The sequence below is a fragment of the Pseudalkalibacillus salsuginis genome (genome assembly GCF_021646685.1).
GTDB lineage: Bacteria > Bacillota > Bacilli > Bacillales > Fictibacillaceae > Pseudalkalibacillus > Pseudalkalibacillus salsuginis.
Genome location: NZ_JAKJHW010000003.1, coordinates 1 through 57,671, shown reverse-complemented (window position 1 = coordinate 57,671; position 57,671 = coordinate 1). Strand labels below are relative to the sequence as shown.

Below are 57,671 nucleotides of genomic sequence, written 5' to 3'. Positions count from 1 at the left end.
ATGATCCGGGAAAAAGGCCCGATTTCCAGAGCAGAAATTGCCAAGCAAACGAGCCTCACCCCACCAACGGTCAGCAATATCGTAAAGGAATTGATCGAGAGTAAGTTCGTCATCGAGACAACACAAGGGACTTCCCAGGGAGGAAGAAAACCGACTTTGCTCGAGATCAATGCTGATCAGTTTTATATCATCGGAATAGATGTAGGGAGATATAAGATGAACTTCGTCGTGTCGAACCTTTTTGGAGACCTCAAAGATTCGAATGTTTTGAGGATCAAGGAACATCCGACCAAAGAGGATATCCTCAACACCATGAAAAAGGGAATCCATACCCTGCTCGAACGAGAAAAAAATGGCCAAAAGTTTCTTGGTATCGGAGTGGGTATGCATGGGATCGTCGATGTCGAAAAGGGCATTTCCCTTTTTGCACCATCCTTCCAGCTTTACGATATCCCTATCAAATTAGAACTGGAAAAGGAATTCGACATGCTCATCAAAGTTGAAAATGATGCGCGTACGATGACTTTGGGAGAATCATGGTTCGGGCATGGGAATAACGAGGATCATATCGTTGGGGTGAATGTTGGGCATGGCATCGGGGCTGGAATCATGATCAACGGCCGACTCTTTCATGGAGACAGTGATATTGCTGGAGAAATCGGGCATGTGACCATCGATTTATCAGGTCCGAAATGCACATGTGGAAATTATGGGTGCCTTCAAGCGCTTGCTGGCGGGCCAGCTATTGCAGCTCGTGCCATCAAAGAATTGAAGACAGGAAAATATTCCCGGATCCTTGATATCGTGGACAGCGATCTTGAAATAGTGGACGGTAAAGTGGTATACGAAGCAGCCTGTGCAGGGGACGAATTCAGCATTGAACTATTGAACCAGACAGGAAGGTACTTGGGGATCGGTCTGATCAACCTCATCCATACCTTGAACCCTGAAAGAATCATCATTGGTGGAGGGGTCTCCAGGGCCGGGGATTTCTTGATGGATGGCATAAAAGAAACCCTCCATTCAAGAGGGTTGACAAAAAAAGCGAAAGAAACGCCGATCGTCCTATCAAAACTAGGTGAAAATGCCTCAGCATTCGGATCATGCGTCCTCATACTTGAAGAAATCTTCGAACGCCATTAATCAAGATTCCTTGCCTATTATGGGGAATCACCGATAAATTTCGGATTTGCACCGATATATTTTTGATTTGCACCGATATATTTCAGAATCGCACCGATATATTTTGAATCTGCACCGATATATTTCAGAATCGCACCGATATATTTTTTGACGCCGCTCCCCCTTAAAAAATCGGTACCAGGCACCATTCGAAACCCCTTGCTGCGCAAGGCTTCTGAAATGGTGCCTGGCACCGATCCAAACCTCTTCTCCCCCAAGGCTTCTGAAATGGTGCCTGGTACAGTCTAAAGGTGCTCACCTACGACGTCGAAGTTACCCTTTCACTGAGCCTGCGAGCAGTCCTTTTACGAAGAACTTTCCGAGCAAGATGTATACGAGCAGTGTCGGCAATGCAGCCAGCAAGGCGCCTGCCATTTGTACATTCCACTGGACGATCTGGCTTCCTGATAGATTCTGCAAGGCCACCATGACCGGCTGTTGATCAGAGGTCGTGATGGTTACTGCAAATAAGAACTCGTTCCAGATATTCGTAAACTGCCATATTCCTACTACGACAAACCCGGTAATCGACAATGGCATCATGATATGAATGAAGATCCTCATGAATCCTGCCCCATCGATTTTAGCCGATTCGATCATCGAAACCGGTATACTTGCATAAAAGTTCCGGAACATCAAGGTGGTGATCGGAAGTCCATAAACGACATGCACAAAAACCAACCCTGCAATCGAGTTATAAAGACCGATCTCCCTTAAAAATTGAATCAACGGAATCAGAATACTTTGATAAGGAATGAACATACCGAATAAGATCGCTGTAAAAAGTGTATTCGAGCCTTTAAACTGCCATTTCGAAAGCACATAGCCATTCAAAGCACCCAGCAAAGCGGAAATGATCGTCGCTGGTATGACAAGATATAAACTATTCATCAGATTAGGGGCAAGTTTTGTAAATGCCACAGAATAACTGCTGAAATCAATGGAAGTCGGGAGCTGCCACATTTGTGCCAACGTGATTTGGTCAAGGGGCTTCAAGCTTGTGACCAACATGACATAAACCGGCATCAAATAAAACAGACTGAATGCAATCAATAGCAGGTATAAAAGGGGCCGCGTAATTGTACGAATCACCATCAGGACTCACCCTTTCTGCTTGAGATCAGATACGGGACGATAAAGATCGCTACAGACAATAACATGATGATTGCAATTGCTGCCCCGTTTGCGTAATAATTTCCTCTAAAAGTTGTTTCATACATATAAACGCCGGGAACGTCTGTTACATAATTTGCCCCCGAACCTGTCATCGCATAAATCAAATCGAAAATCTTCAGTGAGATATGGGCCATGATGATCACCACACTGATTGTGATCGGACGAAGTAAAGGTAAAATGACTTTCCAGTATACCTGGAACTCTGATGCCCCGTCTATACGGGCAGCTTCTCTCACTTCTTCCGGAATTCCCCGCAACCCTGCAAGGTACATCGCCACCGAAAATCCTGTCATTTGCCAGACAGCCGCGATGACAATCGCAATGATGGCAACGGGGATACCGAATTCAATCTTCCCCCATGATACCCCTGGAATAATGGTCGTATCCGTGTACCATTTGGAATCCAGACCGATTTTACTTAAAAAAAGGTTTACGCCCGTAGATGGATTCAGAAGCCATTGCCAGACGACACCCGTAACGACAAATGATAACGCCATTGGAAAAAAGAAAATGTTCCGGAATAAAGATTCTTGTCTGATTTTCTGATCCAGCAAGATCGCCAGGACGATACCGATAACGATGACCGTCAAGATGAATAGAATCGTAAAAAACAGTGTGTTCCTCAAGTCAGCCTGGAATCGGAAATCCTTGAACAGATAGATGTAATTTTGAAGTCCGGCAAATGAAAAATCAGGTACGAGACTATTCCAATTGCTTAACGATACATAACCTGTCCATCCAATGAATCCATAAACGAAAACAGCGATCAAAATCAAGGATGGTGTTAGAAACCCGATCGCCATGAGATGATCTTTCGTCAGGGCTTTTTTTGTTCTCTTAGTTGCAACTTTCAATTCTGAGGGAGTATGTTTCACTGATGAACGAACCGGATCCATGATTGAACCTCCTTCTGTATGAAATCCTGAATTAATGGTGATATTGATTTTTCCAAGGAGCCCTTAAATTCAAGAAAAGCGCAAGCGCCCTGATCAGCCACGAAGGTCACTGGAAGTCCGACGCGAGGAGGCTGCCGCCGCCGCAGGAGGACTGAAGTGATCCAAGTGGGTGGGCGTGAGAGCACTTCACCGCAACAAAAATTTTTATACTTCCTTATCCTTAGAAAAAGGGGAAGAGAATAACCTCCTTCCCCCTACCGATTTCAATGTTATTTTAATTCACCTGAAGCTTGATCAAGCGAATCAGTGAACTGTTCAACATCTTGTTGTGTAACAAAAATGTTTACGGCCTGGTTCACTTTCGTCAAGAAACCTTCAGGAGCTGCAGATCCGTGGGCAAGACTTGGTACTAGAGAAGCTTGTTTGAAATCCTCGATTGTTTCTTGTCCGTATGCATCATATTTGGATACATCCGAATCTGTACGTGCAGGAATCGATCCTTTCAACGGATTGAAAACGTCCTGACCTTCAACAGAACCGAGTACAGATAAGAATTTTTTCACATCATCAGGATTCGAAACGCCTTTTGGAAGTCCGAATGTGTCTGTAATGACCATGAATTCACCTTCTGTTTCAGGTGTTTCAGTCCATCCGAAGTCTTCTTTCACTTTAAGGTTCAGGTCGTTGACAAAATAACCTTTGGCCCAGTCACCCATTACATTCATCGCCGCTTCGCCGTTTGCAACCATTTGGGAAGCATCCTGCCAGTTACGGGAGCTATGGTCTTCGTTGATATAAGAAAGCATCTTCTTGAATGTTTCTGCTGCTTCTTTTACTTTATCGTCTTTAAAAGACAGTTCACCGGTGAACAATTTATTATAGTCATCTGGACCGAGTACACCTAATAAGGTTGATTCAAAAAGCTGAGTAGCCGTCCACGGTTCTTTGTCTCCAAGCGCTAGTGGGGTAACCCCTGCTTCCTTCAGCTTGTCAGCAGCTGCAAACCACTCATCAAATGTCGTCGGAACCTCAATGCCATTTTCCTCAAAAACTTTTGTATTATACCAGAGCACATTTCCACGGTGGATATTCACTGGAACAGAGTAGATATTCCCGTCTTTACTTACCATATCGATCAAATCTTGCGGAAACTTATCGTTCCAGCCCTCTTCATCATATAGGTCGTTCAACGGTTCCATTTTTCCAGCGGCTACCCAGCCTTCATTCAGCTCCGCTCCGCCATGGACCTGGAAGGTCGCTGGAGGATCATCCCCTTGCATACGGCTCGCAAGCACTGCTTTTGCATTTGTGCCAGCCCCGCCTGCTACTGCTGCATTTTCCACTTTCACATCAGGGTGTTTCTCTTTGAAAAGGTCGATCAACGCGTTCAGGCCATCTTCTTCACCAGCTCCAGTCCACCAGCTGAAGATATCAAGTTTGGCATCCTTGTCTTTTTTTTCATCTCCTGAACTGGAATCTGAATTACATGCTGCCAAAACCATCGCAAGGACAAGCAATAAGGACATGAATTTCAGTTTTCTCACTTTCATTCCAACAGTTCCCCCTTAATTGAATTAAAATGTAAACGCTAACAATTCAAGCTTACCACCTAATAGGAAGAGGAAGTGCAGGAAATCCCTGCACTATCTTGCTATCATCTTCATTATTTTGTCATGGTTGAAGATTTAGGGACAGAATGCTGAGGATCAATCACGATAATCCACCAAAATACAGCCCTGCTGGAACAGAAAAAAGAACTGACCGTCATTAGTCAGCCCTCTTTCCTATCAGTCGGTGGTGAATTTGGCGTCTGCCCAGTCGGCGTGGTCCTCATAGTTGTTATCACCTGAGTCGGTTACGACCAGTTTCAGCTCTTTTGCACCCTCAAGATCGATTTTCACCGATTTGGCAGGCGTATCGATTTTCATCAAACCGCTGTCATACGCCTTTTCGCCATCCAGGTAAACTTCGAAAGTGACGGTCCCCCAGGTCCTGCCCTTCATTTCCTGATCGACACCGACCATTGCCTCGAAAAACTTGTATCCTTTCCCTTCGATATCATAGACGATTTCGGAATGGGAATGGGTCCCGATCCCTTTTTCAAAAATCTGTTCCCCCTCTTCCGTCTTCAAGGTGATCGGATTCCCATCCACAGATTTGTCCTTGTTCACAGAACCCCATCCTGCTAGGGCGCTCACCCAATCGGTATCACTCAAATACAGATGCGGAACGAGGTTGAAATAGATCGTGTAGGTCTTCTCGAGCAGCCCATCCGCTGACCTTGCCGTAATGGTCGTCGTCCCAGGAAGCTCTCCAGCCTCATCGATTTCGATCTGGACATTTTCATTAACTGGCGTGGCCTGAACTTCAGGGACTTCAGAAATCGTACCCTCAAGATAATCCAGCTCATATTCCGTAATCTCAGCATTGAAATCGTCCAACGGATTTCCATTGATGTTGATGCCTTTGACCAGCTCATCAGTGATCACCCGTTTGCTCAAGTCCATCGGCGAGTCCTTTTCAGAAATCGGATTCAGGCGATAGCTGTAGGAATAAGGCTTATTGGCATACAACGTGAATTCCGGATGAGGCCTTGCACCCCAACTGTTGTCTCCTCCGACTCCCATCTGCCTGTAATCAAGACTGACGGTGATGTCATCCTTCCTTACCAGCTTATACGGATGGCTGGCTGTCTCAAGATCCTCCTCCGTATAATGAAGGGCACCTACTTCAAGCAGTGGATCACCTGTAGCCATCAGCCCGACTCCCTTCTTGTTCGTGAAGGTCACCCAGCGTACATCCGTCTTATTCCCAGTTTCCTGTGGTTCGAGGTATGGAATGAATTGATCCTCCACAGTACTTTCATAAAGTCCGACATCCGCCCCAGTCTTTCGATCCCAGTAATTTTCATGTGGTCCTCTTCCATACCACGTCATCGCTTCGAATTCTTCAGGCAATGTCAGCTCCATACCGAAAGCAGGGATTTCAGGTAAACCACTGCCAGGCATCACCGTATTTTTCACGACGACCTCTCCTGAACCATAAACGATGTAAGATGCTTTATAGTCGGATTGATCTGTCGTCGGCAGGACAGCTTCCACATCGATCCGTACTGCTTTAGATCCTAATTTTTTAACAGAAACATCCGTAATTTCACGGTCGCTTCCGGCATCGCGCCATGTCCCTGTCCTTGATGGCATGCCATTTCCTCTGTCATTATCGTTCGGCGCTCTCCAGAAGTCCGGCTCTGGTCCTGATTTCAACAGCTCGGTATCTTCAAACGTAAAGCTTGAAATCGTTCCTTCCGCTTTATCGAAGGTCACTTCAAAATCGGTACCTTGTACATCGACACTTTGATCGGTTTCTTTTACTTCAAGATCATTCATGTCAGAGAGGTCTTCTGCTTCCCGTTCAGGTACATCGAATGGAACGTTGAACTGCTCGGTTGCAATGAGATGCCCTTTCGATGCCCAGGAAGTCGCTTCCGGAAGGCTGAAGCTGACATCCAACCAGTATTCGACACCCTCTTGGAGTTCTGGCTGCTTAAATGGAACGTCCACTGTTTCCTTTTCCTCAGGCTTTATATCCAGATCTTTTAGTTTCCCGCTTTGGATCACTTTATCGTCTGCTTTCAATTTCCATTTGGCATCAAATGCATTGATATTCGTAAAAAGATGTTCATTTTTGATGGACATTTTGCCGTTCACCAGGTCGACAGCTTCCATTTCGATATTTTGATAGACCTTCTTTACTTCCCAAAGCTCAGGCTGAACTTCCCGGTCAGGGAAAACGAGGCCGTTATCAAGGAAGTTTCCATCATTCGGATTGTCTCCCCAATCCCCGCCATAGGCGAAGTATTCTTTTTGCGCATACTGCTCTTCCTTCATATTGTCAAAATCCATCCAAAGGACTGTACCTTCTCCAGGAGTCCCGTTTTCATCCTTCAACTCATCAAGTGTCAGAGCCCGATCGTATATCCGGACCTGGTCAATCACGGCATTCGCCGTCCGTCCTTTTTCCACGTTCCTGCCAATATTGACCGGATAGGCATTACTCTTGATCTCGCCGCTGAATTCCTTTTCCGCAAGCAATTCATGATCAACATAAAGCTTGAGGGCTTGGCCATCATAAACCCCTGCGACATGGTGCCAGTTGCCGTTCCAGTCTCCAGGGATCGGCGCTTCCACTGACACCCAAGAATTGTTTTGATCATATACGAAAAATTCGATCTGATCGCCATTTTGTTTGATCGCATATTGGGTATCCCCTTTTGCGATGAATGGGCTGTGTCCACTTGTCGCCTCAGGCTTCACCCATGCTTCCAATGTCAGAGCCTTGCCTGTGATGTCTAAAGCGCTTTCATCCGGAATCGCAACATATCCATCGATCGCATCACCGCTATGCCCTTCGACAATATCTCCGAAAATTTCCCCGGTCAGAGCAGTGCTGCTTTCATCAAACACCAGTTTTTTCGTAGGCGTCGGCCATCTCAATCCCTGGTCGACCCAGTCCCAGATGAATCCGCCCTGCAAATTATCGTACTTGTCGATGACATCCCAGTATTGATCCAGATTCCCGACACTGTTCCCCATCGCATGAGCATATTCACAAAGAATATACGGGCGGTCCGGATGGGTCTGAGCCCAGTTTTCAACACCCTCTACACTCGGGTACATATGGCTTTCAACGTCTGTCCAGCGGTTGTCCCCTTCATAATGGACAAGCCTTGTCGGGTCTTTTTCATGGACCCAATCCGCCATTTCCTTGAACGTGTTTCCGCTTCCGGCTTCATTTCCAAGCGACCAGAACAGGATCGACGGATGGTTTTTATCCCGTTCCACCATGCTTTTCACCCGGTCCATCGATGCAGGCAGCCACTGAGGATCGCTTGCGGGCAGGACATTCCGTACACCGTGCGTCTCCAGATTGGTTTCATCAATGAGATAGAGGCCATATTCGTCCGCCAGTTCATACCATCTCGTCTGGTTCGGGTAATGGGAGGTACGGACCGCATTGATATTGAACTTTTTCATCAACTTGATATCTTCTATCATCGACTCTTCAGTGATCGCTCTCCCACGATCCGGATCCGTTTCGTGGCGGTTCACACCTTTCAAAACAATCGGCTTCCCATTGATGAGCATCTGCCCATCCTTCAGTTCAAATTCCCGGAAACCGACCTTCGTGCTCATCGTTTCCACGATCTTCCCGTCTTTATCCTTCAGTTCCAGGACCAGGGTGTATAGATTCGGATGTTCCGCAGACCACTTCAATGGATCTTTAAAGAGCTGGTCTTTGTCTACCGTCACTTCCGTTTTCCCACCAAAATCAACCTGCATTTCGATCGGGTTATCACTGACCTTTTCCTGATCGGCGTCATATAAGGTTCCTTCGATCGTATACGGATCATCCGTCTGATTGCCGTTATTCGTTACGATCACTTCCGTGTTCAAGCTGGCATCCTCATAGGATTCGTCGAGATCCGTCGTCACCGTGAAATCCCGCATATGGACCTGAGGCGTTGAATAGAGATAGACATCCCGGAAGATTCCGCTCAATCGGACGAAATCCTGATCCTCCAGCCAGCTGCCGTCAGACCACCGGTAAACCTCTACAGCAATCGTGTTTTTCCCTTTTTTCAAATAATCGGTTATATCGAATTCAGCAGGGGTATAGCTATCCTCGCTATAGCCCACCTTTTCGCCGTTCACCCATACGTAAAAAGCAGATTCCACTCCCTGGAACGAGATGTAAACTTTCTCACCCTTCCAATCGCCAGGCACCGTAAAGGTTCTTTTGTATGAACCGACTGGATTATAGACAGTCGGTGCTTTAGGAGGATCTGGTTGTTCATAACCTGTCCAAGGATAGGTGATATTTGTATAAATCGGGTAATCGTAGCCTTCAAGCTGCCAGTTGCTTGGGACTTCGATCTTATCCCACTCAGACACATCATAATCTTCCTTATAAAAATCCGCTGGCCGCTCATCCGGATTCTTCGCCCAATGGAAACGCCACTTTCCGTTCAATGGTTTGTAATGAGGTGATTTCGTCCGGTCACCCTTCAGAGCGGATTTCACATCCTTGTAAGGCATCAATGTGGCGTGGGCCGGCTCCCTATTCACCTGAAAGGTTTCAGGATTGTTATTCCATTCGGGATCCTCTTCCCCCTCCTCTGCCAGAGCTTGTACATTCAATCCACTGAAAATGAGCAAAAACGACAACATCACGAAAAAATACCTCCTCCTTAAGCTCCTCAAGCTTACATCCTCCTTTAAAAGTAGTTTGATTAGAATGGACACACATTACTTTTTTAAGTTAATTAATAAAGTGTCCGAAGTAATTCGTCTTTAATGTCTAATTTTCGATAAATGGCAGATTTCCTCTTTCTATTTCTGAAATTCCTAAAAACAGGAAAATGATCCTGTGTCTAAAAGAGGAATTAACGTGCTCCGGCCACTTGCCTAATAGACTTTTTGATATAAAAGGTGACAGTTGTTGTTTTTTGGTTATATCGGTTATAATAAAAATAGAAAGTTCGCATATATTAAAAAAGACCGTCTGTGCTGCTAACACCAACGGTCATGCAATAGACGGTTCCCATCAAGGGGGATCGGCTAAGGGTAGAATAATCCACCAGAGCCTCTAACTCAAGGGTGGATTATTTTTTTTGGTTAAACGACAGTACTACAACAATTAACGTTGCAAACGCACATACGAACATCAACGCTTCAAATACTGTCATACAGCACCACCCCCTTTCTGCTGGGAGTGTGCCGACCACCCTTGAGAAATCCTATTCTATTGCATCATCATATCATGGCGGGTTGTAATAAATACTTCCTACTTTGTTTGATTACTTTAACTTCTCTTATTTTAGAGAAATATCTTTGAACTCTTTGAACGTTGTTAATTCCTTTTTAACGGTATCTTTCATTTTCTCTCCACATCTCTCACTACATAAAGTAAATATACCATCAGTTCCTTGATTCTTAGCTTTTGAGTCACTAGCTGTTACAATCATAGGAACACTAGTATTACGAGTATGTAGCTTTATTTGAGTGATCGTACCTTCACTATTCGAGAAATTTGCGCCTTCAGCAAACTTAACACTTAATCCAAATACTGGTTTATTATCTTTGATTTTTTTCATACACCAGGCACATCTCAACATTGAGCATCACATCCTAATAAATATTACCTTACCTTTTATTATTTTCGTACTACGTATTGTTAGTAATGAGGGTTCAGTTTTTACAATAATGTCAGCAATAGGTAAGTGTTTGAAATATAGGCTTCTCTTTTCACCAATCCTGAACTATCTTGGATTGTACATTTACATTAAATGACCGTTTTTACTCCAAACCCTATTAACATTACTCCAGTAGATTTTTGAAAGGCTTTTTGAGATTTAGGTTTTTTCAGCCATTTTCTCACATGATCTAATAGATAAACCAGGATCAAAAACCATCCTACTGCTATTAAAGTAAGGATTAATCCTAATTCAATCAGTTGATGATTTGTATTTCCATTAAGATCAATGAATTGAGGCATAAAAGTAATATAAACCAAAACGGTCTTAGGGTTAAGAATATTACTGATTGCTCCTTGTAAATAGGACTCTTTATAATGGCGGTACGATGACTGGACAATAGAACGGGGACTATCAGCTTGAACAGCCTCTAATGAAAGTGTACTTTTAGTTAGAAACGCTCTTACACCTAAGTAAAACAAGTATGCAGCTCCCAAATACTTGATTATATTGAAAAGAAATACTGACTGGGTAATGACAACTGACAAACCGAGAACGGCTGTAATCGTCCAGAAAGTAAGACCTGTCGCCATTCCGAGTATCGTATAACGCCCTTTTGCTCCGTAGTTAAGTGTATTTTTCATAATAAGTACCGTATCTGTACCGGGCAACATAGACATCATTAGGGCCATTATGATATATGCAAGTAAGTTATCCATCTTACTCCTCCTCGTTCATCCATTGTTCAAATCAGCTGCCAAGTCATAAGTTGTAATCTCCACTCTTATCAAAACAAGAAAACTAACTGGTTAAGATAAAAATTCAATTCTATAATCTGCACCCTGTTTACCTCAGTAGAGAAAAGCTTCCAGTTAAACGGTTTACTTTTTTCTTTTCTCCATAGATACCAAGTCCAAAGTAACTATAGCCGGCTTTTGATGTTTTCTGCAGTTTTGCTATGTACTCATCATACGTTTTACAGCTTTGCGCAGTATCTGAAAAATCTACGACAAGCAGATCTGCAAACGGTTCTGTCATGGTCGTATCTCTTAGTTCGTGGAGAAGGTCAGTGCTCCCTTTTAAGATTGGAACCGGTTTTTTCACAATTCCCAAATGTTCGATACCTGAACGGTCTTCTACACTATTGCCAACCATCTCGGGAGCATACTTTCCAAGTGTTACACCCAGGATAGCTGCTGTGTTGGCGATCAAGCCTAAAGGTAAATTCTCATCAATGATTAGCACACATTTTGTTTCAGGATTATTCATTACGTTTCTCCTTTACTTTCAAAAATCCTCATGTATTGTTTTGGTGTTAATCCAACCAGTCTTTTAAAAAATTTAGTTAAGTGACTTTGATCACTAAATCCTGTTAAAAAAGTAACTTCGATGGGCTTTATACCTTTTTCCAAAAGCTTTTTTGCATGATTTACTCGAATCGTTTCCAAATAGCTGTAAGGAGAGATTCCCTTTTGTTTTGTGAAAGATCTTAGTAAGTGATATTTGCTCCATCCCGTTAGGACACTTAAATCATTAAGCGTAATCGTTTTTGTATAATTTTCCTCCAAATAGTCACACACTGTTTTTATTTCATAAGAGGTTTCGGAAACCGGTGGAAGGATTGTAAGATCCGAATGCGTCTGAATGAGCTCTTCCAATAAGTATAAAAATAACTCCTCTTTCTTAAACTCACTCTCATCCTGCGAGATTTTTAAATGTAGCTCTCTTAAATTGGATACAATCTCGCTATGGTATAAAACGCTTTGTTTGAAGCATGGAAGGTTTTCATTACCATTAATTTCTAGAACTGCCTTTTTCATGACTCCTGGTTTCACATTGATGCAGCGATAATCCAGCGTTTTGCCGTCTATCTGCTCGCAACTGTGAGTATCATAAGGGTTAAACAATAATAAATCTCCTGGATTAATAATGTATTCTTCACCTTTACAAACCAAATGACGCTGCCCTTCTTCAATAAAGCCGATCACATAATATTCATGAAAGTGAGCAGGAAACTTCTGCATGATTCCCTTAAATCGATAGGCTTCGATGTTTAAATCAGAATCAAGATAAACCGTTCGGATTTCATTTAACATCCAGCTATCCTCCTATACTGTAATGACAATTCTAAAAATATCATTTATTATAAAACTTTTCTTGTATGATATTGCGCTTGAGACAGTAATTGATTTGTCCCCAAATATAAAAACCACTTTTGTTAATAAACATTAGAATTGAATATGATGATTCAAATTGATCGAAACTTGCCTTTCTGATGAATAAAACAGCATCCTAGAGTGATGTTAGCATAGTTTCATGGACACAATTTAGTTAAGTTTTCGAAAAATACAGGAAAAAAATAGCCTATTTGGAAAGAAAGTTCCCAAATGGCTGCTTTTTTTATTTATCCCCTAGAAGCCAGCAGTTTTTTCAGTAGCATCTTAGTAAATTAATATTTTTTAATATGACCTTACAGGAGATATAAGTTGAAGTTGAAGTGTATATGGCATTTAATCTATGTATGATTTGGCAGTATGTTTATTAATAAATGAGTATGATTACACATTTAAGCAATGAATGAATTGTTATTTTTATTCATCATTAAGAATTGAAGTATTCCGTTAAAGGGCCAGATTATGGAGTAGGAATTGTGCAATTATTTGAAATAGTGGTATTAAGTTAAAGGGTACTTTTTCCCAATAAATCATTGACATATATTCAATTGTTGTGAAGGTTATTGACGAAATTTCAAATGATAGCAAAAAAGTCCTGTAAACGGGATCTTAGCAACATTTACGAACGATCATGGTATTAAAATAAGCGCAGGACAAAAAAATAGATTGCTAAAACTAGGTTTTACTGATGAAGATCTATTACATGGATCAAGAAGAATATGACTTAAATAGCATACTCAAAGTAATGTATCTTCTGGTATTTCGTTTAGCGTTGGTCCAGTTTCTATTAGCTTTACTTCGGATTCAGATAAGTTTAGCTACCACTTTAACACACAAGCCTATATGTATATCTACTATGAATAACGGATGAAAGCAAGGAGGGAATAGATCATGAGGAAGTCAAATGAAGAAAAGCTCTTATCCTTTTTTAACGAAGAACCATCAGAATCTTATGATAGAATGGGAGCAGCTCAAGCTTGGGGGCATCAAACTAAAACTTTTGTGTTGGATTTGAAAGAATACTACCCTAAAAATCTAGCTATTTTGACTTGATGGATGAAACAAGTCAATTGCTCAAAAATGGAGACTTTGAAGCTGCTAAAGCAAAAATTGATAAGGCAAATATTAAACGTACAAATTAATAAGTGGTAATAAAGGGCGGGAGCCTCCGGGAGATACTGATCACAAAACGAATAGAGGACGACGGAGTGGATAAGTAAAACCACCCTTAGCAATTGGAGGATGGTTTTCTGTTACACATATTAAAAAGCACCTTGACGTTCCTGGAAATGCGTCGGTTTGTTAAGGGTTGAACCACCATTTTGTACCCAATCAGCTGTCCATTCGACCATTTCTCGAAGAGATACCTTTGGATATCCAAATAACTGGTGTGAACGTGATGCATTGTTAAGGAGAGCCGTACCGCTTTCTTCATTAATAAAGACAGGCGTCATCCCAAAAATGTCACCAAACTTTTCGGCAAGCCAACGAATAGACACCGTTTCTGGCCCTGTTATATTTAATAGCTTTGGCGGGGTGCCACACACAAGCAATGATCGAATTGCCATTTCATTCGCATCACCTTGCCAAATAACATTTGCATGACCCATCCTTAAATCAATTGGCCGCTGCCCTTTTACGGATTTTGCAATTTCCAAAAGAATACCATAACGAAGATCTATTGCATAATTTAATCTAAAATGGACCATAGGGATTTTATATTTATGGCTAAAGTAGGTGAAAACACGCTCTCTTCCCAAACAGGACTGAGCATATTCCCCTACTGGTCCAGGAAGAAATTCCTCTGGGGTTCCGCCCATCGAAATTGGTGACAGAGGATAAACATTTCCTGTTGAAAAAGAAACAATTCTCGAGTTTCTAAACTTCTCCGCCACTCGTCCCGGTAAATAAGTATTCATAGCCCATGTAAAATGCTCATTTCCCTTCGTTCCAAATTTATTTCCTGCCATATAGATCACATTCTCTACCTCAGGCAGGTCATTTAATCGGACATCATTCAGAAGATCTGTTGAAATCGTGTTAATTCCGTAATTTTCCAACTCGCCCTGCAAATTAGCATTGGAAAAGCGCGAAACACCAATAATTTTCTTCTTAATATGGGCTTTATCTATTGCATTTTTTGTTAGCTTTGCCAAAGTCGGCCCCATTTTCCCTCCAACACCAAGGATCATGATATCTCCTTTAATGTCTTTTATATTACTTACTAAGGCAGAAGATGGGCTAGAAAGCCTTTCCTCCAATTCATATACCGTCTTCACTTTTTCTCCTCCTTTTTGATAAAGATATTTTCTGTTAGCCTATTAATACATCTTCTCAATTAAAAGCTTCCTTCACCCCTCTGTTTAATTCGTTTACCAGTACAAAGGAAATTGTTAATACCTTATTCCCTATTTAGGGAAATATTTGTTTACCAATCGAAATCGTTTCACTCCACTCTAAATCAGATGAGCATTTAACTTGTTTAAAACCTTCTTAATACATGGAATACCGAACTTTTCTTGAACACGTTCAGGGTTATATCGAGTCGCGTTATGCCTTGAAATTGGAATCCATACGATTACATTTTCAATATTTTCAGGATTATCAATCATCAATTTTTCATCATTGTAAACATTTATTATCTTTACTTTCCTTCTAACCCTTTCCCAATGATTAATTTCCTTTGAAGTCCAAAACTCAAAACCTTGCTCTTTAGCTTTCCTAGCAACTTCTCCGATTGCTCCTCGTACCGGAAGCTGACGCAAGAGATGGATTTGATGGAATAGGAAATGCGCTACACCATCCACCTTCTTTACTTGTGCTAAAAAAGGATCGATTACACTTGTATCGGCAAGGGTCTCATGATTTAAATCCTGTGTTAAAAATCCAAGTTCGAGAACATCATACAGTCGATTTTGGTCTTGATAGGAAGCAACTGGAAAGTACGGGTGTGCAGTCCCAAATAAAAATCCTATATTACCTTTTTTACTTGGGCCTCTTGATTGATCTAACTGAATCCCAGCTCGTTCGCACCATTCAAACAAGTCTCCCCACCCTTGAAAACGAGTGTAATGATTTTTATTTGAGTGGATTTCCTCTAACTCAGTTGCACCTTTCAACCATTTCAGCTGCCGGTTGAATTCTGCTTCGCTCCAGTTTCCATTTTCTTTTTCAAGTGCATTATAATGAAAAGCAAGCTCATGGTCGGCTGTTTTGACTTTTTCATAAATTTCTTTGCTGTAGCCCGGTTCTATCATGCACCAGGTGGATCGTACTCCAGCATCTTTCAAAGATTGAAGGGTTATTCGTGCAGATTCATCTATGTTTATATCACTGTCATGAGAGATTGTTGCTATATGTTTTGTTCCTTCAGGCCAGTAACCAATGAATGGTAAAGTTAACTTTTTATCGATGATTCTTTTTAATAGATAATGAAAGAATACTTCTCTCCATAGATCAGCATACGGATAAGTAAAGTATGGAATTCCAGTTTCTGTTCTAGATCGGTCGAGGTTCCAGTCGAGCTCAAATCCATCATCAGCCTTTAAAATCCCTTCATCAAGGTTAGCAGTACCATCTGGAGCTGGCTCTCCATCTTTAGTCACTGGCTTTTGACCTTGTTGAATTCCTACTATCGTAGATGGAATATCTACATTCCAGTGATCAATTAACCCTTTTCCGACTTTATGTGTGATTAAGGCAGGGGTAGTAGATTCTCCTTTTGGATAATCGCTTATAAGCTGACCGCTTTTTTCAATAAAATGATTCCTCTTATCCCAGATGTTGCTTTTTAAAAATCTAAGAGGTTGTTCTTTATGAAAATTATCAAATGTTGCGTAACCCACTTCATTTAAGCTAATTTCATCAAATCCCAGCTTAGTAGCAAGTCCAGGGTATTCGGATAAAGTAATAACCGTTCCACCGTTTGTTGTAAAATTAATGATGCTTTCAACTTCCTTTTCACTTCCATTAGCTAATGCCACGATCAATACATCAATTTCGCTTTGAATTTGATTTAAATGAGTAATCCATACGTAAGGAGCTCCGAAATGACTGAGGATTTCTCCTATGTAGATAGAGAATGTATTTTCAGAATTCCCATATCTTTTTCTTGCTTCATCCTTGTCAAACAATATTCCGATTTTCGCCATTTCCATGTGTATCCACACCTTCATCGGTTAATTTTTCATTGTATTTCGGAACCAGTACAACCACCTTGAATGAAGATTAACGAGCCATCCATCCTCCGTCGACGGTAAGAACGTGACCATGTACATAATCAGAAGCTCTGGATGCCAAAAATACAGCTGTACCCCCAATATCCTCTGGCTTCCCCCATCGGCCTGCAGGAATTCTGTTTAGAATAGAATGATTTCGTTCCTCGTTACTCTGAATCGCTTCTGTGTTATTAGTCGCGATGTACCCGGGAGCAATTGCATTAACGTTTACATCATGGGGAGCCCATTCATTAGCTAATGATTTAGTTAAGCCTGCCACTGCATGTTTGCTTGCTGTATATGAAGGGACAGTTATACCACCCTGAAACGCAAGCAATGATGCGATATTAATGATTTTCCCATCGTTACGTTCAAGCATAGGCTTTGCCAATTGTTGCGTTAAATAAAAAAGTGAATTTAAATTGACATCAATAACGGACTCCCAATTTTCTCTCGAGAATCCAATAGCTGGCTCACGACGAATAATACCTGCATTATTTACAACAATATCAATCTTAGTTTCGGATAAAATACGCTCTGCAAAGTTATCAATCTCTTTTACTTCTACTAGATCCTGAAGGACCGTATGTACCTGTCGTCCCTCATGTTTTATAAGCCTCTCCGTCTCTTGCATATTATTCCTATGCCCATGTAATAGAAGATCTGCCCCTGCCTTTGCCATAGCCACTGCTATCCCCTGTCCAATGCCAGTTCTTGCACCAGTTACAAGAGCTATTTTTCCTTCTAATGAAAACATTTAAATCACCGCCTATCGTAGCTTACTCATCTCAACTGCTTCCATATCGATAAAGGTATAGTTTTCACCAGCCATCGCCCAGATAAAGGTATAGTTACTAGTCCCACATCCAGAATGTATTGACCAGCTTGGCGAAATTACCGCCTGTTCATTGCTGACGACCAAATGCCGAGTTTCATTCGGTTCTCCCATAAAGTGAAAGACACGGCCTTTTTCCGGCATATTGAAATACAGATACGCTTCCATTCGCCTATCATGAAGGTGTGCAGGCATCGTATTCCACATGTTATTCGGCTTAAGTAATGTCATTCCCATCATTAACTGGCAGCTTTGCAATCCGTCAGCATGAATGTATTTATAAATCGTTCTTTCATTCGATTCTTCAATTGAACCTAAATGAACAGGTTCAGCTCGATTAATCGTAAGCTTTTGGACCGGATATTCCTTATGAGCTAAAGATGAGACAAGATAAAACTTAGCTGGCTTACCATCATTTTCACTTTTGAATTTAACCTCTTTGTTTCCTAGACCTATATATAAACAATCTTTTTGTTCCAACTCATAGTTATCACCTTCTACGATGACCGTCCCCCGCTCTCCAATATTGATAATCCCTATTTCTCTTCGTTCAAGAAAATAATCTGTTTTCAAAGTATCTCCTGCATTAAGATGTAATGTATTTTCTGTTGGACATACACCTCCGATAATAACCCTGTCATGATGGGTATATGTTAAATGCATGTCACCCGGGATAAACAGACCTTCTATTAGAAATTCCTTTCTTTGTTTTTCAGTAGTGTAATGTTTAGTCTCCTCTGGATTCGTTGCATATCGTATATCCAAATTGAAACTCCTTTCTAACCTGTATTACACATGTATAATATCATCATCAAAAATTTTTACCAGTACAGATCCCATTCCTTAGTCATTCGCGTCAATGCTTCTAAATAAAAATAATCTCCCCACAAACACCCCTCATCGACTCCAATATTGCCCTTTTTGTAATATACCCCGTGCAACAATAAAGCGTTGGACTCCTCTTTCTCAGTAGTTGAGTAATTTTTTATTAATGAGTATAGTATTTGATTGGCCGCACTAGTGTAATACGATTTTTCTGCTCCCTCAGGGAGCCATTTCACAAGTTCCAATAACCCACAAACCGCTATGGCGGATGCAGAACTGTCCTTTTCTTCATGATCGTCCTCTGTAAAATCCAAATCCCAATAGACTACGAGGTCTTCAGAAATACGGTTTAAAAAGTAATTGGCTGTTGTTTTCGACATTTGTAAAAAATCTTTTTTGTTCGTATATTTATAGCTTAGTATAAAACCATAGATTGCCCAGGCCTGACCCCTTGCCCAGCTTGACTTATCAGTGAATCCCTGGTGTGTTTTACCATACAAAGGCTTTCCTGTTTCAGTATCAAAATAGTACGTATGGAACGTACTGCCATTTTCTCTAATGATGGTTTCCATTGTTTTTGTCGCATGATGAGCGGCAGCATTTTTATAGGTCATGTCATTCGTAACTTCTGTTGCCCAATATAGCAACGGCAAGTTCATCAGACAGTCGATTATAATCCTTCCTCTTTGATTTGGATCCCTCAAATCTCCCCATGCCTGTAGAATTAAAGCTTCTTCGAAGTAACGATTCATTAATGCATCTGCTGCCTTAAGTGCCGCTTCCTTGGCTTTTATATCTGATATCAAGTTATTAGAAGCAACACAAGAAAGTGTATAGAGGAAGCCAAGATCATGATGATTACAATCGATCATCTTTTCAATTCTTTGGATGAATGTCTCAACTTGTGCAGAACCTGCATCCCTGAACTCAGAGTCATTAGACAACTCAAACGCAAGCCAGTTGATCCCAGTCCAGAACCCAGTCGTCCAACCGATATTTTCTGCTGTTGTTTCCCCTGTATCTTCCCTCATTCGTATGGGGTAAATGTTATCTATTGTATGGTCGTGAGGATATTTAGCATAAAACTTTTGAAGGTTGTTCTTCGTTTTTAATAATGCAGTCTTAATTGCTTTCTGAATTAATTGTTCCTCAATTTTATACGACTTTTTAAAAGTCGGATTTATCATACCCTCATCTTTTACGTATACAGTCAAAGCTGACACCACCTTTTAAAAGGTAGAAATAACCGGTTGAAATACCCCGGTCATTTCTGATCTAACCTTACTTCCAATAATTTTTATCATTAATTTGTTTGTTATATTCTTCGATAATCTTAGCTCCACCTTTTTGCATATATTCTTCCACCATTTTATCCCAGTCAGAAATCGGTCTCTGACCTACTATCATTTTTGTTTGTTCATTAATTAATAACTGATTAAGTTCTCCGCCTTTTTGCTGGGCAGTTTCTGATACTATCCCATTAATGGGATTAACGTAATGTTTTGTATCTGAGTGCATTTTTTCCAAATCTGCTACTAGGCTCGAAAGTTTATCAACATTATAGTCCTTTGAATACTCATTCATTTCATCAGAAGGTGCCCACATTGAATTGTCTACTAAGTAAGTAGAAGGTGCGAGGCCATCACTAGCAAAGTTTTCAACTAGTACAGCTTTATCATCCTGCATAGTGTAGCCTGTTCCTTCATGACCCCACCACCAGTCAAAGTCATCATTATTGGAATTACGCTGATCTCTTGGATAAAATGTACGCCCAAAATCAAGCACTTCAAGAACTTTTTTGATTTTATCTGGATCCTTTGCCATTTCAGCAGATAACGCAATAATCCCCCCATAACCCGGATGTGCCGTATAACCAGTATTTCCTTCAGGGTCTTTAAACGGGTATATTGGTGCAAACTCTGCATCAGGATTAATTTCTAGAAGGCTTTGCATATATGCCTCTGACATCCCGCGAGGTGCACCTATAAAAATACCTGCTTTGCCAGAATAGAATTCTTTATTCGTATCCGCCCAATTAATAACTGAAAAATCAGGTGTAATAGCCTTTTCATCATATAAATCTGCAAACAACTCGATCAAATCTTTTCTTGCATCTGATATATACCCCGGAATATATTCTCCGTCTTCATTTTTATGAATCCAGGTATCAGCATTCCAATAGGCACCCATATCATAATCCGGGTTAATCATTTCACCTATAGCTATTCCGTACGTATCATTCTTACCATTACCATCTGGATCTTCTTTCGTAAAAGCGAGGGCTACTTCTTTTAGCTCTTCATAATCAGTTGGTACTTTAAGGCCTAGTTTATCAAGCCAATCCTTGCGTATAACAGGAGTCAAATCATAGATCGGATAATATGTTGGAATCCCATAAATTTCCCCGTCGACTTTCATAGCATCCCAGACATAGTCAGGTACATCTTTTAAAGTTGGGTATTTATCTATGTAATCATTTAAAGGCAAGAATGCACCCTGACCAGCCCACTTGTAATATTTCATGTCATCTCCTTTAAACCCAATCAAATCTGGAAGATCTCCTGAGGCAACAACCGCTGTAAGTTTTTCGTCATAATCTCCTTGCGGGACAAATTGGGGTTGGTAATCAACATTAAACTTCTTATTGATCATTTTTAACCCTGGACCGTCCTTTGGTGGTGGATCCCCATATCGGTAATCCATCGCTGTGATTTTTAATTTATTGTCTGTAGCTTTATCAGAATCATCGGTTTCTCCCATGAACGAACAAGCAGCCAACATTAATAATAAAGCCAAAATCACTACACTAAGATTGAGACGTTTTCTTAGCATTTTTCATTCCCCTCCATCATTGAAATTTGTGTAGAATCATCCATATAGCGCCAACTTCTTATTATCCTTTTACGGACCCAAGCAACACCCCTTTAGCAAAATGCTTTTGCAAGAACGGATAAACGATTAATATCGGTAAAGTTGCAAGTAAGATCGCTGCCATCTGAATGGTTTCTGGCGGTGGTGGATTATCCATTAACAGCTCAGATGCAGTGCCAAGCGCAGCATTCGGTTCGTTAACAACTACTATTTGCCTTAAGACGACCTGAACTGGCCATTTTGCTGGATCATTAATATACAAAATTCCTGTAAAATAGTTGTTCCAATGCATTACGGCGTAGAACAGCCCAAATGCAGCAAGTGCAGGTTTTGAAAGTGGAATCATGATTTTCCAGAAAATCTGTAATTCATTTGCACCATCGATTAAAGCTGCTTCATGAATATCATCAGGGACATTTTTAAAGAACTGACGCATAACGATTAAATAAAAGGGACTAATTGCAATCGGAATGATTAATGACCATACAGAATCAATTAATCCAGTCTCCTTGACAATTAAGTAAGTAGGAATCATTCCTGCATTAAACAGCACGGTAAATAATACAAAGAACAGAAAGAACCTCTGCCCAGCAATCGGTCTAGATAAGGCATACGCCATCGTTGAGGTAAAAAACAAGTTAATCAATGTACCAACGATAGTTACAAAAGTCGATATTCCAAGAGAACGGATAAAGTTTTCAGAGCTTAATATGTACTCATAAGCATCTGTTACCCAACGTTTGGGCCAGAGGAAAAATTCATTTTGCAAAAAGTCGGATAGTGTTGAAAAAGAAACGGCAAAAATATAAAAGAACGGAAAAATCATGATAACTGCAACAATAGCAAGAATAAAAACATTCAGGTTGTCGGCAATCCTTTCACTAATCGAGCGATGATGCACCAAAACCCCACCTTTCGTATACGTTTGGAGTTAATATAGCCCCTCATTTCCAAAGCGTCTTGCTAGTCTGTTTGCCAAAACAACAAGTATAAGACCTACAGCACCTTTAAATAGGCCAACAGCGGTTGCAAAGCTATAATCCGCCTGCTGAATACCTTTAAAGAACACAAACGTATCAAGTACATTTCCAATTTCCATATTGAATGGATTTAACATCAGAAAGATTTGTTCGAATCCTGTATCGAGTACATTTCCGAGTCTTAATATAACCAGGATAACGATTGTACTTTTTAAAGCTGGTAATGTGATGTGCCAGATTTGCCGCCATCTGTTTGCACCATCTATGATAGCCGCTTCATATAGCTGGGGGTTTATACCGGAGAGTGCTGCCAAAAAAATAATCGTTCCCCACCCCGACTCCTTCCAAATAACTTGAAGAATAATTAATGGCTTAAAATAAGCTGGGTCAGTTAAAAAAGGAATTGCTTCCCACCCAAATGTTGAATGTAGAAAAGCATTAATTAACCCTTCGCTTCTTAAGAAAACTACTGTTATCCCCACAACAATTACCCATGATAGAAAATGCGGCAAATAAATAATTGACTGGATGATACGCTTATAAAAATTTCCCCTCAGTTCATTGAGCATAAGTGCCAGAATGATAGGAACTGGAAATGCAAACAATATTTGCAAAAATGAAATATTCAACGTGTTCCAAATAACCTGTAAAACATCCGGTGTAGCAAATATATTTTTAAAATGCTTAAGCCCTACCCACTCGCTTTCCCATATGCCCTGAAATGGGTTATAGTCTTTAAATGCAATAACAAGTCCAAACATAGGAATATACTTGTAAACTATAAAATAGACAAGGCCAGGCAATAAAAGAAGGAATAAGAAACGCTGTTTCCATATCTTTTTCCCAATTTTCATTGGCTTACTAATAGGTTTTGCTATTGTTATTTCTGTATCTTTCTTAGTGGAATTGGTGATCGTAGTTTGATTTTCCACTGACTTCAACCTCCCCCTTGCTCTTTTAATAAATATGTATTTGATACCTGTATATAACCTGTATATATAGAGTAAATCAAATAAATGCTTATTTCAACATAATTTTCTAATTATTTAAAACCTTTTTAATTTTTAGTTGAATCTATTCTACTTTTTTGGGGTTATTGGTGGAGTTTAATGAATAACTTATTTGCAAACCACATGATAAAAAGAGCTGGAGCACTAATTGCAAAAAAAGGGATCAAACCTGGAACAAAGAAAATCAAAGCGTTAATTCCAAGGACACCTGCAAAAATTAATACTGGCACCATTGGATTAGACATTACTATATAAAAACCATTTTTTAGATACTGTGAAATTTTTAAATTCTGATGAACATAAAGTGGAAAAATGATCAGGAGTAATGAAAGATACAAAACTATTAATAGAAAAGTAAAATAGGTCAGGATCAGAAATATGATATGATTCATGGAACGGAAAAAGCTCAAATCAAAGTAAAGTATAAAACCAAGAACAGTTAAACAAAATCCAAGTTTATTAGACTTGAAAAATTCCTTGATGTAATATGTTTTAAATACCTCAAAAGTCTTCGGCTCATTCCCTTTCAGCCATTGCCTCATAACTGCAAAAAGACTAACCGTTGCAGGTACTATACCAAAGATCCCTACCCCTACTATGGTGAATATCCCCCAAAGAATATTTATATATGTAAGCTTAATCATCCATTCAAGCAGAACGTTCACTTTACCCATAATGCCCGCCATTCTCGTTTCCTCCTAGCGTGTTTTAAAATTCCCTTTCGATTTCAAGCTCGTAATTTCCCTTTTTAAGGGACAAATTTAGGCAAGAATCGGTAAAATTGTACCTAGTTTCGTATAAATCTCCATTTATTGTGACTAAAGGCTTATCTGGATAAAAAATAGATAACTTCGTCTCTTCATTAAGGGTTAATTTACATGTCATTTTGGTTTTTTCGTGAACAATAGTCATGCTTATAGGATGATTTGACGCTACCAAAGTTCTTTGTTTCCATATCACTTCTGAACCGGAAATAACTGCAAAGCTCTGCAATTCTTCGGTCTCCTTATCGAATCTTATATGAAACTGTTTAGCTTTGAATTCTAAATCATTGGTCTTTTGGGTTCTGTCCATATAATATTCATCATCTAAAGCGTCATATAGAATACCTACTTCATCTTCATATAAATAGTCAAGCTTTACGAAACCTTTATTGAACACAACTGAATAAACATCGATTTTGGGGAGCTGTTCTTTTCGATACGGTAGAAGTAAAGTAACTAGATTTCGCTTTGGTTGATACTGAGGAAAATTTATATTCACATAAGGTCCGTATTTTTCTGCTCCAGCATATTCCTCTAATGTAATAATTGTTTCTTGTGGCGAAAAGCTCTTGAAATCAACTTGTCCTGTTTCGCCTTTAAAAGTTAATATATCATTCGATACATCAGTACCGACTTTTATTTCCTTACCGTTTTGAAAGAGTTTTGATTGAGTATGGAATAGAAAGTTTAGTGGATGTTCTTCTGCACCTACTACTCTATCAATAATCAGGTAAAATGCTTGATCAATAAACAGCACCTTACGTTTCCATAGATCTAAATATACATCGTAGCTTTTTGTCGCATCTCCTTCTACATAGCTATAAGTTGCTGATATGAACTGAGCAGATATCTTTCCTCCCCCTCTTTTCGTTTGGCCCATTTCTCCAATTAACATACAGTTATGCCCTACCGTACCAGTTGTAAAGTCATTTCCGGGACCCGGAACATAGTCCTGGTAGCCCGGATTGATCAGCAACCAGTCACCGCCTACATTTAGAACGAAATTATTTTGGTCAAAATGGTTGTGTCCCCTGTTTGAAGCCGAGGAGGTAAACCCAAGAAAATGGTCGTCTTTTCCCCAGCCGCTTCTAAGGCTCGCCCATCCGATTTTGCTAAATACTTTTGACTTATTCTTTTTATAAAATTCGTCAGGTGAAACAGCTGTTCCTTGATTTTTCAAATGGATAATTAATTCGGGATTTTCATTTTCATATTTCTGTAAATACCAATATCCAACCGGATAATTATTCGTACTTGCAAAAACAGCCATTAAATACATCAGATCCAACTTATAAAAGGAATCTGATAAGTTTGCAAATGAATTCTTTTCACCAGTACCCATAAAATAAATAAATTGTTCTGGAAGCTGCTCTTTAAAATACTCATGGTGAATCAAAGAACCCTCCCCAGTTACCCTGTTTAAAACATCAGCTGCGAGTATAATATGCCTGGCAGCTACGTTCGTATATAATAATCCTTCCGTTTCTGTAGTAGTCAGTCGTTTATCCAGATAAGTTTTCAAATACTCATACGACGAATTGATATATTTATTTAAGAAAGGTACTTTATCGGCAATTGTCAGACTACCAACCAGCATGGCCACTTGCTTAGAGGCAATTATATTATGTGGATCAAAATTTCCGATATCAATTGCCAGAGGTTTTAATCCCTTATCCCTGATAGCCTCACTGATTATGAGCCGTTCACTTGAAGAGAGCGTATTGTATATACTATCGAATCCAACGGCAGCGCCAAGTGTGAAATGGGCGTTGCTCAAGTTACCTTCCGCATTGCGATATGGGAATTCATACCATCTCGTAAATGTTGATAAGGCTAAAAGATACTCTTTCACTATATTCGCATATTTCGACTTTTGGGTCATAAGGTAAGCAATAGAAAGGATTTTAATTCGTTTTTCAATGGCTCTCGAATACATCGTCCAATATGGATAATCGTCAAATCCAGGAGGGTCACCCATGTAAGCAAGTTGTGTGATCGGAAGAGGAATTTCAAGTTCATACGGAGTTGTGGCATATTTAATGACAAACGATTCTTCATTTGAAAAATTGTCAGCTATGTTTTCTAACTTAGTCCAGTTGTCCTTCAACCAGAAGTCTTCATTATTTAAATATCGCTTCATCTTTTCTAATTCATGCTTATTAAATAACAGTCTAGGATGAGAGGTTTCTTTTAATGAAAAAATAGCTTTAACAGGAGGCAAGACTTTAATATTCTTTACGAATTGAATTTTCTGTTCCTTTAAATGGACTTCGATGCGAACCTTTGTCTCCCCTTGAGTTATTGCTATGAGTTTATTGCCTTCCCACTTTAATATATCCTCATCTTCGACTATAGCATTTACCATTTCCGGTGAAGGGTAAATAGAAAACCTAGTTTCCTCACCAACTTCTAATGTATTAATATCGGTCAGCTCCACATCCTGTTTTTTATTGTTTTTAATCATTTCTCCCCCACCTTACCTGTATTTAATTTGTATTTTAAGTCAGTATAACGATACTTCTTAAGCAATAACATGAATTGAAAAGCCAGGCCAGCGCCTGGCTTTCCTTAATCTGTTACCGTGATTGTCGCTGTTACCGTTTTCTCTCCATCAACGCTTTCAGCAGTAATCGTGGCTTTACCGGTGGAAATAGCAGTTACCGTTCCATCGCTACTTACTTCAGCAACCCCACTGTTACTCGAACTCCAGTTGATACCTTGCACCGTTGCAAAAGAAGGCTTAACACTGGCTTCCAGCTTATAAGTTTCATCAACTGTTAATGTCACATCACTTTCAGACATTGTAACCCCTGTCACTTTTACGACATGATCCTCAAAGGTATACCGCCAAATGTTATTACCGTTCGATAATACGCCTCCTTCAATAAAATAGATATTGCCATAATTATCTTTTGCGAGACGTTTGGCATTTTCTTTTAGAATAGTGACTTCCTTCGTTTCAGCATTAATTCGGAAGAACTTTTGGTCTACCGTTCCGTATATATTTCCATCTTGTCCAAGAACTAGGGATGCACCTACACGCTTAATGTGTGCTCCCGGAAATTCAACTGATGAATATACTGTTTCTCCTTTGTTTGGATCAAATATAAACAATGTATCCTGTGCAAGCCCCCATAAGTGACCCTCTGGACCCTTAATTAGAGCTCCAATTGATGTTTTCCCAGGTACCGGAACAGATTCATATTCTTTTTCACTAGACTCGATATCCCAGGAAAATAATTTCGCTTCTGTTTCTACTGGTTCCTGCCCTGTTCCACCATATACACTTGTTCCAGCCCATATTTTATTTTCTTTTTCTGCTAAAGAAATCACACTTTGGTTTTGCACAATATGACGATATACGTCAATCTCTCCTGTTGTGGTGTTATATATCGAAAGTGCTCCTCCTAGCTTTCCATAGTCCGGGGTAGATGCAATGTAAAGCTCATTCCTTTCTTCGACCGCTTCAATGGCAACGGTACGATTTTGCTCAAACTCATCATGTAATGAGAACAAGTGATTCAGGTTTCTCCTTCTATCCCATGGTCTGGTTGTATCATACTCATATAATCTGGCTCCTGGATAAACACCAAAGTAAATTTTATTACCTATGGATGCCATGCCTTCCATCTGACCAAGACCCGTTTCTTGTACGGTTTGATCTGTCGTTGGATTATAAATCCCAACCCCCCCTCCGATGAATCCGGAGCTGTAAATCTTACCGTCCGGTCCGGCACCGATATTATAAATGTCTGTTGGTTGAGGAGGCAGGTCCAGTACTGACTTTTTCAAAGCACTCGTATTAAGGTTGTATTTGAAAAAATCGCCATTATAATTGCCTACAAATCCAACAAGGTTTGTTCCGTTAAATGCATCTCCAGAAAGTTCTGGATAAGCAAAACCGATAACAGCCCCACCGAGGTTCACTGTTTTACCACCTATTTTTACCTCTGTCGCCTCTTTTTGGATGAGATTGTACTCATAGAGTATTCCTGCATAGGTATAATAAATTTTTGTCCCATCAGGTGATAGAGGGGACACACCTCGAGAATGAACATTCATTTCATAGTCTATTTCACCTGTTTCTTTATCCATTACGAACATTTGAAAATTCGGCTCGAGTTTTACAAATAGTTTTCCACCTTCTAAGTTTAAATCATAGACAGAAATGTAATCTTTATATTTTTCAGGCAGAATGTTTTCCTTTGTTCCAGTATTGATATCATATTTGATTAAGTGTGCGTGTGCGCCTACGCCCGCATAAAGAACATGTTCCTCTTCATCATACGCAACGCTTCGTACATATTCTTCGCCTTGTTGCATCACACCAAAATCAGTGAATCCTTCTTGAGGATCATATTCAAAGGTATGACCATCATAATATGTTCCTCCATAAACCTTTCCATCTTTACCAGGGGTTAGATCCCAGATAACCGTTTGCCCTGGTACAGGCTTTCCTAGATTAACAACCTCTCCAGAGCCTGGGACATACTTATAAAGACTTCCATTTGGAGTTGATCCAGCATATACTGTTCCATCGCTGGCTACAGTAATTGCCCATGCCACTTCCGCTTCAGGAAGAGACAGCGTTTTTATTACCTCTTCTGTTTCAAGATCAACAATAGCCAGCTTTGCAGGATCTCCGGCAATGACCGTATAAGCTACTTCCCTGCCATTTTCATCTTTTCCAAAAGCACCTTTCATGATCGTAAGTTTTTCAATTTGAGTACCTAAGTCCTTAAAAGCCGGTTTAATATCAATAACTTCATATCCTTCTGCAATCAGCTTCCCTTCATCCGAAAGTATTTTAAAGGAAATTGCATAGGAACCGGTAACGGTAAATTTCATGGTTGTTTTTAATGTTTCTTCATAGTTGGAAGGTAGATTAAATGAATCAGTTTGAAACGAATTTTTATAGGTGTTAAGTTCTTCATTCTGTTCTAAATTTACGAGTACATCACCAGGTCCAGCTATTTTTTCAAATGAATAATGAACATTATTATAACCGTGCTTCTTCTCCTCTATTGTGCTTATGGTAATTGGAACCGGTGTCTGCTCTCCTGTTCCAACACTGTCGGGAAAGAGAAATTTTACTTGATAATCTGATTTATTTTGAGGAACATTTCTCACAGTTACATCAATCTCATCTGTTTTTCCCAAATATGTAGCTTTAAGAGTGGTGTTTCCTTCTGAAATTCCTACAACATTTTTCCCCTCAACTCGTAAAACATTTTTATTATCAGAATCTAATAAAAAATCTTTAACTTTAAAAGCGTTGTCATTTTTGTTCTTCCCGATCACTTGCACCTGCTTTGTATCAGAAACCTTTAAATTTAATGATTGAGGGACAATTTTAATCCAGTCTAATTCATCTTTTTCAGGACTTTCCTTAGCAAAAGTACCACCAAAACTTAAGAAACATAATAACAGAATAACGATCCCTAACAAACTACGCGGTATTTTCCGTCTCATCATCTACCTCCTAAATATACTTGTATTTTACTTGTATACAAGACTAAATTAATGTCATTTTATGTAGTTTGTCAATAATATTCAGAAAATTACAACCATAAATAAGGCTTTAGGCTGTAAAAAGGGGCGGTGGTGGGTCTTAAGTCGTATAACCAAAAATAAAAGCCGAGTCTTATGATTCGGCTAACTGTTGATTCATCATCTTTTCGATCCTTAAACAAGCTTCTTTCGGGCTTTCCATATTGGCCCATAGGAGGTTTAATTCACTTTGCAAAAGTTTAACTTCTGATGAAGTAAGGTTTAGTTCATTGATGGTATGTGCATATGGGAGTACTTCAATAAATGCATTATAATTTTTGGGGTGAACTTTGTCATCAAGAAGAGAATTGTCTTCTGCCACTGAACGTAATACAGGAATTGTACAACCAAATTTCTTTAAAATGGTTTGAGCCTTTTTACTAACCATAAAATCGATCATATCCTGAGCGACCGCTTTAACTTTAGAATTTTTATTAATAGCGAGCCCTCCACCTAGCAACAAAGTTGATGGCAATTCTTTCTTGGGAACCGGGAGAACATCCCAGCGTATGTTCTTTCCTCTAAATTCGTTTAAATAGTAATAAGTTGTCAAAATCATAGCAGCACGCTCTTTCTGAAAAATATCTTCAGCAAGCTGATTACTTCCATGGGTAAAGATTGGAGAAACGTTGTACCTATACATTAAATCAATGCAATATTGTAATGCTTCAACATTTGCCTTATCTGCAAAAGTAAAACGATTTCGATTAGCTGTCATTAATCGTCCATGGTTTTGTAATAAAAAAACGGGCCATCTATGGTAAGAGGATGAAAAAGAAAAACCGTATTGCTCAACAAGACCATCACCATCAAGGTCTTTCGTACATTTTTTAGCAACTTCCAATAGTTCATCCCAATTATTAATCGAATCTACGTTCAAACCCGTTTCTTCAAAAATTTTTTCATTATAACAAATGACAACGGGAGAAAATAAAAGAGGTGTTGCTACCATTTTTCCATGATAAGAAAACATTCCAAATACTTGTCGATAACTGTCCCTATCTTCGTCTAAATTAGACGACAAATAAGGTTCAATTAGATTCATTTTTCCAGCTTCCATCAGTTCGCGAAACTGTGAATCGGAAACCATAAATAAGTCTGGCCCCTTACCTTGTTCCATTTGTCGAGTAAGCTGATCGACATATTCTACTTCAGGAAGAATTTGAAAATCTACTTTAACATACGGGTTATGTTCTTCATACTCAGTAATGATCCTCTGTATGATATCCAGTTCATAAGAGGTCGAAAACCATGCGAGCTTAATGGTTTGCCGAGAGATTTTTTCACTGAACACTACCCTGTTTCCTTTCCCAGGTATTTTCTCAATCAAGCCTTCTTCCACAAGATTCGCAAGTGCTTTCCTGATTGATACCCGGCTTAATTCATATTGTCTGCTTAATTGATTTTCAGGAAGAATAAACTCTCCGCACTTGATTCTCCCACTTATGATTTCATTTTTTAATTCTGTCAAAAATATGTTATATTTTTTTTCGAATGTATTCTCTCTCTTTAACACCATGTACAGCTCCTCTAACTTTATATTAGGCCTTTAACCAACGGTCGATAAATGAATATGCTAATTCCCTTATTCCTTCTGGGAAATCATGACCTGCATTCCCAACTAAAGGCATGAATTTTTGGTCTTCATCAAACTTTTGGTATAAATCATTCATTTCTTTTAGACCTTTCATGATAGGTTCCCAGTGCGGAAAAATATGATCATTCATACACGACCAGTTGAAAAATGGTTTTGGGAAAACAAGTGCGGCTATCTCATGGAACTCAAATGGTACATAGCCCTTTTTAATAACTTCGCTTAACATTGGTATATGGCTGAACCATGAACGATGACCCCACCTGTGTACTTCAGGATCACCTGAAAGAACACTTAAACCGCAACTTGATACGACTACTTTAACACGTTCATCTAATCCACCAAGAAAAAAGGCATTATAACCTCCAAGGGAGTGTCCGATAGCCCCAAGCTTATCTTCATCAACAAAGTCAAGGCATTGCAACAGGTCTAAACCCTGTATATGGTCAGTCAACATTTTTCCTACAGCGCTCCAATTCGAATGCTGCTCATAGAACTCTTTTGTTTGAAATGGTTCGGCGCCCTTATAGACACGCTCACCAGCGGTAATTGCATCAGGCGCTAGAACGACATATCCCCGTTCACAAAGTTCGATTCCATAATTTCGATTCTTTCTACCTTTTGGATGAGAAACATCATCTTTACCTTTAGAATCAGTCGAATGTAGAGCTAGCATCGCTGGAAATTTCTCATCTTCAATTCTTTTGGGAATAAGTAAATTCGCCGTTACCTTGTCACCAAAAGCCGTTTTGTAAGTAATATGTTGACGTTTGTATGTTCTTGTCTCTTCTGATCTATTGATTGTATATGATGTTTCTATCGGTTTTGAGAGGCCGCCAATGTAGTGAAGCCATACAGATTGTATTTTCTTTCGTTTTGCTGACCATTGTTCTAATGTATTGATTTCACTAGAAAGAGAGGGAACTCCTTGATGCAATAAATCATCTAATTTATAACTCACTTTCTTCCGCTCCCCCCTTATTTAATTGAAAACTAAATAAATGACTACCAACTGTAAAATAAAGCTTCATGTTGACAAGTACTCCACCACTTGTAATCGTATGTTCGGTAGGGTGAATAACTCGAATATCGCCGCTTAGCTTATTTATTCTTATAATAGCATGAGTTAATAGACAATACAGTGTATTCTCATTATCTATAAAGGATTTTCGAACTGGCAATCCTAGGTTGGATAGATCTTCAGTTACCAATGCGTTTTCAATATTAGAATCGTTAACGAAATAGATACCATCCGACGTGATACCATGAATACGATTATATTGATCAACTGTTATATCAACAATTGCTTCTGCACCCTTCACTGGTACTTCTTCCTTTAAAACCTGCCTAGAGCTCCAATCCATAACATAAAGTTTTGCTTCAATTGCCCTCCGTGTCCCACCACCTGGTGTTAGAATACTTGTACCTCCAATAAGATCACCATTCTTCTTTACAGCAAGCGAAATCGTACTATGGTACGGTAGCGTACGTTCATGACTTATCAGTGTCATCTTATTCATTCTTGTGTTAAAAATCCCCAGCCCACCCCCTACCATACCATAGCCAGGATAACCACCAATCACAATATGTTCCTGATCTGGATGGGAAATTGCAGTACGTGGACGGTGAATCGATTCATGGGAACACACTAGTTGGGGGTTTCTTTTTTTATCAGAGTAAAATTCGAAGGGTTCTGTGAAATCGAATTTATGCACCTTTCCACCAGCATAAGCTGCACCTATCATCGTCCTATTTTGAGTAGCAAAGGCGCCTATATTACCACCTCCCCCCTCTTGAATAGCCACTGAACCAAAATTTTCTTTCTCATCTTTACTAGGATCATATTGATAAAAGTGAAGAGGATGCATTGATGTGCCATATAGTAATCCGTTTGGTCCCTGAGTTAAAATTGAAAGTTGGGCGCCTTCAGAGTCATAGTCAATAGGTATATTTTTCTTCAGGTTTGTCTTTTTACAACAAAGAAGAACTTCTTTCGTAGTTAAGTCTAGTGAGGAAATTTCAAAGTTAGATAACGCCTGATGACACACTTGAAAACCTTCCCCTGAATAATGCGAAGGTACAACCACTTTTTTATCTATTGAGTATAATTGTCCTCCTTTTAATTGAAACCATTGTTCATGGGGGGATGGTTTTCGCAAATTCCCAGAAATGATCTGGGCATAAACATTTCCATCCTTACCTAAATGTACATACCCAGTACCTCGGCCTCTTTCCTGTAGCAATGACTTTTTCTTTTTACTAGGAGGATGGTATGCTTTAATGTCGTTATTTTCTGTACCAATTCCAATATAAACCCAACCTAGGTCGTCTACTGCAATTGTCCCAGCATATTTCTCTGTTTCATCTAATTTACCATGATTATGGAATGATTGTGTATTCGGTCTGTATTCGAGTAAAAAAAGACTAGGATATGTACATGTAAAAATCTCACCGTTTCTTCCCTCAGCCAATGCAAAAACCACCGCTTCTTCTTGTGGTAAAGGGAGTTGAATATCGATGATTACATTTTCAAAGGGATCAAAGACAATGAAAGCGTTCCCTGAACCGGTATAAAAATACCCGTTAGAATCCGCAAAACATATGTATGGATATTCATTAATACCTGAAGGGAACCTAACCTGACTACTGCTATCGTTCTCAGGATCTACAACGGCCAAAAAGCCTTTTGCTGCGATTACCAGTTTTTCTCGACCAGCATTATTTTTGCAAACTGCAGCTGTTCTTGTTTCTGTTACATTTGCCATAATTCCCAAGTCCTTCATTCCATTACCCTCCCAACTTTTAAAATAACCCATATTTTTCCTCACTGATAGATTTTTGAGATGTGGTAAGTCTTAACATACATATGGCTGCTCTCGATTAAACGATTACCTGTAATTTACCTGTATACAATTATTATTTAAGATTCTGAATTTTGTCAACTTTGTTAAATTGGTTCAATATACCTATAAATACTAATGCAAAGCAATCCAACCAAATACTATTTAATTATTTTCCCCTGCCAATTGAATTTTCCCGTTTGTCATTTTCTTCACTTTCCTGTGAAATAATTCAGTATATATTCTGCCCAAACCTGATTACCTTGTTTATTAGGTCCAGATTGATCATCATTTAAGTATTGACCAACTTCTTCGCCATCAGGCCAATTTTCCCAGTGGTTTAAAAATAAAATTTCACTATCATTAGCAAATTCTTCAATTGCTTCGACTTGAGATTCATAGCTGATAGAATCTTCAATAGGATGTGGTGGTTGAATCATCACAACTAGATTGAATTTGCTTCTTTTAATTTTCGATTCATAATACTGATACTACCTATAGTATCAGCGGTTCGTATACCTTTATTGTTGTCTATTAATACAAATGGTTCAATCGTTATCCTGTCTAAATCTTGAGCAATAAAAAGCTAAAGACTTTTCATTCGATCTTCGGCTTTTACCACCCTTTAACGGAATAACTAAAACTCAAGTATTCACTGTTGCTTTTCTTCTATGACATGTGTTTACGACAGCCCATATGGAAAAAAGAATGGTAAAACACGTTACACTTAATAATAATGATACGAATGCAACATCCCGATAATCGAGAAAATGTACCTCTACAAAAGCTATTCCCACTACCATAAGAATAATCACTGAAAAATATAGAGGATCTCCCATTCGAACCTCTTTCAAAGTTATAGACAGGCGTTTTTGTTTCACCGTCCAGATAAACATTTATTTGTTTGATATAACTCGCATCTTTTATTAAGTCTTCGATTTTCGTATTCGATGCTTTCGTAACGCTAGGATCATTCTCGACAATGTTGCCTATTTGGTATGCACTCTCCGCCTGTTCACTTGTACGTTCATTTCCGATATTTATAAAAAAGCCAAATACAGTTGTCGATAAAAGTAAAATAACGGTGCTTATAATTACAGGTGCTCCCTTGTTTACCAGGCTATTAATACTAGAGGACATCTGTTCCGCTATTCGAGTTTAGGAAGGCTTTTTAATGGTTTTTATGGAATTAAGATCTCGGGTGTCCATTGAGGCTTTTCAGTGATACTCCTCAGAACGGATGTAATACGGCACGGTATTGTTTCGGGCTTTGGCCGACATTCTTTTTAAACACCCTGCTGAAATAGTTGGGGTCTTTATATCCGACTTTGAAGCAAACTTCTTTTATACTGATTTCAGTATCCAGCATATACGCCTTCGCCTTTTCGATCCGTACATGAGTCAGAAAATCAATGAACGTGATCCCCTTCTTCTCTTTAAAAAGTTTACTTAGATAGTAAGGGCTTAATTCAACATGACTTGCAACCATTTCAAGCGTCAATGGATCACTGAAGTGCTCTTCGATGTACTCCTTCGCGCATTCCAGTTTTCCTTTCGCCTGGACCATCCGCCATGTTTGCACTTTTTCTACGATCTTCCTTAATATCCGAGTACTTTCCTCCCCAAGCTCTTGATAGGATGAAATCTGGTTGTAGGGTATAAAACGGTCCACAGGAATGCCTAAGTCGTTGATCATACGAGTAGCAATGATGAAAAACTCATTCAAAGAAGACAGTGAACGGTTCAAATCCATCGAAGTGTCGCTGGACAATTCATCCAGATAGAATTCAAACTTTTGAAGGGCACTTCTCACGTCCCCGTTCTTGATGGTTTCCAGCAGTTCCTTTTCTTTCTGGAAAGTGACTGCAGTCTCATTCTCCACAATACTTTCATCCGACGAGAACGTGTAGGTGACAATTTGATCTGATCGGATGCTCTCTAATGCATGCAAGGCTTCATAGTAGGATCTGCTGAGCTGGTGGACAGACCGGTACGGGAAACCGATCCCGACATGCGGCTTGAAGTGAAAACTCTGTTCACACTGGTGAATCAAATTCCGTATGAACGGCAGAATGTATGCTTTGAATTCGTTCTTATCCTCTCCATCGATTTGATCCGTCAGAAAAAAGAGAGGAAGTTTCTCTTCATGATTCGGGCTTAAAAGGGTCGAATCAGGGGAATGGAGATTGACATGATCCTTCAGCCATTCCAACCATGCCCTGCGATCAACTTCCCGCACATTCACCTTAACCACGAGGGCATAGCCGCATTTGAAGTTGATGTCCAGAAGCTCCCCCCATTCGTTCAAGTCCAATTCCTGAACATGGTCGACGAGTAAGGAAACCGCCCATTCAGACTGCATGAAATCCAGGGCTTTATTGAACTTACGCTCGAGCTGCTGCTTATCTTCCAGCTCCTTGCGTTGTTGTTCAACCTCCATTTGTACGCGTCGGATGGCTTCGATGACTTCCTCCTTCTTGCTCGGTTTCAGCAAATACTCTTTGACACCCTGCTGCATCACTTTTTTGGCGTACTCAAACGTATCGAACGCAGAAACCATGATGAACCGGATATCCGGCAGATCCCTTTTGATTTGCTTCACTGCCTCTACGCCATCGATTCCAGGCATTTTTATATCCATTAAAATAAGATCAGGGTGCTGTGCTTTGGCCCTTTCGATCGCCTGCCGTCCGTTCCTTGCCTCAGCAACGATCTCAACCCCTTCCATCTCTCGGCTGATCATCATTTTCAATGCTTCTCTTTCAATCCGCTCGTCATCCACTACCATAATACGCAACATACTGACCTCCCCTTTTTTCCACAGTACATGGTATTGCAATCCTGACTATCGTCCCTTGATTGACCGCCGATTCGATCTCGATATCACTCTGATTCTTGTAAAACAGCTCTAACCGTTTGACTACATTTTTCATCCCGATCCCTGTTGAGTGTCCCTGTGATTGAAGTTCTGGATTTCCTTCTTCCCCTTTACCCCCTTTTTTGAGCAATCGCTCTTTCACATGCTCCTCCATCCCGACACCATTATCCTGGATCTCGATGATCACCCGTCCATTTTCCGAATAGACGCCCAGCCTGATTTCGGCATCACTTTCGCATGACTCAATCCCGTGGATGAAGGCATTTTCAACAATGGGTTGAAGGGTTAAAATAGGGATTTCAATATCCAGACAGGTATCATCGATGTCCGTTTTGAATATGACCCGATCCCCGAACCGTGTCTGCTGGATGAAAAAGTATTCTTTCACGATCCGGACTTCATCGCGTAAGGTTGTCGGTTTATCCAGATTGCCTAGATTGTATCGGAGCAACGCGGAAACTGAGCTGATCAGATCGCTTGTCTTTTCCGAGCCTTCAAGATAGGCCATCCTAGAAATCGTGTTCAATGTGTTGAAAAGGAAGTGAGGATTGATCTGGCTCTGCAGACTCTTCAATTCCATTTCCTTCAGCAAGCGATCGAGTTCTGACTGATCCTTGATTTCCATGATCAACTCCCGGATATTCCTTCTCATCTGGTTGAATGTTCCTGCCAGGAGTTTCATTTCATCACCCGTCCGTACCTCTACATCATCCCCGGAAAAATCCCCTTTCGAAATTTTCCTGGCAGATGACGAAAGTAGGCTGATCGGTCTTGTTATCCCTCTCGAAAACCAGAGGGCGGTCAACAAGCTCAGGCAGATCGTTGTGACGAACAAGGAGATCCCCATCGCCTGCAGATAGAGGTTTTTCTGTTCCATCGCGTGGTAAAAGGCACGGTAGCTTGTCAATTCACTGTTAAGAAGGCTTAAGGTCGTATCCTGGATAAAACGTGATACCTTCGCAGCTTCATTCAAATGAAATGAATACTGATTCAAATCTTCAGCTTGAAACGCCTCGATCGTACGTTCACACTCTTCCAAAAAACTCTCAATCATGTTGTAGTAATTCGTAACAGTCGGATAATTGTCTTTATTTTCAACCTTACCAATCAGTTTCTCTTTTTCGTTCATCAATTGATCTCGCAGACTATGATAGTCATCCAAATAACGAGGGGATTTTTCGATGACATACGCATTGATCGATTCATGGACTTCGGTCGTCTGTTTCGAAATCTGATTCAGGATGATGAACCTCTCGAAGCTGTCATGGTACTGATCGATCGTCCGTTGGCTGCTGTGGTAAAGGTAGAACGTCACTCCATTCACTAAAAGGACGAGAACGGTGACAAATATCATGATCTTCGTTCTGATCCGGATCATTTCTGAAGAACCTCGAGTATTTCATTTTCCTGTAATGGCAGATCCTCTCGATGGATCACTTTCGTTTCGGTATGGTTGATTTCATCGATCGTTTTCCCCTCCAGAATCTGAACCATCGTTTCCACAGATCGATATCCCATTTCATAAGGTTGTTGGATGACGGTCGCCTCGATCTTTCCGGACTGGAGCAGCTTGATCGTCTCTGGTAGAATATCGAATCCGATCACATAGACATTGTCCGTCTTCCCCATTTGCTCGAGAACTTGTGAAATCCCGATCGCATCGAGTGCACTCGTCCCGTAAAAGGCTGTCACATCAGGGTATTCCTGTAGGATCTTATACGTTTTTTCAGCAGCCTGGATCCGTGTGATATGGGAATCTTCAATCGCAGTCACTTTTACACGATCTTGTTCTTTTATCGCATCTTTAAAACCTTCGACCCGCAGCTTTTGGTGGGTTGCGTCAAATCTACCGGTTATGATGGCGACGTTCACTTCGCCTTCCGTATCAGCCAACAGGGCTTTACCAGCTAGCAGACCCGCATAATAATTATCTGTTCCTATATAAGCCAGCCGCTCACTTTTCGGTGCGTCCGTATCGACAGTGATGACTGGAATGCCTTTTTGAATGGTGCTATTGATCAAGGGAGTGAATTGCTCTTCACTCAATCCCTGTGTCATGATTCCATCGACCTTTGCGGCTGCAGCCATTTCGATGGTCCTCATATGCTCTTCCAGATTGGCTTGCTTCGGCCCGGCATATTCAAGCGTAACACCTAGTTTTTCCGCTGCTGAACGAGCACCCTTTTCGACCAGTTTCCAATAATCATTGTTGATTTCCTCTGGCACCAATACGAGATGATAGTTCGGTTTCGTATACGGTTCTTGAGCCTGGGTCGACTCGATATTGAAGGATTTGATAGAAAAGTAGACGAAGCTGGAGAAAGCGGTTACAAAAATGACTATGAAAACGCCGATGATCAATCTGCCCATTGTGCACTCCACCCCAGAAGTTGAGTTGTTTCTACTAGTTTAGCATAAATTTTCTTAAAATACGGAAAATGACTTGGAATTTGGCTTCCATTATGTCGAATCGTTGATTGAAAGTGCCTTCAAGATGATAATAGCTATATATGATGCAATATATTGTGAAATTGTGAAGAAATTCATTTAAACTAACTGACAATAATATTTAAGTAGGAAAACATCTTGGTATTTAGGTTAATTGGGTATTTTTAATCAAAAATTAGCACCAAGTCATAATAGTAAGTGTGAAAATAGGAGGTAAATAATTTCATTTAGGGTGAATGTTTAAGCTTAAATTAATAGCTCGAATTACAGCAATAGGTTCCTATGTTCCTAAGCTGTCTTTGTTCTTTGGCAGTGATTTTCTTATGATTTGCTTTCCCTATCTTTTCTAGAATTTTATTAGCCATCTTTACGACGTTCCCTCATCAAGGTTACGTACTGAGCGTAGAGGAAATGCATAGTGGGTCTCGTCCATCGATAGAAGATACCTCCATGATTGCTTTGTCAGTATTACTGGCCCACCTCATGCATCAATCTGCAGAGCACCTCATCTTTGATTAAGTCACTAAAATAGCTGCAGCAGATGTTTCCGAACAAATGACTCATATGAGAAGAAAAATAGAAGGTAGATCGAAAAGCCACTCGAAGAAAACATCTACTTCAAGTGGCTGATCGTGCCCCAAGAACCTCTACCAGATAGAGACTCTCTTTCACCCTGAATTCAACCTAGTTTTTTGATTGAATCAAACAGCAGGTTGACTGCAGACAGCAATGTATCTTCGTTAATATCAAACTTCTCATTATGATGACCCGCAGAAAGTTCCGTTCCGAAGATACAGTAGGTTGCTTGCCCGCCATTCTGTTTAACCCGTTCCATAAAAAAGGTTGCATCCTCAGAACCGGCCGGTGTATTATCTTCGACCATGCTTGCCTCAATAGCAGGGGACTCTTCTGCACATGCACACAATACCTCTGCCAATTCTTTAGAACCCTGGGTGCTTACTCCTTCACCTACAGTCTTGATCTCGTAATCTACCTGATACATTTGAGCAGATCCCGCGATAATTGCTTCCACCTGGTTTTTCACGAATTGGTTGATTTCGGTGTTTTCCCCCCGTGTCTCAACCTTGAGAGAAGCCTTGTCAGCAATGATATTACGTCCGGAACCAGCATGCAATTCACCAACATTGATTCGTGTCGAGCCTTCTGAATGGCGGGGAACGGCATAAATGTTCAATGCTGCTGAGGCAGCCGCCAGTAGGGCATTTCTTCCCTCTTCAGGCTTTCCGCCCGCATGAGAGGCCACCCCTTTGAACGTGACATCAAGCTTCGAGGTTGCAAGGAAGCCGTTATTCGATGCAACAAAATGGCCATCAGGTACGCCTGTCCCAAGATGAGTCGCAATAAAGTAATCAACATCATCGACAACTTTAGCTTCGACCATTGACCGTGCACCGCGAGTGCCCTCCTCGGCAGGCTGAAAAATCAATTTGATTTTACCCTTTAAGCTCGATTTGTTTTCGGAAATCAACGTTGCAAGACCAAGACCGATTGTTGTATGTCCATCGTGTGCACAGGCATGCATTTTGTTTGGAACCGTCGACCTGAACCCTTCCTTTTTCGGGAAGTGGCTGTTTGCTTCCGATTCATGGATATCCAGTGCATCCATATCGATTCGGAAGGCGATCGTCGGGCCTTCTTTTTTTGTATCCATTGTAGCGACGATTCCTGTATAGCCTTCTGAAAAGTGTTCAATATAATCTTTATTCGCCCCATTTTCGAGTGCCCATTGGTAATGTGCTTTCGTCTCTTCGTGATCTGGCTTACCCATACAATACTCAGGGGACATGACTTGTTTTCCCATTTCGAGCTGAAATCCCAGCTTGTCAAGAATGGACGCCACAATGGAAGCTGTACGCATTTCCATAAAACCTGTTTCCGGATGACGGTGAAAATCACGACGCCATTCGATCAACTTTTTTTCCAAATCACTCATCATCTATTCACTCCTAGTATCCTATTATAAGAATGGATCGATCCCTGGACCAAACGGAATTCCTAAGAAGAAGAAAATCAATATCAGTACGATCCATGTCAACAAGAAACATACAGAGTAAGGGAGCATTAACGAAATGAATGTTCCGATACCCGCTTTCTTATCATACTTCTGCATGAATGATAAAGCGATGACCATGTACGGCATCAAAGGTGTGACGATATTGGTCGATGAATCCGCAACCCGGTATGCCACTTGCGTAAATGCAGGGTGATAGCCAAGCTGCATGAACATCGGTACGAACACAGGTGCTTCAAGCGCCCACTTCGCAGACCCTGAAGTGATAAGGAAATTCAATAATGCCGTAAAAATAATGTAACCTATGATCAGTCCTATACCCGTAAATTCAATATCTTTCAGAACTTCAGCACCATTTACTGCGACCCATGTTGCAATATTAGACCAGCTGAAGTATGCGATAAATTGAGCAATCGCAAAGATCAGAACAATGTAACTTGACATATCTTTCATCGACTCAGCCATAAATTTCCCAACATCTTTACTTGTCTTGATGTTTCCAACGGTAATACCGTACGTAACACCGATTGTGATAAAGAAGAAGAGAATGATAGGCACAATACCATCAAGGAATGGGGATGGGATGATGCCGCCCTCCTTATTACGCAAAGGACTATCTGGTAAAAAGATCGTCACCAGGATAATGGCCCAATATACCCCCCCTGCAATCACTGCATTTCGTAAAGCCTTACCTGCTTTTAAAGGGTCTTCCGCTACAGCTTCCTCGACCTCTTCACCCTTATATTCGCCAAGCCGCGGTTCGATGAATTTGTTTGTAACAAGGCCACCAACAACGGTAAGAACAAACACAGAAACAATATTGAAGTACCAGTTATCGACAGGTGTAACGACAATATCCTCATTGACGATTTGGGCTGCTTCCGTCGAAATACCTGCAAGCAACGCATCTGTACCTGCAATCAAAAGGTTTGCCGTAAAACCAGCACCAGCTGCTGCGTACCCCGCTACCAAACCAGCGATCGGATTACGGCCAACTTTGTAAAATACCATCGCTGCCAACGGCGGCACGAGAACCATCGCTGCATCGGATGCAATGTTACCCATGATACCAACAAAAATTACGGTGTACGTGATTAACGCTGGCGGCGATTTCAAAATCGTTTTCTTGATTGCATAATCGAGCATTCCAACTTTTTCTGCAAGTCCGATACCAAGCATCATTGACAGTACCAGTCCTAGCGGTGCAAATCCGGTAAAGTTGTCGAGCATTGACGTCAAGATGAACTGAAGACCCTCACCAGATGCTAGACTTTTAACCTGCAGCTCTTCCCCAGTACCAGGGTGTATGACTGTCGCACCAAACATATTGAAGATGGCCGAAACAATAATGACGAGGATAGCCAACGCAGCAAACAAAATAAACGGATCTGGAAGTTTGTTACCGGCTATTTCAATCCCGTTAAGGAATTTCTGCGCAATCCCCTTTTTGTTCTTTGTATTTTCCACTCTTCTCCCCTCACTTTTCAATTATTAAATATCAGCTTTGCGTTAATTTGGAAGGCTTGACATCCTCTGGAATCGGACATGAGTATGGATTCTTTTCTCTGAATGCATTGAATTCCTGTTTAACAGATTCCAGGTCTTCCTTGTTGGTCAGCACGCTAACTGCAGTAAGCGCCATTGCTTCTGCGGCCCGCAACATACCTTTATGTGCATTGCTGCTGATGCCTTGTGTCGTCATCTGCCAAGTGTGCAATGGTGTTCCCAATGCTGAAGTCGATGCTGTCAATTGGGCAGTCGGAACTACCCAGCTTACATCGGATACATCAGTTGATCCCGGAAGAATCTCATTCGTCGGTTCATATGGTGAGATGGTATCAGCCAGGAATTTTCCTTCAAATTCACTACCGTCCCCTTTGTAACCAAACCCTTTCAAAATATCCAAATAACTGTCCTTTTCGCCTTCTGATAGGGTATACCAAAGTTTTTCAGCAAAAGTGATTTCATCCTCGCTCGATTTTTCGATACCAGTCTCTAGCAGGTTTTCATACAAAATCTTTTCTAAACTGCGGTTTGGAATATAGTTGGAACATGCTTTGTCGAACTCAATTGCCAGTTCTGTTTCTGTCATCAGTGCGGCACCTTCAGCTATTTTACAAACCCGTTTATAAATTTCATCAACCTGCTTGATCTTTGGTGATCGGATTAAATAAAGTACCTCTGCCTCTGACTGAATAACGTTCGGGGAAATACCTCCAGTATTGGTAATGGCATAGTGCACCCGTGCTTCTGGTATGATATGCTCACGAAGATAGTTGACTCCTACATTCATAAGCTCGACCGCATCCAGTGCACTTCGCCCGAGGTGTGGCGAGTTTGCTGCATGGGAGGATAATCCCTTAAATCTGAAATAAACTTGATAGTTTGCTAGACTGGAAAGGCTCATGATGCTGTTTACCGGGGATGGATGCCAGGACAGTGCCACGTCCACTCCATCAAAAACACCTTCCCGGACCATGAATGTCTTTCCGGATCCTCCCTCTTCACCAGGACATCCAAAAAACTTGACGGTACCTGGGAGATCGTTTTCTTCTAAGAATTTTTTGGTGGCGTATGCTGCCGCAAAGGCGCCAGTCCCCAGTAGGTTGTGCCCGCATCCGTGACCGACATTTTTCTCTGTCGGCTCATAGGATGTATTGTTAGGCTCCTGCCCTAAGCCGGACAGTGCATCGAATTCTCCAAGGAATCCGATTACAGGAGATCCACTACCATAAGATGCGATGAAAGCAGTCTCAATGTTTCCCGCATTTCGTTCAACCTGAAATCCTGCTTTTTCACACTCTGAGGCTAAGAACTCAGCGGAGGAATATTCTTCAAATCTAGTTTCCGGATGATAGTATACGTATTTACTGATTCTCTCGAAAAGTTCTTTGTTTTCTGCTAAATATGTTTTTGTAAAGTTGCTAGCCATTGTACTCCTCCTTAAGCAGAACAATACAGAATATTCAATAAATTTTTACTTTAATTTACCTATAAAGCCTTTAACTATTTAATCGACTTTTTGGCCACCTTTTTGACATGTCGTAAATAAGTGTAATATAGTAGTTGTTGGAATTGCAACAGTTTTCGGAATATTTTATACTCCCTTTTTTGTTAATATAATTAGTGTGGCATGAAAGGAGATATCGGCTATGTATAGAATCGGTGTCATAGCTACAAAACAATCGTTGAAATGGATAAAAAAAATCGAACCCTTCGTAAACGATCAATGCGAGCTTTTTTATATGAGTTACGCTCATCCCTCTGAAATCAAACCTCTTTATTTGAAAAACCATCTTTTTTTTGACGGGATGATTTTTAGTGGTCAATTGCCTTATGTTTTAATTGAAAAAGAATGTGGAACCTTTCCTGTCCCTACGGTTTATTTCGATGTGGGCCAAAAGGATTTTTATAAAACGATCTGTAAAGTGATGGTTCAAGAACGTCAGTTTGATTTTTCTAGAACGTTGATTGATTTCATTTTTAAAGATAATCACTACCTAGGATTGAACGATTTCCTAAATAAACAACAATTTCCTTATCATTTTGGTGAATCACTCGAGGATTACAAATCGGATACGATTTATGAAGAAATGTTCGAAAGGCATCAAACATTGTGGGATTCGGGAAAAATAGACCTGTCTTTCACCAGGACCTCCGGCCTGACGGAAAAGCTGGCTGACTACGGTATCAACCACATCGTTATGTTCCCGTCAGCGGAGTCCATGCTTGAAAAGTTCCATCAACTCATTAAAGAGATCGATCTGATTCGACTGTCAGACAGTCAGATAGTAATGGGGAATATTTCGATTAGAAAAACGGAAGAGTCACCCAACAATAATCACTTGGAATTACAACGGATCAAAATGAACAAAGCACTGCTGGAATACATTGAAAACGGTGAGTATTCCTTCATCATTCAAAAAAACCTGAATCACTTCGATATCATTACATCATATGGGGATTTAAAGGGAGTCACTAATAATTTCACCAGCTGTTCACTTTACGAATATCTAAAACAAGAACTACCGTTTTCATTCAACATAGGCTGGGGCATCGGAAATACGATTGATGTTGCCAGGACGAACGCATTGCTTGCCAGCCAGTTGTCAGAAGACCGTGAAGAACAAGCTTCATTCATCATTACGGAGGATGAACAAATTATCGGTCCTTTGGGAGAGAGTAATTGTTTAACTGTTTCACACAACTTGGATCCTGAAATCGAGAAGTTGAGTCAGCAAACAGGTGTAGCTTCGCTAAAAATCAAAAAAATACTGGCAACAATGCAAAAAAGCAACACGAATGAATTTTCCGCGGATGATTTAGCTGCTTATTTAGGTGTTTCGACACGCAGCACGAATCGGATTTTGAATAAATTGGAGGAAGCTGGTAAAGCCGAGGTTGTATATAAAAAGCAGCAAAAACTACGAGGAAGACCAAAGAAGATATATAGAATAATGTTGTATATCGGAATGACGGATTAGATTTAGGTCGATATAGCGATATTAGATCGGTTCGACAAATAGGAAATAAGCAAAACTTTAATATGGAGTAACAAAAAAACCTTGGATAGCCTATGATTTTCTTTTCCATAATAAAAAACTGCCACAGCAACATTCTGCTGTGGCAGTTCAAAACCTATCAATCTATTTAATGGTGTTTTCCTTGTATAGCTTCCCAATCTGTTCGGCGGTCAATGCCTCTTTATACACCTTCACTTCATCGACTGATCCTTTCATCTGAAGTCCCTCAGGATTCCATGGGGCACCACCGATGATCAATGGATTGTCATTCGGTTTGATCGAGGTTGGTCCTGCTGGTACGTTGGCGATCTCTTTTCCATTCATATAGCCGATGATCCGTCCATCCTTTTTCCAGGTCATCGCTAAATGTGCCCACTCACCAGCTGGAATTTCGCCCTGATTGAATGAATAGCGTCCATTCTCAGCCCAGAGTTCCGGGTAGAGGCCTTTGTTGACACCAAGCACATACCCATCTCCGATGTTCGTCTTGCCGATGATCTTTTGATCCGATTCCGGGTCTTCAAGATTGACCCACAGGCCGATCGTCAGTTCATCCCCACCATCCAGGAGCTCATTGGACGATACTTCAATCCAGCCGCCATCCAGTTGCACAGCCTGGCCGAATTTCCCGTCTGCCAGGGCGGCATTTCCAACCAGTTCGCCATCATGCCCATATGGTGAATGATCTTTTACCGTACCATCGTTCTCTTCATCGAACGTCAAGGACAATACCGGCTCATCACGATACAATGCTTTCAACGTTCCAGTCAAATCGTTCAGCTCCACCTCATGGATGCCAAGCGCCACATCTTGCACTGTAAAGGACACCGTTTCACTGTCCCCTGCTTCAAGCTGGACCGTCTTCGATTCGACCAGTTCACCATCAAAATAAAAATCGAGTTGTTTTTCGCCTTCCATTGAACCGATATTGGACACGTCGGCTGAGATGGTGGCATCTTCACCAGGATCAACCTGACCCGTCACAAGGTTCGATAGTTCGAAGACCGGTACTTGTGGCACTTCCCCTTCATAAGCCCAGCCTCCCTGCTGTACTCTTTTACCGTAACGGGTGATACATTCGATCAATGCATTACCATCTGCGTTTAGCTCTTCTTTCGCATCCTCGGTGATACGGCCCGGCTTTTTCTTGTTTATCAACTTCAGGAAATCTTCGGAATGCTTGACTGCCTGATCGAAGTTTCCTTTTTCAAGGTGTTCCCTGATCTGTTGCAATTTCTCATCAAGCTGCTTCTTCAATGGGCCTTCGATTTTGCCCTCTTTAACGAACGATTGATAGATGCCCTCGAATTCGTTGAATGTTTTATGGATATCATCAAACCCGAGAAGTTCGATCTCCGCCAATGAAGTAGAAGATGCCCCCTGGTTATCCTCGATGATCAATCGGTAATACGCATATTCACCAGGGTTTTTGATTTCAAATGGTTTGGTGAATTTCCGCCATTTGAAGTCCTCGTCTGTCCGTTCATCAAGGACGGTCCAGTCGTTTCCATCCTTCGATCCGATCAGCACCCAGCTTTTCGGATCCTGCTTTTTATCATCACCGGATGTAATCGTGTACATAAGTGCCTTTCCAGACTGATCCTTGAAGTGATATTGGATCCATGGGCGCTTGCTCTCAAAAGTCAAACCAGTTCGGGAGGAATTGTCAAATAAAGCCTTCGCAACACCTTCATCACTATGGATCGACATCCCTTCTGCCTTATCGGTCAGATCTTCCATCGGATCCGGAAGCAGAGTCGAGCCATCTGTGGAAGTGTCTGTGATCGATTCTGGCAGTGCATCATCCGATGTTCCCCATTCAGACGGTTCCGGTCCCATCCTGAAGTCCAACGTGGCGCCTTCTGCCAGGACGTCATGCGGAATGGAGAGCTTATCATATGCCTTGCCATTGACTTTCAAGCTTTGCACATATTTGTTCTTATCGCTCACTTCAGGTGCCCGGATAACGATGTCTTTCCCGTTTTCTAGATGGATAGTCATTTTCTCAAAATAAGGTGCGCCGATTGCGTACTCCGGAAGCCCCATTTGAAGCGGATAGAATCCAGCGGCACTTAAAAGGTACCACGCAGACATTTCGCCGTTATCCTCATCGCCTGGATAACCTTGTCCGATTTCACTGCCGATGTAAAGGCGTGACAGGACTTCCCGCACCTTTTCCTGTGTCTTCCACGGTTGGCCGACGTAATTATACATGTACGGAATGTGATGGGAAGGCTGGTTGCTGTGCCCATACATACCCATTCTTACATCCCTCGCCTCGCGCATTTCATGGATGACTCCCCCGTAATGGCCAGGATGCAGCGCTGTTTCAGGGGTTGAGAAGAACTGATCAAGCTTGTCTGTCAATCCATCCCTGCCTCCATAGAGATTGGCGAGCCCTTGTCCGTCCTGAGGGACATGGAAAGCCATGTTCCAGGCGTTCGTTTCCGTATAATCGCCGCCCCACTCCTCAGGATCATAATCTTCAGGTGTCGAACGCCATTCCCCAGAAGGATCTTTCCCCATAAAGAATTCGACATCCGGGTTGAACATGTTCACGTAATTTTTCGCCCGATTGATATAGTATTCGTAATCCGTCTTCACCTGTTCATTGGACGGATCTTTTTCAGAAAGTGCTTTTGCCATATTGGCGATAGCGAAATCATTGATATAACCGTCCATCGCCCACGACATGCCTTCACCTGTCGTATTGCTCGTGTACCCATCGAATATGGATGTGGCCAACCCTTTCCTGCCGACACTCGCATCTTCACTAAAGACAGCCGCGTTTTTCACTGCTGAATCATAGAATGCCTCGACATCAAAATTACGGACACCCTTCAAATACGCATCTGCAAAAGCGACATCTGAGCTCGTCCCGACCATCAAGTTGGCATAACCAGGAGAAGACCATCTGGAGATCCAGCCGCCATCTTTATATTGCTGGACAAACCCATCGATCATTTCACCTGCCTGTGTCGGGGTGAACAAAGTATAAGCAGGCCAGGAAGTCCGATACGTATCCCAGAAACCGTTATTGATGTATGGTTTTCCCTCTACAATTTTCGCCCCAGTTTCTGTAGCTGTGTTTTCCTCAACTGGATCTGAAAAAGGACTTGCATATTTGTATTCAGGAGCACCCTCTGTCCCTGTGTTTTCATACCCGATGTTCGGATACAGAAAAAGCCGATACATGTTGGAGTATAGGGTCACAAGCTCCTCTTTGCTAGCCCCTTCGACTTCGATGATGCCGAGTTTGTCATTCCAAAGCTCTCCGGCACGCTTTTTAAGATCGTCAAATTGATCGTCTTCTTTCATATCCTGGGCCAGGTTCTTTTTGGCCTGATCAACACTCAGCAATGACGTCGCGATTTTCATCGTCACGGTTTTATCGTCATCGGATGTATCGAAACGGAAAAAGCCGGACACATCATCTCTGCCCTCGCCCGTCAATTTGCCGCTTTCAATGACAGGTTCATCAAACTCTGCATAGACGAACATCCTTGTCGCCCCTGCCGAAAGGCCGCTCCGGACATCTGTAAAACCAGAAAGGCTCTGGTTGTCAGGGTCTAGCGTAAGCCCGCCATTATTGTTCACATTGTCGAAAATGAGGTTCGATGTATCACCTGGAAACGTGAAGCGGAACATCGCCGCTCGATTTGTCGGTGTCATCTCGGTCTTGATCCCATTTTCAAACGTCACACCATAATAATGGGGTTTCGCGATTTCATTCTCATGCTTGAATGTTAGAGCCCGCTTTTTACGGTCCGCTGATGGCTCATTTGCCGTCGAAGCAGAAGGCATCACCTGGAAGGTTTGACGATCCCCCATCCACGGGCTTGTTTCATGGCTTAGTGAAAATGCCTGGATTTCCGGCAGGTTGTCGCTGTTGTTCGATTGCTGGTAGCTGTACAGCCAGCTTGTCGAGCCTGCGTTCGTTACCGGCGTCCAGAAGTTGAACCCATGCGGCACCGCAACGGCAGGAAAATTGTTTCCCCTTGAAAAAGTCGAATTGGAATTCGTCCCGCGCAGGATATTGACATAATCCACCGGGCTTTCATACATTTCTTTGTCTGGATTGTCATCGATTCTAATATCGTCGATCGATCCCTTGAAAACACCAGGTCCTTCATTTTTATCATAGGCGACTAGGATCCGATCGATCGTCTTCCCTTCTGCCACTTCACCGATCGAAGCACGTTTGACGTTCCATTGGTTTGGATAGAGGGTTTTCGATTCACCCTGTGCCTGCGGGTTCAATTTTACGCCGTGCTGGTCCCGTCCATCCAGATCGCTCAGATAAGTACCATCTGTAAAAGCAAGGTCGACAGATACATATGTACTGGAATAATCCAAATGATCCTTGTCAGCGAATTGGGGATGGATCATATAGGAAAGGGCTGTTTCCTGTTCCACCTTAAGGTTGACATCGACGATTTTATTGTAGGAATAAGCTCGTCCATCCGCCTCATGCATTCCTTCATATGTCAATGTCTTCTTCCCTGTCCAGCCGACATTCGTCTTTCCAGTGTAACTGTTCGTCGGGCCATCTCCCAGTTCCGTTGTCATATGATCGGATGATTCTGGTGGTGGGGCATCAATCCCGTTTGATAAGGCGATTTCCGCTAGCTGCGTAAGTCCGTCGCCAGCATTTTCAGTAATATCGAACTTATAATGGGTATAGCTGTCTTTATTCTCGAATTCATAGATTTTACGTTCAAAACGTTTTTCAAAACCTTCGTCTGTCCGGCTGTCAATTTCTGTCCAATCTTCACCATCATTCGAGCCATAAAGCTTCCAATTCTTCGGATCCCTTCCCGGTGCGTCATTCGCTGAGGTGAAGGCGTATTTTACGATATTGACCGGTTCAGGGAACTTGAACTGAAGCCAGGCCGTCGGTTCAAAGGCAAGCCATTTCGTTTGGGCGCTCCGGTCAACCAGGTTGGCTTCGATTTCATTCGGCGGATTGTTTGCGCTTGCCGTCACTTCCTCCACCTGGTCCGTGATATCCCCTTGGATCATATCGTAAGGGACATACCCGGATACTCCTGATGCCTTTTCTTCCCCTGAAGGATCGATTTCAACGGTATTTTCCCATGTCAATGGGGGATCGCCTTCTTCAAAAGAGGTGAAAAAATCGGCTCCGGTGTCCTCTTCGGCTGAAGCGGTCTGCCTGCCAGGAATTGAAAACATCGGGATCAGCAAGCTGAAACATAAAAAAACTGAAAAGAAATTGCTTTTACTCATCTTATCCTCCCAGAAAGATTCGTCTTAAAAACCTATTTTCCTATATATGAAGGGCTGCAAAAGGCAGCCCCTCAAATTTCAGATTCAGTGGATGATGTTGAGCTGGGCGGTTTTCGTTTTCACTGTCTTGCCATTTACCGTCACTTCTGCCCACACATCAATCGATTCAACATTGTCTACATCGGTTTCCAAATATAAGAGTTTGTTTTCATACTGGGTATCGAAACTGACCAGTTCAGGATGGCTGCTGAAGTACTCTACAGTAGTATCGGCAAGATTCAGAGGCTTTCCGTCACTCATTTTTCCGGTGACGATCATCTCCGTCAATTCCCCTGGTTTGATCTCGACAGGAGATAATTCCAGGTTGGCGCTTTCCAGGGTTGCTTCGTTCTCTTGTCCTTCCACTGTCAACTTCGCATCTGCCCACGCACCGTGACCGTGTCCGATGCCGTCCCCAGCTTCCTTCATGACCAGCTTCAGCTCTTCTTTTCCTCGGATATCCAGGCTGATGAACTTTGCCGGTGTACTCCGTTTCATCCTTTCCGTCTCGAATACTTTCTCGCCATCCAGCCACACCTCGAATTGGAAGAAACGGCCATCCCTGTTCGCGTGCTGCTCGACTCCGACATAGGTTTCAAACAAATCAAAATCCCATTCCGAAAGATCATAGACGATTTCAGAATTCGCATGGATCCCTAATCCTTTTTCATAGATGACTGGTCCATTTTCACCCATCAGCGTAATCGGAGGACCTGCTATGGATTGGTCTTTATTGACGGTGCCCCATCCAGTTGTCGCAGACTCCCAGCTGATATCACTTAGATGAAGATAGGAGACTGGTTCAAATTCGATCGTGTAGGTTTCACTCAAAAATCCATCGGCAGTCGATACATGGATTTTCGTTTTCCCTGGCAGTTGTTCAGCTTCTTCGATTTCAATTGTGAGATCGTCCCGTGCTGGCACGACTTCCACTTCAGGGACAGACTGCTCTATTGCTGCAGAGAACGTCTTCTTATATTTCGTAATGTCCGAGTGGAACTTTTCAAGGGATTCGCCATTCACTTTGATATCCTTCAACAATTCCAGGTCGATTTGCCGTTTGCTCAAATCCATGGCGGATTGGCCAGCTTCAATCGGCTTCAACGTATAGTTATACGAATACGTCTGGTCGGCATAAAGCATATATTGCGGCAATGCCGTTCCGCCCCAGCTGTTCCAGACCCCCATTTGTTTATGGTTGACCGTCAATATGATGTCATCGAGTTTTTCCAGGTCATGAGGATGTGCAGCCTGTTCGATGTCGTCCTCTGCATAATGAAGTGCAGAAAATTCGAACTGAGGCAGCCCTCCTACCATCAATCCGGATCCATCATCATTGGTCAATGTCACCCATCGGACATCGGTTTTGTTACCGGATTCCTGCGGGCGGGGGTAATGGAAGAACTGCTCGTCCACCGTACTGTTATAGACGTCTACAGGTGCGTCGTCTTTACGGTCCCAGTAGGTGTCATGCATACCGCGGCCATACCAGGTTAAGTTTTCAAATTGTCCAGGAAGCATCAGCTCCATGCCGACTGCAGGGATCTCTGATAGTGAATTGTCCGGTTTTACAGTGCTCCGGACGACCACCTCCCCGCTACCATAAATGAAGTAGCCGAGCCTATATTGGGAGTCGCCTGTTTCAGGGAGGGCAGCATCCACCTGGATATGGACGACCTTGTCATTGATCTCCCTTACTGAAATATCGTTTACGGCCATGTCCCGTCCCGCATATTGCCATGGACCATTCCTGCTCAACATGCCGTTCATCAAGTCATTGTCGTTCCGCGGGCGCCAGAAGTTCGGCCTCGGGCCTTGTTTGAATAACTCTTTGCCTTTATGTTTGAAAGAGGTGAGCGTTCCGTGTTCCTTATCAAATGTAATTTCAAAAGACTCACCCGTCACCTTTACGGACGATTCCTGATCATCTACATCGATCGCCGGCATGTTTTCCGTATCGAACCCAGGTGCTTCGGGAGCATCATATGGCATTTTGAATTGATGATGAGCGACCTCATGTCCCTTCTCAGCCCATGCAGCATCTTCCGGCAATGTAAAGCTGAGGTCGACCCAGTATTCCGTTCCAGGTTCCAGCTCCGGCTTTTCGATTGGGAGCTTGATTTCCTTTGTCTCACCACCTGGAAGTTCGATGTCCAGCTTTCCTTCCTGAAGGACTTTACCATCGGCTTTCAACGTCCATTTGCCATCGAATTCCTTCAGGTTCGTGAAAAGGTTCTCATTCCATAGTTCAATCTTGTTGTTTTCCAGATCTGTATTTTTCACTTTGATATTTTGATAGACCGCTTTGACATCGTAGAGCTCTGGCTGTGGTGTCCGATCCGGATTCAACAGTCCGTTCATCAGAAAAATACCGTCATTGGCATAATCCCCCCAGTCGCCTCCATAAGAAAAGAAGGTGTCTCCTGTATAATCCTGAGAGATAGGCAGTCCATCAATACCACCATCAACCGGCAGCCTCAACGACTGGTCGACAAAGTCCCAAATGAACCCGCCTTGCAAGTTCGGATACTTGTCGATCAGTTCCCAGTATTCCTTGATGTTCCCGACGCTGTTCCCCATTGCGTGGACATATTCACACATGATCAACGGGCTCATGCTGCCAGACTTCCCATGATTTTCGAGCGTCGAAAGGCTTGGATACATGTAACTTGTAAAATCAGCGAGACTATTATCCTGCTGGAAATGGAGCAGGCGCGTCGAGTCATACTCCTTGATCCATTCTGAAGCATCCTTAAATACTTGACCTGAACCCACTTCATTCCCCATCGACCAGAAAATGACGGACGGATGGTTCTTGTCCCGCTCCACCATCGTTTTGATCCGATCAAAGACTACCTTACTCCAGTCCGGATTGTTACCCGGAAACGGTCTCATGTCATGGGATTCATTATTCGCTTCATCAAGAATGTATAATCCATATTCATCCGCCAGCTCATAAAACCTCGGATGGAAAGGATAATGCCCTGTCCGGACTGCATTGATATTGAATTTTTTCATGAGCTTGATATCTTCAAGCAATTGTTCTTCCGTCATCGCATATCCAGTGTCAGGATGAACCTCATGACGGTTCACCCCTTTGATGACGATCGCCTTGCCATTGACCTTCACCTGGCCGTCTTCGAGTTCAATCTCCCGGAACCCGACTTTATTGCTGACGGTTTCAATCGTTTCTCCTGAAGGATCCTTCAAGTTGAAGACCAATGTATACAAGTTCGGCTTCTCTGCTGACCATTTCAACGGATTTTCAACAGGAATCTCCTTGGTGACAGCGTTTTCATTTTTGATGTCGATCTTAACCGGCTTATCGAATACAGCCCGATCATCTGTATCATAAAGCATGGCCTCGACCTTATAATCTTCCAATCTATTTTTCTCTGAATAATCGACGACATCCCCGTTGATCTTCAATGTCGTATCTTCATACGACTCATCCAAATTCGTTTCGATTTTTAAATCATTGAGATGGACGTCCGGCGTGGAATAGAGGTATACATCTCGGAAGATCCCGCTCAGATCGATCATGTCCTGATTTTCCAACCATGCCCCATCAGACCATCGGTACACTTCAACGGCAAGGGTGTTCTCCCCAGGCTTCAAATGATCAGTGATGTTGAATTCAGCAGGAGTGAAGCTGTCCTCACTGTAACCGACCCTCTCACCATTTACCCATACGTAAAAGGCCGACTTGACTCCCTGGAACGAAATAAATGTCTCCCGCTGTTTCCAGTTGCCTGGGACAGTGAAATCATACCGATAGGACCCAACTTCATTATGCTCCACAGGTACTTTAGGCGGTGCGATCCGTCCATGTCCCTGCCACGGATGGCGTTGATTCAAATAAATGATCTCCCCGTATCCGTGAACCTGCCAGTTGCTCGGTACAGGAATCGTAGCCCAATCCCCATCATTGAAGTTTTCCTTGTAAAAATCCTTTGGCCGCTCATTAGGGTTCTCAGACCAGTTGAACTTCCAATCGCCATTCAAGGATTTATAGTATCTGGAACTCTCTAAATCTCCCTTGACAGCCGTTCGTACATTATTGAAAGGAATTGTCTTGACACTTGCAGGTTCCCGATTCACTTCAATTGTTTCGGGAGTCCCATTCCACTCCAAAGGACCGTCATCCTGTGCAACAGCGGCAGAGGAATGGCTGCCGAGCATCCCAAGGACCATAAGAAAAACAAGAACAAATAAACCTTTCGTTGGCTTCAACACTGTTTACCTCCTTAATTTGTAATGAAGAAAAGCAAATAAGTTTGCCCACCCCCATGACTTAGTTAATAAATTTAATTTATAAAGTGCATTCATGTTGCCTAGGATTCGCTTATATATTATTATCCTACTTTGATGTCATTCAGTAAAATCGATAATTCTCCAATTTTTTCGGAACTTAAGTACTTATCTGCGACTAACTACCCGGTAAGTCAATCTATCGGTGTCGAATTTTGATAGATTTTTCGGATACTTACAAGTTAAACACAACATATTTCCTGTTTATTTAAAAATAGCAAATCATTTACATGTTGATGGCGAAAAAGCCGCAAATAAGATGTTAAACGCAATCGTTCAACACCTACTTGTGACAAGAATCGGTAGGAGAAAGACTATAGTCCGCTTTTCTTTTTCGACATTCATTAGGCTCCATTCGAAACACATGCTACGCAAGAATCCTGAAGTAGAGCCTTTATTAGAAAGAACCTAAAGGGAAGCATGAGAACCGTCCCCAATCGTTAAAAATGATGTACACCGTGGATTGTTGTATAATGGAAGTAGTCATGAAGTTCTATGTTCGTTAATAAATATCTAAATGAAAGGATTGTTTCCTGTGAGTCTTGTCCAGAATGGTAATACTCTAATAACTGGAAAGCGGGTAAGAGGTATGAAAAAGGAAGAACGCATAAATAAAGCTGTTCGTTCTGCCAAAGCTTCTTTAGCAATAGAAGGAATGCACCTAAGTGATAAGGAAGAATCCTTAATTAAACAAAGATTAAACGGAGATATCTCTGAAAATGAATTCAAGAAGAAGGTTATGGATTATTAAATGGATAAGTACAACCCTCAATCGAAATATTGTTATGAAGGAACCAATGTCCTAATCAATAAACTAGGTATTCAAGATGAAGACAAGCTCAATCAAGCTGAAAGGATTCTTAGTGGTAGACGATTGGCTGAACTTCATCTTGAACCTTTGCCTGGTAATTTCGATTTAGCACATTTGCGAAATATACATAAGTTTCTATTTCAGGATATATACGACTTTGCAGGAAATCCCCGAGATGAACAAATCACCAAAGATAGTACTCCCTTTGCACATCCACTTCACCTAATCGAAAATTCAAATGCCCTTTTTAAACAGCTTAAGGAAGAAGCATATCTTTTGGACTTAGATGTAGTCCAGTTTTCTGATCGTGCAGCTTATTATATGGCTGAAATTAATATCCTTCATCCCTTCAGAGAAGGAAATGGAAGAACCCAAAGGGAATTTATCCGTCAATTAGCATTAAAAAATGGATATCACCTGGACTGGGACAAAATTAATGGCAATAAACTGCTCGAAGCTTCCATTAAATCTTCTACGACCATAAGGACCTAAGTCAAATTATACTCACAGCAATTAAGAACTTATAAAAAAACGTTGAGAGGCTGTGAACTGACCCAGTAGAATGGAACACGAAAAAAACACCTATGCTGCCGCAACCCTGAATTCAACGGGACTGTGGCAGTTTAATTTAATAAACGGTCGTATATAGTTGTAATAATACATGTACGAATGTACTTTTTCTAGTACAATAGAATTTGTTAGGTTCACCCTTGATTGGGTGTTGAATTCTTCCGACTTTAGCGAGGAGTGGAAGGATTCGATTACGGCATTATCAAAGCAATTTCCTTTACGGGACATGCTTGTGGTAATGCCTTTTTCTTTAGCTAGCTCCTGAAAATCATAGGAGGTGTATTGGGCACCTTGATCACTGTGTAAGATGACTTCATGGGTCTCTCTTCCTCTACATGCTGCTTCAAGCGTATCAAAGACGAGGCTAACCTCTTGTGTATCACTTACCTTATAGGCAATGATCTCGTTATTAAACAAGTCCATAATCGTAGATAGATATAGCGTTTTCTCTCCATAAGTTAGATAGGTAATGTCCGTTACCCATTTTTGATTAGGTTTTTCGGCTAAGAAATTTTGATTAAGACGATTAGGAACTACGATCTTGCTTTCACCTGCAATATAAACTTTCTTTTTCACCTTAACTCTGCATTGGATCTGGTATTTCTGCATGACTTTTTGAACGGTTTTACGATTCACTTTAATCTTG

Annotated in this window: 38 protein-coding genes (1 of these 38 running past the window's edge); 5 read left to right on the top strand and 33 right to left on the bottom strand. The window is 41.4% G+C overall.

Annotated elements, in window-relative coordinates:
• Positions 1–1,143 carry the 3' portion of an ROK family transcriptional regulator gene (locus L1611_RS09740; RefSeq protein ID WP_236312906.1) on the top strand. The gene continues 69 nt to the left of window position 1, outside the view, so 1,143 of the gene's 1,212 nt are visible here — the last part of the coding sequence; its start codon lies off the left edge, out of view; it ends in the stop codon at positions 1,141–1,143.
• A 17-nt stretch (positions 1,144–1,160) separates the two neighbouring features.
• Here the strand turns inward: L1611_RS09740 and L1611_RS09735 are convergent, their stop codons facing one another.
• From L1611_RS09735 to L1611_RS09695, 9 genes are all read right to left on the bottom strand, one after another.
• The gene (locus L1611_RS09735) at positions 1,161–1,376 is read right to left on the bottom strand and encodes a hypothetical protein (RefSeq protein ID WP_236312905.1); all 216 of its coding nucleotides are present in this window, start codon (positions 1,374–1,376) and stop codon (positions 1,161–1,163) included.
• A gap of 79 nt (positions 1,377–1,455) precedes the next feature.
• Entirely contained in the window at positions 1,456–2,277 is an 822-nt protein-coding gene (locus L1611_RS09730) for a carbohydrate ABC transporter permease (protein WP_236312904.1), read from the bottom strand.
• The gene (locus tag L1611_RS09725) at positions 2,277–3,161 is read right to left on the bottom strand and encodes a carbohydrate ABC transporter permease (RefSeq protein ID WP_225067967.1); all 885 of its coding nucleotides are present in this window, start codon (positions 3,159–3,161) and stop codon (positions 2,277–2,279) included. Before L1611_RS09725 ends, L1611_RS09730 begins: the two co-directional genes overlap by 1 nt.
• 362 nt (positions 3,162–3,523) lie before the next feature.
• Complete coding sequence (locus L1611_RS09720) at positions 3,524–4,804, bottom strand: ABC transporter substrate-binding protein (protein ID WP_236312903.1); 1,281 nt, start codon at positions 4,802–4,804, stop codon at positions 3,524–3,526.
• A gap of 237 nt (positions 4,805–5,041) precedes the next feature.
• Positions 5,042–9,481, bottom strand: a complete 4,440-nt coding sequence (locus tag L1611_RS09715; protein ID WP_236313277.1) for a glycoside hydrolase family 2 TIM barrel-domain containing protein — start codon at positions 9,479–9,481, stop codon at positions 5,042–5,044.
• A gap of 644 nt (positions 9,482–10,125) precedes the next feature.
• Entirely contained in the window at positions 10,126–10,407 is a 282-nt protein-coding gene (locus L1611_RS09710; RefSeq protein WP_236312902.1) for a hypothetical protein, read from the bottom strand.
• Between the two features lie 188 nt (positions 10,408–10,595).
• Positions 10,596–11,225: a LysE family translocator gene (locus L1611_RS09705; RefSeq protein WP_236312901.1), complete on the bottom strand. Its 630-nt coding sequence runs from the start codon at positions 11,223–11,225 to the stop codon at positions 10,596–10,598.
• Between the two features lie 127 nt (positions 11,226–11,352).
• Positions 11,353–11,775, bottom strand: coding sequence for a DUF2000 domain-containing protein (locus L1611_RS09700; protein ID WP_236312900.1), 423 nt, complete (start codon positions 11,773–11,775; stop codon positions 11,353–11,355).
• Entirely contained in the window at positions 11,775–12,602 is an 828-nt protein-coding gene (locus L1611_RS09695; protein WP_236312899.1) for an AraC family ligand binding domain-containing protein, read from the bottom strand. Before L1611_RS09695 ends, L1611_RS09700 begins: the two co-directional genes overlap by 1 nt.
• Positions 12,603–13,571: 969 nt before the next feature.
• Between L1611_RS09695 and L1611_RS09690 the strand changes: the two genes are divergently transcribed.
• Positions 13,572–13,733 (top strand): hypothetical protein, encoded by a 162-nt coding sequence (locus tag L1611_RS09690; protein WP_236312898.1) that lies wholly within the window; start codon positions 13,572–13,574, stop codon positions 13,731–13,733.
• Between the two features lie 209 nt (positions 13,734–13,942).
• On the opposite strand, the gene L1611_RS09685 is transcribed toward L1611_RS09690, so the two are convergent.
• From L1611_RS09685 to L1611_RS09585, 21 genes are all read right to left on the bottom strand, one after another.
• Entirely contained in the window at positions 13,943–14,959 is a 1,017-nt protein-coding gene (locus tag L1611_RS09685; protein ID WP_236312897.1) for an NAD-dependent epimerase/dehydratase family protein, read from the bottom strand.
• Between the two features lie 177 nt (positions 14,960–15,136).
• Complete coding sequence (locus L1611_RS09680; protein WP_236312896.1) at positions 15,137–16,837, bottom strand: polysaccharide deacetylase family protein; 1,701 nt, start codon at positions 16,835–16,837, stop codon at positions 15,137–15,139.
• A 70-nt stretch (positions 16,838–16,907) separates the two neighbouring features.
• A complete protein-coding gene (gene kduD / locus L1611_RS09675; protein WP_236312895.1) occupies positions 16,908–17,654 on the bottom strand; it encodes a 2-dehydro-3-deoxy-D-gluconate 5-dehydrogenase KduD in 747 nt (248 codons plus the stop codon).
• Between the two features lie 12 nt (positions 17,655–17,666).
• A complete protein-coding gene (kduI, locus tag L1611_RS09670; RefSeq protein ID WP_236312894.1) occupies positions 17,667–18,497 on the bottom strand; it encodes a 5-dehydro-4-deoxy-D-glucuronate isomerase in 831 nt (276 codons plus the stop codon).
• A gap of 56 nt (positions 18,498–18,553) precedes the next feature.
• Entirely contained in the window at positions 18,554–19,771 is a 1,218-nt protein-coding gene (locus L1611_RS09665) for a glycoside hydrolase family 88 protein (RefSeq protein WP_236312893.1), read from the bottom strand.
• A gap of 67 nt (positions 19,772–19,838) precedes the next feature.
• Entirely contained in the window at positions 19,839–21,389 is a 1,551-nt protein-coding gene (locus tag L1611_RS09660) for an extracellular solute-binding protein (protein ID WP_236312892.1), read from the bottom strand.
• A gap of 61 nt (positions 21,390–21,450) precedes the next feature.
• Positions 21,451–22,329 (bottom strand): carbohydrate ABC transporter permease, encoded by an 879-nt coding sequence (locus tag L1611_RS09655; protein WP_236312891.1) that lies wholly within the window; start codon positions 22,327–22,329, stop codon positions 21,451–21,453.
• A 30-nt stretch (positions 22,330–22,359) separates the two neighbouring features.
• Positions 22,360–23,262: an ABC transporter permease gene (locus L1611_RS09650; protein WP_236313276.1), complete on the bottom strand. Its 903-nt coding sequence runs from the start codon at positions 23,260–23,262 to the stop codon at positions 22,360–22,362.
• Positions 23,263–23,501: 239 nt separating this feature from the next.
• Positions 23,502–24,104, bottom strand: coding sequence for a YesL family protein (locus L1611_RS09645; RefSeq protein ID WP_236312890.1), 603 nt, complete (start codon positions 24,102–24,104; stop codon positions 23,502–23,504).
• Positions 24,105–24,126: 22 nt separating this feature from the next.
• Positions 24,127–26,646 (bottom strand): heparinase II/III domain-containing protein, encoded by a 2,520-nt coding sequence (locus L1611_RS09640; protein WP_236312889.1) that lies wholly within the window; start codon positions 26,644–26,646, stop codon positions 24,127–24,129.
• Between the two features lie 104 nt (positions 26,647–26,750).
• Positions 26,751–29,654 carry an Ig-like domain-containing protein gene (locus L1611_RS09635; RefSeq protein ID WP_236312888.1) on the bottom strand — a complete coding sequence of 968 codons (2,904 nt, stop codon included), beginning with the start codon at positions 29,652–29,654 and terminating at the stop codon, positions 26,751–26,753.
• Between the two features lie 172 nt (positions 29,655–29,826).
• Complete coding sequence (locus tag L1611_RS09630; protein WP_236312887.1) at positions 29,827–31,203, bottom strand: extracellular solute-binding protein; 1,377 nt, start codon at positions 31,201–31,203, stop codon at positions 29,827–29,829.
• Between the two features lie 70 nt (positions 31,204–31,273).
• Positions 31,274–32,287 carry a dienelactone hydrolase family protein gene (locus L1611_RS09625; protein ID WP_236312886.1) on the bottom strand — a complete coding sequence of 338 codons (1,014 nt, stop codon included), beginning with the start codon at positions 32,285–32,287 and terminating at the stop codon, positions 31,274–31,276.
• Positions 32,277–34,142, bottom strand: coding sequence for a hypothetical protein (locus L1611_RS09620; protein WP_236312885.1), 1,866 nt, complete (start codon positions 34,140–34,142; stop codon positions 32,277–32,279). The genes L1611_RS09625 and L1611_RS09620 overlap by 11 nt, the downstream gene beginning before the upstream one ends.
• A 236-nt stretch (positions 34,143–34,378) precedes the next feature.
• Positions 34,379–34,609, bottom strand: coding sequence for an SGNH/GDSL hydrolase family protein (locus tag L1611_RS09615; protein WP_236312884.1), 231 nt, complete (start codon positions 34,607–34,609; stop codon positions 34,379–34,381).
• Positions 34,610–35,397: 788 nt separating this feature from the next.
• The gene (locus L1611_RS09610) at positions 35,398–36,966 is read right to left on the bottom strand and encodes a response regulator transcription factor (RefSeq protein ID WP_236312883.1); all 1,569 of its coding nucleotides are present in this window, start codon (positions 36,964–36,966) and stop codon (positions 35,398–35,400) included.
• Positions 36,941–38,422 (bottom strand): sensor histidine kinase, encoded by a 1,482-nt coding sequence (locus L1611_RS09605; protein ID WP_236312882.1) that lies wholly within the window; start codon positions 38,420–38,422, stop codon positions 36,941–36,943. Before L1611_RS09605 ends, L1611_RS09610 begins: the two co-directional genes overlap by 26 nt.
• Positions 38,419–39,414, bottom strand: a complete 996-nt coding sequence (locus L1611_RS09600; protein WP_236312881.1) for a sugar-binding protein — start codon at positions 39,412–39,414, stop codon at positions 38,419–38,421. The genes L1611_RS09605 and L1611_RS09600 overlap by 4 nt, the downstream gene beginning before the upstream one ends.
• Before the next feature lie 757 nt (positions 39,415–40,171).
• Positions 40,172–41,446 carry a M20 family metallo-hydrolase gene (locus L1611_RS09595; RefSeq protein WP_236312880.1) on the bottom strand — a complete coding sequence of 425 codons (1,275 nt, stop codon included), beginning with the start codon at positions 41,444–41,446 and terminating at the stop codon, positions 40,172–40,174.
• Between the two features lie 24 nt (positions 41,447–41,470).
• On the bottom strand, positions 41,471–42,991 hold the full coding sequence (locus L1611_RS09590) for an AbgT family transporter (RefSeq protein ID WP_407681717.1): 1,521 nt from the start codon (positions 42,989–42,991) through the stop codon (positions 41,471–41,473).
• Between the two features lie 31 nt (positions 42,992–43,022).
• Positions 43,023–44,456 (bottom strand): M20 family metallopeptidase, encoded by a 1,434-nt coding sequence (locus L1611_RS09585; RefSeq protein WP_236312878.1) that lies wholly within the window; start codon positions 44,454–44,456, stop codon positions 43,023–43,025.
• 220 nt (positions 44,457–44,676) lie between these two features.
• On the opposite strand from L1611_RS09585, the gene L1611_RS09580 reads away from it, so the two are divergent.
• Entirely contained in the window at positions 44,677–46,008 is a 1,332-nt protein-coding gene (locus tag L1611_RS09580) for a helix-turn-helix domain-containing protein (RefSeq protein WP_236312877.1), read from the top strand.
• 162 nt (positions 46,009–46,170) lie between these two features.
• Here the strand turns inward: L1611_RS09580 and L1611_RS09575 are convergent, their stop codons facing one another.
• Together L1611_RS09575 and lacZ are read right to left on the bottom strand one after the other, a co-directional pair.
• Complete coding sequence (locus tag L1611_RS09575; RefSeq protein WP_236312876.1) at positions 46,171–51,294, bottom strand: GH92 family glycosyl hydrolase; 5,124 nt, start codon at positions 51,292–51,294, stop codon at positions 46,171–46,173.
• 84 nt (positions 51,295–51,378) lie between these two features.
• Positions 51,379–55,566, bottom strand: coding sequence for a beta-galactosidase, LacZ type (gene lacZ, locus L1611_RS09570; RefSeq protein ID WP_236312875.1), 4,188 nt, complete (start codon positions 55,564–55,566; stop codon positions 51,379–51,381).
• Between the two features lie 667 nt (positions 55,567–56,233).
• On the opposite strand from lacZ, the gene L1611_RS09565 reads away from it, so the two are divergent.
• Positions 56,234–56,395 carry an antitoxin VbhA family protein gene (locus L1611_RS09565; RefSeq protein ID WP_236312874.1) on the top strand — a complete coding sequence of 54 codons (162 nt, stop codon included), beginning with the start codon at positions 56,234–56,236 and terminating at the stop codon, positions 56,393–56,395.
• Positions 56,396–56,947: a Fic/DOC family protein gene (locus tag L1611_RS09560; protein WP_236312873.1), complete on the top strand. Its 552-nt coding sequence runs from the start codon at positions 56,396–56,398 to the stop codon at positions 56,945–56,947.
• A gap of 90 nt (positions 56,948–57,037) precedes the next feature.
• On the opposite strand, the gene L1611_RS09555 is transcribed toward L1611_RS09560, so the two are convergent.
• On the bottom strand, positions 57,038–57,671 hold a 634-nt coding region (locus L1611_RS09555; RefSeq protein ID WP_236312872.1), incomplete at its 5' end, for an IS3 family transposase.

Excerpts from the sequence above, each read along its gene's own strand:
- L1611_RS09600 (WP_236312881.1), bottom strand. The coding sequence starts at position 39,414 with ATGGGCAGATTGATCATCGGCGTTTTCATAGTCATTTTTGTAACCGCT.
- L1611_RS09690 (WP_236312898.1), top strand. The coding sequence starts at position 13,572 with ATGAGGAAGTCAAATGAAGAAAAGCTCTTATCCTTTTTTAACGAAGAA.
- L1611_RS09700 (WP_236312900.1), bottom strand. The coding sequence starts at position 11,775 with ATGAATAATCCTGAAACAAAATGTGTGCTAATCATTGATGAGAATTTA.
- L1611_RS09580 (WP_236312877.1), top strand. The coding sequence starts at position 44,677 with ATGTATAGAATCGGTGTCATAGCTACAAAACAATCGTTGAAATGGATA.
- L1611_RS09595 (WP_236312880.1), bottom strand. The coding sequence starts at position 41,446 with ATGAGTGATTTGGAAAAAAAGTTGATCGAATGGCGTCGTGATTTTCAC.
- L1611_RS09695 (WP_236312899.1), bottom strand. The coding sequence starts at position 12,602 with ATGTTAAATGAAATCCGAACGGTTTATCTTGATTCTGATTTAAACATC.
- L1611_RS09585 (WP_236312878.1), bottom strand. The coding sequence starts at position 44,456 with ATGGCTAGCAACTTTACAAAAACATATTTAGCAGAAAACAAAGAACTT.
- L1611_RS09575 (WP_236312876.1), bottom strand. The coding sequence starts at position 51,294 with ATGAGTAAAAGCAATTTCTTTTCAGTTTTTTTATGTTTCAGCTTGCTG.
- L1611_RS09715 (WP_236313277.1), bottom strand. The coding sequence starts at position 9,481 with ATGTTGTCGTTTTTGCTCATTTTCAGTGGATTGAATGTACAAGCTCTG.
- L1611_RS09610 (WP_236312883.1), bottom strand. The coding sequence starts at position 36,966 with ATGTTGCGTATTATGGTAGTGGATGACGAGCGGATTGAAAGAGAAGCA.
- L1611_RS09725 (WP_225067967.1), bottom strand. The coding sequence starts at position 3,161 with ATGGCGATCGGGTTTCTAACACCATCCTTGATTTTGATCGCTGTTTTC.
- L1611_RS09660 (WP_236312892.1), bottom strand. The coding sequence starts at position 21,389 with ATGCTAAGAAAACGTCTCAATCTTAGTGTAGTGATTTTGGCTTTATTA.
- L1611_RS09645 (WP_236312890.1), bottom strand. The coding sequence starts at position 24,104 with ATGGCGGGCATTATGGGTAAAGTGAACGTTCTGCTTGAATGGATGATT.
- L1611_RS09730 (WP_236312904.1), bottom strand. The coding sequence starts at position 2,277 with ATGGTGATTCGTACAATTACGCGGCCCCTTTTATACCTGCTATTGATT.
- L1611_RS09605 (WP_236312882.1), bottom strand. The coding sequence starts at position 38,422 with ATGATCCGGATCAGAACGAAGATCATGATATTTGTCACCGTTCTCGTC.
- kduD (WP_236312895.1), bottom strand. The coding sequence starts at position 17,654 with ATGTTTTCATTAGAAGGAAAAATAGCTCTTGTAACTGGTGCAAGAACT.
- L1611_RS09650 (WP_236313276.1), bottom strand. The coding sequence starts at position 23,262 with ATGAAAATTGGGAAAAAGATATGGAAACAGCGTTTCTTATTCCTTCTT.
- L1611_RS09620 (WP_236312885.1), bottom strand. The coding sequence starts at position 34,142 with ATGGGTTATTTTAAAAGTTGGGAGGGTAATGGAATGAAGGACTTGGGA.
- L1611_RS09640 (WP_236312889.1), bottom strand. The coding sequence starts at position 26,646 with ATGATTAAAAACAATAAAAAACAGGATGTGGAGCTGACCGATATTAAT.
- L1611_RS09635 (WP_236312888.1), bottom strand. The coding sequence starts at position 29,654 with ATGAGACGGAAAATACCGCGTAGTTTGTTAGGGATCGTTATTCTGTTA.
- L1611_RS09560 (WP_236312873.1), top strand. The coding sequence starts at position 56,396 with ATGGATAAGTACAACCCTCAATCGAAATATTGTTATGAAGGAACCAAT.
- L1611_RS09705 (WP_236312901.1), bottom strand. The coding sequence starts at position 11,225 with ATGGATAACTTACTTGCATATATCATAATGGCCCTAATGATGTCTATG.
- L1611_RS09680 (WP_236312896.1), bottom strand. The coding sequence starts at position 16,837 with ATGGAAATGGCGAAAATCGGAATATTGTTTGACAAGGATGAAGCAAGA.
- L1611_RS09720 (WP_236312903.1), bottom strand. The coding sequence starts at position 4,804 with ATGAAAGTGAGAAAACTGAAATTCATGTCCTTATTGCTTGTCCTTGCG.
- L1611_RS09710 (WP_236312902.1), bottom strand. The coding sequence starts at position 10,407 with ATGAAAAAAATCAAAGATAATAAACCAGTATTTGGATTAAGTGTTAAG.
- L1611_RS09565 (WP_236312874.1), top strand. The coding sequence starts at position 56,234 with ATGAAAAAGGAAGAACGCATAAATAAAGCTGTTCGTTCTGCCAAAGCT.